The sequence below is a fragment of the Mesorhizobium sp. AR02 genome (assembly GCF_024746835.1).
GTDB lineage: Bacteria > Pseudomonadota > Alphaproteobacteria > Rhizobiales > Rhizobiaceae > Mesorhizobium.
Genome location: NZ_CP080531.1, coordinates 3,066,474 through 3,121,686 on the forward strand (window position 1 = coordinate 3,066,474; position 55,213 = coordinate 3,121,686).

Sequence of the window (55,213 nt, forward strand, 5' to 3'; positions counted from 1 at the left end):
TCTGCGACTACATCCGCACGCCGATCGGCCGCTTTGGCGGTTCCTTGTCCTCGGTACGTGCCGATGATCTCGGCGCCATACCGCTGAAGGCGCTGGCCGAGCGCAATGCCGGCATCGACTGGCAGGCGGTCGACGATGTCGTCTATGGCTGCGCCAACCAGGCCGGCGAGGACAACCGCAACGTGGCGCGCATGGCGCTGCTGCTGGCCGGCCTGCCGAAGGAAATCCCGGGCTCGACGGTCAATCGCCTGTGCGGTTCCGGCATGGATGCGCTGACCATCGCCGCGCGCGCCATCAAGGCCGGCGAGGCCGAACTGCTGATCGCCGGCGGCGTCGAATCGATGAGCCGCGCTCCCTTCGTCATGCCCAAGGCCGACACGGCTTTCTCGCGCAATGCCGAGATTTACGACACCACCATCGGCTGGAGGTTCGTCAACCCGCTGATGAAGAAGCAGTATGGCGTCGATTCGATGCCGGAAACCGGCGAGAACGTGGCGGAAGAGTTCGCCATCTCCCGCGCGGACCAGGATGCCTTTGCCGTGCGCAGCCAGGACAAGGCGGTCGCGGCGCAAGCCAACGGCCGGCTAGCCAAGGAGATCACGGCGGTGACGATCCCGCAACGCAAGGGCGATGCGGTCGTCGTCTCGAAGGACGAGCATCCCCGCGCCGGCACCACGGTCGAGGCACTGGCCAAACTGCCGACGCCATTCCGCCAGGGCGGCACGGTGACCGCCGGCAATGCCTCCGGTGTCAATGACGGCGCGGCGGCGCTGATCGTTGCTTCGGAAGCGGCGGTGAAGAAATACGGGCTGACGCCGATCGCCCGCATCCTCGGCGGGGCCGCCGCCGGCGTTGCGCCGCGCATCATGGGCATCGGTCCGGCGCCGGCGACGCAAAAACTGTGCGCGCGGCTTGGCCTGACGCCAAAGCAGTTCGATGTCATCGAGCTCAACGAAGCCTTTGCCTCGCAAGGCATCGCCGTGCTGCGCCAGCTCGGCATTGCCGAGGATGCGCCGCACGTCAACCCGAATGGCGGCGCCATCGCGCTCGGCCATCCCTTGGGCATGTCGGGCGCGCGCATCTCCGGTACGGCGGCGCTGGAGCTGCGCGAACGCGGCGGCCGTTATGCGCTGGCCACTATGTGCATCGGCGTCGGCCAGGGCATCGCCATCGCGCTCGAGCGGGCCTGAGCAAATCGCTCTCTTGGCTGAGCCAGCAGAGCGGATACGATCGCAAATTTGACCATGTGGACAAAAGTCCAGACCCGTTCCATAGTTCCCCCCGTCTGATTTTTAGAACGGTCGGCTCGACACGGCTGTCAAACAGAGGGGCACGCAATGGAAAACCGGAAGAACAAATTTCAATCGACACGCGAAGGGCTTTCGCGGCGCAATGTGCTGGAACTCGGCGCGCTTGGCCTGGCTGCCGCGATGCTGCCGGGCGCCGCCTTCGCCAAAGACAAGAAGCTGAAAGTGGCGGCGATCTTCGCCACGCCGATCGAGGAGCCATGGGACAACCAGATCCATGTCGCCTTGCAGAAGGCCGAGAAGGAACTCGGCATCGAATACAAATGGTCGGAGAAAGTGCAGACCGCCGACTTCAGCCGCGTCATGCGCGAATATGCGCAAGGCGGCTATCAGCTGGTGCTGGGCGACGCCTTCGCCGCCGAACGTGAATCGCGCCGCACGGCAAAACAGTTCCCGAAGACAGCCTGGCTGTTCGGCTCCGGCGCTGGTCCGGCGGAACCCAATTTCGGCGTCTTCGACAACTGGATCCATGAGCCCGCCTATCTCTCGGGAATGATCGCCGGCAAAATGTCGAAATCGGGCACGGTCGGCGCCGTGGCGGCGATGGGCATTCCGGAAGTGAACCGGCTGGTCAACGCCTTCTTCGCCGGCGCCAAGGAGGTCAACCCGAACATCAAGAAGAAGGTCGCTTTCATCGGCTCCTTCTTCGATCCGCCCAAGGCCAAGGAAGCGGCGGTGGCGCAGATCGACGCTGGCGTCGACGTCATCTATGCCGAGCGCTTCGGCGTCATCGAGGCGGCGGTCGAGAAGAAGATCTACGCCATCTCTAACATGTCGGACCAGTCGAGCCTCGGCCCCGATACGGTCATCACCGGCCCGGTCTGGGACATGTATCCGACGGTCGAGCAGGCGATCAAACTGGTCAAGGCCGGCGTCTACACGGCGCAGGACTATGGCGATTTCTCGCGCATGGCCAAGGGCGGCTCCTATCTCGCCCCCTACCACAAGTTCGACAAGACGCTGCCGGCGGATGTCAAGGATCTGGTCGAGAAGAAGAAGGCCGAGATTCTTGAGGGCAATTTCCGCGTCGACGTGGATGAGAACACGCCCGTTTCGGACTAGGCTTGCTTACCCTCCCCCTTGTGGGGAGGGTCGATCCGCGGAGCGGATCGGGGTGGGGTCGGCGCCGCACCCCCACCCCGTCTCACGATCTTCTTCGCTACGATCATAAGCCGACCCTCCCCACAAGGGGGAGGGTAAGAGACGCGCCATCTCATCGGAGCATTCTGACCATTGTCCGCCCCACTCATCGAAATGCGCGGCATCACCAAGAGCTTTGGCGCCGTCAAGGCGAACGAAGCCGTTGATCTCAGCGTCGCGCCTGGCGAAATCCTCGGCCTGCTCGGCGAGAATGGCGCCGGCAAGACGACGCTGATGAACGTGCTGTTCGGCGCCTATGCGCCGGATGCCGGCGAAATCCTCATCCAGGGGCGGACCGTGCGGATCACCAGTTCGGCCGATGCGCTGGCCGCCGGTATCGGCATGGTGCACCAGCATTTTCATCTGGCACCACGGCTGACGGTGCTGGAGAACCTGCTCATCGGCATCCCGGGCAAATCGGGGCGGATCGATCGCGCCGGCGGGCTGGCGCGGCTAGCGGAAATCAGCCGCCAGCATGGGCTGACGCTCGATCCCGACCTGCCGGTCTCGGCGTTGTCGGTCGGCGAACAGCAGCGGCTCGAAATCGTCAAGGCGCTGTTTCGCGGCGCGAAACTCTTGATCCTCGACGAGCCGACCGCGGTGCTGGCGCCGAGCGAGGTTGACGGGCTGTTCTCGGCGTTGCGGTCGATGGCCGCGCAGGGCCTCGGCATCATCTTCATCTCGCACAAGCTCAACGAGGTGCGGGCGCTCACCCATCGCTGCACGGTGCTGCGGCTTGGCCGTGTCGCCGGCCGCGTCGACGACCCGGCCAACACGACATCGGCCGCCATGGCGCAACTGATGTGCGGCCACGAGATCGTGCCGCCAGCAAGGGGGCCATCGACGCCGGGTGCTGATGTGCTGACGCTAGATGGCATTTCCACCTCGCACCATTCTGGCACGGCGCTGCGCGACGTGTCGCTTGCCGTTCGCGCCGGCGAAATCCTCGGCATTGCCGGCGTGTCGGGCAATGGCCAACGGGCGCTGGCCGAAGTGATTTCCGGCGTGCGCGTACCCGATGCCGGCCGGATGACGATTGCGAGCCAGAAGGTCATCCGGTTTTCGCCGCGCGAGGTGCAGGCGCTCGGCCTCGGCCGCATCCCGGAAGACCGCATGACCACCGGTCTGGTCACCAATTTGCCGCTCGCCGATTCCATGGTGCTGCCGCGCATCGGCACCGCCGCGTTCAGCAGCAAGGGCCTGCTCAAGCCGGATGCGATCCGCGCCTTTGCCGAACAACAGATCAAGGCCTATGACATCAGGTGTCCCGGGCCTATGACCCGTGCCGGCGCGCTGTCCGGCGGCAATCTGCAGAAGGCGCTTTTGGCGCGCGAGCTCGCTTTCGACCCGAAGGTTTTGATCGTCTCGCAGCCGACGCGCGGCCTCGACATCGGTGCGGCGCGCTTCATCCACGAAAAGTTCCTCGATATGCGGGCCAAGGGCTGCGGCATCATCGTCATTGGCGAGGATCTGGAAGAATTGCTGGTGCTCTGCGACCGCATCGCGGTGATGTATGAGGGCCGCATCGTCGGCACGCTCGACAGCGCCGATGCGACGATCGCGCGGCTCGGCCTGCTGATGACCGGGGCGGAGGGGCACGGCTGATGTTTCGCCTGGAAGTCCGGACGTCAACGCCCGCCTGGTTCAACCTGGCTTTGCCACTGCTGGCGATCGCGGCGACGCTTGTGCTGTGCAGCGGCCTGATCGCTCTGGCTGGCGCCGGTGTGCTCGAATCCTACGGCGTCATGTTCACGGCTTCGCTCGGCGACAGCTACGCCATCACCGAAACGCTGGTGCGCGCGGCACCGATGATCTTCACCGGGCTAGCGGTCGCCGTCGCCTTCCGGGCAAAATTCTGGAACATTGGCGCCGAGGGGCAGCTGCTCGCCGGTGCGGTCGCCAGCTGCCTTGTTGGTGCGATCCCGATGCCGGGACCGCTCGCCATGCCGTTGATGGCAATCGCCGGTGCCGCCGCCGGCGCCGCCGTTGCGCTGGTGCCGGCGACGCTGCGGGTGAAATTCAAGGTGGACGACGTCGTCAGTTCGCTGCTGCTCAACTCGGTCATCTACTACGCGCTGATGGCGCTGATCGAGGGGCCGTGGAAGGATAGCTTCAGCGGCTATCCGATCTCGCCGCCGATCGAGGATTCGGCCAATTTCCCGGTGCTCATCGAAGGCACGCGGCTGCATCTTGGTGTCATCGTGGCGCTGATCGCCGCACCCTTGATCTGGTTCCTCATCGCGCGCACGACGCTTGGTTTCAGGATCAGGGTCACTGGCGAGAACCCGGAGGCGGCCAGATATGGCGGCATCCATGTCGAACGCGTGCTGATCTCGACCGCGCTGTTGTCTGGCGCGCTGGCGGGGCTCGCCGGCGTCGGCGAAGTCGGCGGCGTGCATTTCCAGGTGATGAGCGACATCTCGCCGGGCTACGGCTATTCCGGCATCGTCGTTGCCATGCTGGCGCGGCTCAACCCGCTCGGCGTCGTGCCGGCGGCGATCTTCCTGGCCGCCGTCATGACCGGTGCGGAGGCGATGTCGCGCGCCACCGGCGTCCCGGCCTTCCTCAGTGATGTGATCCAGGGCACGGCGCTGCTTGCCATGCTGGTGGCGCTGCTGTTCACCGCCTATCGCGTCCGCCGCGTCGGGGCTGCCCGATGAGCGCGGTGTTCGAACAGATCTTTCAGGTCGGCTTCCTGGCCGCCATCATCCGTATCGCCACGCCTTTGGCCTTTGCCACGCTCGGCGAAATGTTTTCCGAGCGGGCCGGAGTGCTGAATCTCGGCATCGAAGGCATCATGCTGCTCTGCGCGATGACCGGCTTCACCGCGACCAGCCTCAGCGGCAGCCTTTGGCTCGGCGTGTTGGTGGCGGTGCTGACCGGCATGCTGATGGGCGCGTTGCATGCGCTGTTCACGGTAGCGCTCGGCCTCAGCCAGCATGTCTGCGGCATTGGCGTCACGCTGTTCTCGTCGGGCCTCGCCTATTTCCTCTATCGGCTGATCTTTGGCCAGCAATCGGTGCCGCCTGCTATCAAGGGGTTTCAGACACTGCCGATCCCCGTCCTCTCCGACATTCCGGTGCTTGGGCCGGCAGTGTTCAACCAGTTCGCGCTCGTCTACATGGCAATCATTGCCATCCCGCTCGCCGCCTTCGTGCTCTACCGCACGCCCTGGGGCCTGTCGGTGCGCATGGTCGGCGAGAACCCGCGCGCGGCGGATTCCGCCGGTGTCAGTGTCATTGCCACCCGATTCCAGGCCGTCATCCTCGGCGGGGCATTGATGGGGCTCGCCGGCGCCTTCCTGTCGATGGCGCAGTTCAACGCCTTCACCTTCGGCGTCGTCTCCGGGCGCGGCTGGGTGGCGATCGCGCTGGTCGTGTTCGGGCGCTGGGATCCGTGGCGCTCGGCGGGTGCGGCGCTGCTGTTTGCCTTTGTCGATGCCTTGCAGCTGCGCATGCAGGCGAGCGGGCTCGGCCATATCCCCTACGAAGCGTTCCTGATGCTGCCCTTCATCTTCACCATCGTCGCGATGGCGATCATGTCGCGCAACGCGGTGGCGCCGTCGGCGTTGTTGAAGCCGTTCCGGCGGGAGGAGCGTTAGCAAGGCTTGGGTTCCTCGCCCCCGCCATGGGCGGGGGAGAGGTGGCCGCGAAGCGGTCGGAGAGGGGGCCTGCGACGCTGGCGAGCTTTCTCCGATACCTGTAGAGGTCGAGCCATTCCCCCTCTCCGTCTCGGCTTCGCCGAGCCACCTCTCCCCCACATTCGTGGGGGCGAGGAACCTGGACCTTGGGACGCTTCACATCGCCGTAAAACCATTATCCACGAACAGGTGCGCGCCGTTGACGAAGCTAGACTCGTCACTGGCAAGATACAGCGCGGCCTTCGCCACCTCCTCCGGCTCGCCAATTCGCCCCTGCTGTGCCGCCAATGCCGCGTCGGAAACATCGACGCCGAGCTTGCCCAAATCGGCGACCTCGCGCAGGCCGTGCGGTGTGCGGATGAAACCGGGGCAGACGGCGTTGCAGCGGATGTTGCGGTCGCGGAATTCGACCGCGATGGCGCGCGCGAACATGTGGCAGGCGCCCTTGGTGGTATCGTAGAGCACTTCCATCGGTGTGGCCGCCACAGCCGAGATCGACGAGGTGCAGACGATCGAGCCGCCGCCGGCCGCGATCATGCCGGGCAGCACCGCGCGCGTCATCAGGAACATCGAGCGGACGTTGACGGCATGCAGCCAGTCCCATTCCTGCACCGTCGTCTCCAGGAACGGCTTTATCACGATGGTGCCGGCATGGTTGAACAGCACGGTGACCGGCCCGAGCTTTTCCGTCGCCCCTCTCACCGCCGCCTCGACCTGCGCCTCGTCGGACACGTCGGCGACAAAATGCTCGGCGACATGGCCGCGCGCGCGTATCGCCGCGGCGGTTGCGGCGGCGGCCTCGCCGTTGCGGTCGATGATCGCCACCTTGGCGCCTTCGGCGGCGAACAGCTCCGAGGCCGCCCCGCCCATTCCCGTCGCGCCGCCCGAAATGATGGCGACCTTGCCGGCCAGTCTTTCGCCCATTTTATTCCCCTGTTCGACCCATTTCGCGTTTGCTTGTTGGGTGATGCTACCGCGTCCGCACTAGGCAGCCAATGGACGAATGGGTGCCGCGGAAACAAGGACATAGGGTCCATTCGGGCGTGATTGGAGCAGTGCCAATGGCCCTGCCGATAGATCGCGTGACGAGCGATCCCAGCAATTCACGACCAACTTAACATCCGAAATGAGAAAATTATTCTGCCTATCGCTTAAAAATAGCAATCGACAAAGTCTACAAGTTTTATAGATTAACGGGCGAGACGGAGGTCGATATGTCCTATATCCAGAACGCTCAGACTGACAGCAGCGGCCAGAGGCTGGCCAATGCCCAGACCTTTCGCCCGGCCTATGCCGGAGCTTTCGCCTATCTCGTCTTTGCCCTTGCGTTTGTGTTCACCGGGGCCGTCGTCCTGGGGCTCATTCCCTAAGTCACCAGATCGACAGGGGTTAGTTTCCCCGTCTTCAGGCAATCGGAGTTGAATGAACCGGATCCCGGTGCGTTTGCGCGCGACCGTGGTTCGAAGTTTATCGCATCCATGATTCCAGCGATGGAGGAGATGACAATGCCGATCGAATTCACGCATGTCCCCGGCAAGACCGCCGATGCCGCCATTCCGTTTTTCTACGACTTTGCCGAGACGGCGACCAAGCTCGGGCTGATCGAGGGCGGCGGCTTCCAGAAGATCGTCGTCGACGATTCGGCCGGTCTGCTGACCAATATGGATCTTGCCGCCCAGGTGCTGGATCGTACTGCCTCGCTGGAGGTCGTGCTGACCCACTGGGCGGGCGTCGTCGAACCGACCGTGGCGGCCCGCCAGCTGGCTTCGATAGATCGAAAGAGCGGCGGACGGCTGGCGCTCAGGATGATCAGCGAGCCGTTGAACGATGACGACGCAGAGTCACGCCCGGTCGGGCACACGGTCATCTGGCAGCGTATCGACGAATATCTGGTACTGCTCAAGCGGCTATGGTCGAACGACCGGCCTTTCGACCATGAAGGCGCGTTCTACAGCATCAAGGGCGGCTATGTGCCGCGCAAGGGACCGCACGGCGCCGACCTGACCATCCGCATGGGTGGACAGTCCGGAACGGCACTGAAAGTGGCCGGCCGGCATGCGGATGTCTTCGAACTGGCGCCGGGCTCGATCGATGAGGTCCGGCAGCTGATGGAGCGCGTGCGTGGTGCTGCCGCCGAACATGGCCGGAGCGGCAAGCTGCGCTTCGCGCTTCCGGTCCGGATCCACCGCGGCGCTGCCGCCACGGGCCAAAAGGCGGTCGACCTGTCCGGGCCGCCGGCTCAGGTCGCTCTGTCGCTGCTTGCCTATGCCGGGCTCGGGATCGATGAATTCATGATCGTCGGCGTCGATACGGCGCGCGAAATCGCGACAGTCGGCCGGGAAACGATCGCCTTGCTGCGCAACTCCCTGGCGCGCCGCGAGCATGATGCTTTCCAGCCGGGGGCCTATGCGCCGCGCGCCGGGTTGGAGACGCGGGCAACGGGCTGAGGCCCGATCAATCGTCTGTTGCGTCACGCCTGTCGCCAAGCCGCGACAGGCCGTCGATGACGGCGGCTGAATCGGCCAGCGCGCCGAAGACGCCGTCCTCCACCGTCACCATGTGCAGCGCCGCCTCGTGGGCTCGTCTGTCGCCGCTGGCGCAGGCATCCGAGACCGTCAGGCACTGGAAATTGCGGTCGCAGGCCTCGCGCAGCGTGGTGTGGACGCAGACATCGGTCGTGCATCCGGAAAACATCAGATGCGTGATGCCTTGGGCGCGCAGCACAAGCTCGAAATCCGTATAGGTGAAGGCGCTGTTGCAGGTCTTGTCGACGATGATGTCATCAGGTGCGACATCGATCTCCGGGACAATCTGGAATCCGGCGCCCGAGCGCAGCAGGATGTCGGTGCCGTCGAGACCGGAGCGCTTGCGGCGCCATTTCTCGTAGGGCGTCATGTCGGCCATGTCGGCGCGGTAGCCCTGCCTAGTGTGGATGACCCTCACGTCGGCCCTGCGCGCGGCTGATATCAGCCGGTTCACGGTGGGCAGGATCGCCCGCAGCGGCGAGGGATCATATCCCTGTTTGGCGAAGTATCCCGTCGTCGACAGAAAGTCCTGCTGCAGGTCGATGACGACCAGCGCCGTGTTTTCCGGCACCAGCCTGCCATCATAGGGGAAGTCGAAGGGCGTTGCCTTGATCATTGGTGGTTCTCTCCTCACTGATCATGAGGCCCATCCTGACCGGCCAAGTTGCAGCCGTCCACCCAGGCGGCAGCCAACGCGACGAAGCAAGATGCCGGGGTGTCATGTCGCCGCCGACAGATGCCGCAGTCGCGGACCGACCCGTTGTCGGCACGCCACGACGATTTGTTGATTGTTGCAGTCATCTTCAATGTTGACTAGTAAGGTCATGTTTCATAGTCAACCGGGCATTGGACTGCCGAGGCCAGAAATTGGAAATGCGGGCGGCCGACCTGGAGAAAACCATGACCGTGGCTGGAGCTGAGACTGCCTTTCATATCGACGCGGTGCGGTTTGCCGTCGGCGAGCGGACGCTGCTCGGTCCGGTCTCGCTCGAATTGCAGCGCTCGCGCGTCTATGGGCTGATCGGCCACAATGGTTCGGGCAAGTCGACGCTGATCAAGCTGCTGGCCCGCCAGCAGCCGGCAAGCTCGGGCGCCATCACCTTCGCCAGGCGGCCGTTGCCGCAATGGGGCGCCCGTGAGCTCGCCCGCGCGCTCGCCTATCTGCCGCAGACGACGCCGGCGGCAACGGGCCTCACGGTGCGCGAACTGGCGACGCTCGGCCGCTACCCCTGGCATGGCGCGCTTGGCCGGTTCAGCGGGGAAGACAGACGGCATGTCGAGGAGGCGCTTGTGCTGACCGACATGGACGGTTTCGCCGACCGGCTGGTGGACGAATTGTCCGGCGGCGAGCGGCAGCGCGCCTGGCTTGCCATGCTGGTGGCGCAGAATGCCGGCGTCATGCTGCTCGACGAGCCGATCTCGGCGCTCGACATCGCCCATCAGGTCGAGGTGCTGGGGCTGGTCAAGGAACTCAGCCGCAAACGCGACCTCTGCGTCGTCGTCGTGCTGCACGACCCCAACATGGCGGCGCGCTACTGCGACGAACTGATCGCGCTCAAGGACGGCAAGCTTTTGACCCGCGGCACGCCTGGCGAAATCATGCGGGGCGACGTGCTGAAAGGCATTTTCGGCGTCGAGATGGGCGTGTTCGCGCACCCGGTCACCGGCCAACCCGTCGGCTATGTGCAGTGACGAGATTTGATGCGGTGGCGGAAGCGGCTGGCCGCTGTGGGAACAAGGAAGAAGCTGTTGTCTAGAACCAGTTTGTTGGCGGCGTTGGTCGCATCGGTGATCCTGGCAGGCGGCAACGCCACGGCCCAGGAACAACCGGCCGGCGCTGCCCCGGCGATCGCGGCCCCTGCCGCACCGGAGCCCGCCACGCCAGCGCCCGCAACATCGAAGCCCACCACACCGGCGGCCGCAGCACCGGCCACCATGTCGCCCGCGCAGCCAGCCGGCCAGCCGGGCACGGCAGCGCCGGCCGGGGCAGCATCTTCGGCGCCGATGGAGCTGAACCTGCCGCACGACCTGTCGCCATGGGGCATGTTCATGGCCGCCGACATCATCGTAAAGGCGGTGATGATCGGACTGGCCTTCGCCTCTCTGGTCACCTGGACGATATGGCTGGCCAAATCGCTGGAGATTTTTGGCGGCAAGCTGCGCATCCGCCGTGCCGTCCGCGCGATCGGCGATGCCGCGACGCTGAAGCAGGCGAGCCGTGCGCTCGACCGCAGCGGCGGTCCCGGGGCGCTGCTGGTGCGGGCGGCGGAGGAAGAGGCCGCGCTTTCGGCCGGTGCGCTCGACCATGTCGGCGGTGACGGACTGAAGGAAAGGGTCACCTCGCGCCTGTCGCGCATCGAGGCGGCGGCGTCGCGGCGCATGTCGCGCGGCACCGGCGTGCTGGCGACGATCGGCTCCACCGCGCCTTTCGTCGGCCTGTTCGGCACGGTCTGGGGCATCATGAACGCCTTCATCGGCATTTCGCAGGCGCAGACCACCAATCTCGCCGTGGTCGCACCCGGTATCGCCGAAGCGCTTCTGGCCACCGCGATGGGCCTCGTTGCGGCGATACCGGCCGTCGTCATCTACAACGTCTTCGCCCGCTCGATAGCCGGCTACCGGCAGATCCTCGCCGACGCGTCGGCGGGCGTCGAGAGGCTGGTCAGCCGTGACCTGGATTTCCGCACGATCCCGCCGGCGACGGCGCTGGCGGCGGAGTAGCGACGCCATGGGAAGCAGAATCCGACAGACCATGGACGACGATCTCGAGGAGAGCCACGAGATCAACGTCACGCCCTTCATCGACGTCATCCTGGTGCTGCTGATCATCTTCATGGTCGCCGCACCGCTGGCGACGGTGGACGTCAATGTCGACCTGCCGGGCTCGACGGCGACGCCCGCGCCGCGGCCCGAAACGCCGCTGTTCCTGACCTTGAAGGATGATCTCACGCTGGCGATCGGCAACGACACCGTGCCGCGCCCGGCCTTTGCCGCCACGCTGGACAGCAGGACCAAGGGCGACAAGCAGACGCGCATCTTCCTGCGCGCCGACAAGGCGGTCGCCTACGGCGACCTGATGGAGGCGATGAACCTGTTGCGCGGCGCCGGCTATCTGAAGATCGCGCTGGTCGGCCTGGAAACGGCGCCCGCTGCCGATGCGCCGGCACCCTCTCCAGCGGGTACGGCCGCGCCATGACGCAGTCCGACGCCTTGCCCACGCTACAGCTGTCGCGTTTCGGCTGGCGCGATCTTGGCCTGTGGACAGGTGCGGCGGCGCTGGTGCTTGGCGCCCATGTCGCGGTCGCCTATGCGGTGCAGAGCTTCAGTCCGATCGAGACGGATGGCGGGCCGCCGCCGGCCCCGGTGATTGAAATGGCGCCGATGGTGGTGACGCCGGCCGTGCCGGAACAGGCCGCGATGCTGGATGTGGCGATGCCCGACCAGACCGAACCCGTCGGGGAGACCGAAAAGGTCACCGAGGCCGAGCCCGAGAAAGTGACCGAACAGACCGAGCCGACCGCCGAGCAACCGGACACGGTGCCGCCCGACGAGACGGAGCCGGCCGAGACAACCGAGGCCGAACCTGTCGATCAGCCGCCACCGGATGAGGTCATTCCCGACGTTGTCGAGGCCGCCGCGCCAGAGGTCGTCGTTCCGCTGCCGCAGCCAAAGCCGGTTGAGGAGGCCAAGGAAAAGAAACCGGTCCAGGCTAAGGCAAAAAAGCCGGTCGAAAAGCCCAAACCGAAGCCAAAGAAGGAAAAGGCCGAGCCGGCAAAGACGGTCGCCACCGCAAGCGCGGAGACAAAGCCGGCGACCAGGGCGGCCGCGCCGAAATCGGCGGCCGGGGTTTCAGGCGTCAGCCCGGCCAAGTGGGAATCCCGGCTGACGGCATGGATCAATCGGCACAAGCGCTATCCCAGCGCCGCGAAATCCAGGGGAGCGCAGGGCAATGTAAACGTGACCTTCACGGTGGATTCGTCCGGCCGGGTGATGTCGGCGCGCGTGGCCCGTTCCTCAGGCGATGCTGACCTCGACCGCGCTGCGCTCGCCGTGCTGCAGGGCGCCACCGTGCCGGCACCGCCGCCGGAACTCGGCTCGCGCGTCAGCCGCACAGCGCCGTTCGTGTTCAATTTGCGGGATTAGAGCAAGGGCTCGGCCCTACCAAGCACTGGTGCTGTCCGAAGCACCGGTCAATGGCTCATCGACTGGCACAGCGCTTCGACCTGCTCCAGGTAGAAGCGGCATTTCGTGCGCAGGATTTTCAGGTTCGGGTCGTCGGCGCCATTGATCTCGATTGTCTGCATCATGAAATCGAAATGAACGTGAAAGGCGTCCGCCGCGCCCCAGAGGCTGTCGGCCTGCCAGGTGTCGGCCATTGCCAGGGAAATCAGGTGTCGGGCCTCGAGGCGCGCGGCATCCGGTGAACCCGGCCGGCTGGCGATCAAGGCTTGGAGCCGGCCGAAGACGCTGTCCCTGGCGTCCGCGCTCCTGATGGGTACGATCATGTTCATTGGCGGGTCCCCCTCAAATCTCTATGCATAATGTCCTTTTGTGGGCTGCGGGCGATCAAGGCAGGGATCGCGGCGGTGTCGGATGGCCGGCCCCTGATGATGTTGGCAATTTCGGCGTCGGCCTGCTCGAACCAGTAGACCATGTTGGGGCGATCAAGGTCGGCTGCGGCCTTTTTCAGGAGCGGCAGCAGGCTTTGCAGCGCACAGATCGTCTCCCACCGGTTCGGCCGCGAGCCGGCCGGCGCGCACAGGACTGACGGTTGCATTCGCTACGCTCTCCTTGGCAGAGCGTGGCTTTCCTTTGCATTCGGCTTGGGATGCATCGGGTTGCCGCTGAGCTGCGCATGCCTTGCCGGCCGCGCGCCGCGCAGGACATCGAAGGCTTCGGCATAGGCCATGCCCAGCAGATAGGAGATCATGGGAAAACGGCTTGCTTCGGCCATCTGCACCAACTCATTGCTCATCGATGCGATATATTGAAGACTATCGATCTCTGACTGACGTAGGGTCTGATTTGGCACGTTCTGCTCCTGTCATCTGGTGAAACTCAGGGAACGCGTACTGGTTGCACTGGACATTATAAGATGGCTAATTAATCGACTGACCCACCGAATGTGGGCTTGGTTCCGGGGTTGAAAGTGTCAACGCATAGATGGGTGCGTCGGTAAGGCGGTCGAGGCCGAGAAGACGCTTGATCGGCGAATGGCTGAGCGCTGCCGTGGGGCAGGCCGACAGACCATGCCTGGTCGCCGCCAGCATCATGTTCTGGCCGATATGGCCGGCCTCGATCAGCACGACGCGATAGGCGTTGGCATCTTCATATTTCCACATGGTGCGGTCGAGCCTTGCGCAAAGCAGGATCAGGCAAGGCATGGCATCAGCCCATTCCTGCCCGCCGACCAGTTCGGAGATCTTTGGCAGATGGTTGGCCGAGATCCTGCCGAGGTCGTGATCGGCAGCGGAATAGTGATAGACGCCGGGCTCCAGACCCTCGACACCGAGCGCAACCACATAGGCCTCGTAGGGGTTCCGGGCGCCGCCCGAAGGGGTCATGCCCAGCGGCAGGGCGCCGACGCAATTGCTGGTCTCGCCGGTGATGCCCATGCCCGCGAACAGGCAGTCGGAGAGCTGCTGCGCGGTGATGGTGGGTGCGGCCGCGGTGCGGTTGGTGCGGCGCCGCGCCATCAGGCTCAGAAGTTCGTTGTCGTCGAGTGCGTTGGGCAGCCGAATGGCGCCCGTGGCATTCTTGAGCAGGAGGTCGGGCTGCGCGACGTGACCGGCGCGTTCGATCTGGCGTGCCTCGGCCTGTTCGATGGTCATGAACTCTGCGTCCTGGACGCAGAAATGCATCAGCGCGGTCGGGATGCCCCAGCTCCACTGTCCGGAGAATTTTGTTTCCTGTTCGGCCAGCGGCGAGCCGGCGGTGACCAGGGCGGAAAAATCAAGCAATTGCGGGACGACGGCATTCAGGTCGGATTTCGACCATCCGTGGGCGCGGGCGATTTCCGCCGTGGAGGCCCATTCGTCCCAGGATGCAAGAAGACCGATCACCTCGGGGCTGCATTCGAAGACGCTTCTGGTCAGGAAGTTGCAGGCCGTGACCTTGTTGGTCCCGGGATAGAAGACAAGCGTTTTTGAAGAGCGCATTTTCATGATGCTGAATGCCGTTTTGTGAATGTGAGGCGCCGACAGGCGAAAAGCCCATCGGCGCCGAACGACTTCAGCGCTTGTTGTAGTGCATGCCCTGCGAGAAGAAGACGGTCTGCGTGCCCGCGGCGACCGTCAGCTTCGGGGCATTGTTCACTTTCTTGGCCATTTTTGTCCCTTTCCCGACCCCCCAATGGGATCTGTTGAAAGATCCCCACAGCGGGATCCGCGAGAAGAAAGGTAAGGTCGAAAGAGTTAATGGTTTGTTAAAATTGTAGTAAAGCCAACGTGATCTAAAATATCTTTCCTGCCAATAAAGTCTAAAAAATCGATTTTACTCAGATATGGAGTAGGCATTCGCTAGCATACGCTTTTTCGGGATATTCTTGTTCTTATTTAGCGTAACCGATCGGCTAGCCCAGACCGTCCCGGGCGAGGCTGACGACCAGTTGATCGATGCCCGGATCGTCAAGCCTGACGACATGCGCCATGCGGATCGCATGTCGTGGCCGGATACCGGACATATCCTGCCGCATGATGACCGATACGAATGCCGGCCCAGCCTCGGTCAGAAGCATGGCCTTGCCCGTCAGCACCGGCTCGGAGATGGGAGCCCATTGCACGGAGATCAGGGACGGTTCGCCGGTCTGGCGACGGTTGACGCCGCTGAAATAGATCCAGTTCAGGCGCGAAATCGCCACGCCATAGTGGTTGCCGCGCGCCCGCGCCCATGTCGAGCCACGGCGCTCCGACCATCCGGTGACCCGGCGGAATGTGACCAGTTCGGCCTCGCGACGCACGAAGGTCACCGACCGCATCAAGAGGTCGGAACGGGTCGGGATCGAAAAGTAGGTGAAATAGGTGCCGCCTGCGATCGATGGGGCGGGTGGGCGGATCATCTGGTTGAACAGGCTTTCGGAAATCGGCGGCAGGCCAGGAGCCGTGGGCTCCGGGGTACCAGGGTCCTGGTACAGTTCGGCCTCGTCGATGCGGAAGTAGTCGCAGATCAGCTTGGCCGTGGCCTTGTTCGGAACGGTCTGCCCCTGCAGGTAACGCTCGAACTGCGTGCGGTTGATACCCAACTCACGGCATACCGCGCTAACGGAGGCATGGTCCTTGCAGAGCCGTCTGAGATTTGCAGCGAGGTTCTCGCGAATGGACACGTCTTTGCTTTCGCAGGCGAATTCTTCATTTCGACTCAGAATCCATATAGCGCCTTCGGTCGCCCCCGCCGAAACGCCTTGTCACAACACACAGGAAAAACTGATTTGAGAACATCAGTCTAATGGGACTGCCTTCAAAAAAAATAGCGCCGATCCGGCAGCGGCCATCGCCATAAGTCCAATTGACAATTGTCTTGCCTCGGAGATCGCGAAATCGCCTGTGGCTTTTTTTGGGTGGACATTGGTGTCGGGCGCCGCGCATCACGATGCATGGGATAGTGCGTGCGCCTTGGCGCCGCGCCCAAAAAGCGGAAATCCGATTGTTCCGATGGTGGAGCTGAGGAGGATCGAACTCCTGACCTCGTCATTGCGAACGACGCGCTCTCCCAGCTGAGCTACAGCCCCGTCCAACGGATGGCGCATTTATCTGGCGCGGCGGATTTCTGTCAAGGCGGCGTTTTGCCGAAATTACCGGCCGCGGGGCGTCAGGCCGGCGTCGGTGGAACGCGGCCCTTGCCGGCTCGCGTATTCGCGCATTCGTCGCCACCGCGCTATAGGCTGACCGGACCGGCATTGCGGTCGATCCGGCGCTTCATGACTGACCTCTGCGGCATCGACATCTCGTCGATCATCCTGCCTCGCCCTTCCAGGCGTCCGCTCGAAGGTCTTGACGAGCCGTTCCCCCTGGCATCGGGTGATGACGGGCTGTGCCGCGCTACAGACAGCTTATGGAGCAGGAGCCACTTGGCGTCCCGCCGGTCACTTTACGGAAAAATCGACCGTTTCCTTCACAGTGCCGTCGACGGCTATCTGCACCTGATAGGTGCCGACCGGCCAGCCGGCATCCGGCTTGGTCATCGAGGAGTCGACGTGGTTGTCGATCGTGCCGATTTCGAAGTTGACTTCGTCGATCTTGTAGTTCGCTGGCGCGACACCGCCGGAATCGACCGAGATCCAGCTCACGGTGAGCTTCGATCCCGAAGCCACCGCATCCGTCAGGTCGGCGGAGAGGAAAATCTTCGCCGTATCCGGCGAAAATGTCGCCTGCGTCTGCTCCGCGTGCTCGGTGGCGGACAGCACGATGTTTTGGAATCCGTCGGCGTGGGCCGGCACGGCGAATGCCCCAACCGCCACCAAGGCGACTGTTGCCAACCCTATCATCGTCGACCGAATGCGCATGCATTTTCCCTTGAATCAAACTACCGCCGCGCCGACTCATGTCGCGCGTGCCCACCGCTGCTTTGTAGAGCTCTAGGACAGGGTTTGTCCATGAAGCCTCGGTGCCATGACCGGCCCGTGTTGATTCACCGGCGCTGAGCCGATTGAAAAAGCGATCATAGTCGGCATTGGCGTGCCCACGGAAAGCCAACCCTTGCCCGTCTCGCGTGCAATGGCTACATGTCGGCAACAATTGGAGACCGGCATGCTCGCCCTCATTCAAACCATCGTCATGGCGCTTGACCTCTACTGGTGGATCATCATCGCCTCGGCGATCTTTTCCTGGCTCTATGCCTTCAACGTCGTCAACTCGCGCAACCAGTTCGTCGGCAGCATCGGCAACATGCTCTATCGGCTGACCGAGCCGGCGCTGCGGCCGATCCGCCGGTTCATGCCGGATCTTGGCGGCATCGACATCTCGCCGATCATCCTGCTCTTGATCCTGTTCTTCGTCAGGCAGTTCATCCTCACCACGATAGCGCCGCTGGTGTTGTGAGCCCGACGACTGCATGAGCGCGCCGTTGCGCATCCGCCAGAACGGCATCGACCTGTTCGTGCGGCTGACACCAAAGTCTTCCGTGGACAGGTTCGAAGGCGTCGAAGCATCGGCGGATGGGCGAAGCCATCTGAAGGCGCGGGTCCGCGCCGTGCCGGAAAACGGTGCCGCCAATCAAGCGTTGGAGAAGCTGGTCGCCAAAACGCTGGGAGTGCCGGCGTCGGCCGTTTCGGTGGTCGCCGGCGGCACGGCCCGGCTCAAGACGTTGCGCATAGCCGGCGATCCGGAAGCGCTGGCACGAGGCATCGAAGCACTCAGCGGTCAATCTTCTGGCTGACGTTCAATCCCCCAACGGCAGCCTTGGATCGTCGACCTTCAGCGTGTTCACGCTCTGCTTGATGCGGCGCAAATTCTCCAGCACCTTCGGGCCGCGTGTCTCGGCAACCGATGTCACGATCATGTCGACGATCGCCAGCAGCGCGTAGCGCGACGATGTCGGCTTGTAGATGTTGCCATCCTCGAGCGGCAGCAGGTGGATGACCGTGTCGGCGGCCTTGGCCAGTGCCGAATCGGGCGCGGTGATGGCGACCGTGGTGGCGCCATATTGCTGGGCGACCTGCACCGCCTCGATGACCGATCGCGCATAGCCGGACACCGAAAAGGCGACCAGCGTGGTTTCTGATGTGGCGACGGCGGCATACATGCGCTGCAACTGGCCGTCGATCTGCGCCAGCACCGGCAGGCCGAGCCGGAACAGGCGGTTCTGCATCTCGGTCGCCATCATCGAGGAGATGCCGCCGGAGCCGATGCACAGCACATTGCCTGAGGTCGCAAGCCGCTCGGCGACGGCGACCAGCGTCGTCATGTCAAGGTTCTCGCTAGCGCGCTGGATGGCCGAGATCGCCGCTTCGGTGATGGCGGAGGCGATGCGCTGCTCGCGGGCGTCGCGGCTCAACGGCTCGGGTGACAGATACTGGCCGCCAATGGCAATGGCCTGCGCCAGGTAGAATTTGAAATCGCGCAGGCCCTCGCAGCCGAGATTGCGGCAGAAGCGGGTCACCGTCGGTTCGCTGACGCCGACGCGCGCGGCAATTTCGGAGATTGCTGCCTTGGAGGCGAAATCGAGATCGGAGAGCACAAGGCTAGCCAGCCGGCGGTCCGATTTGGTGCCGTCCTGCGACATCAGCTGCAGCCGCGTGATGATGTCGGCCGGCGTCTTCATGTTTGTCGCTTCGTCGTCATGCCATTGCCTTCGCAGGGGTAGGCGTTATAGCGGCAAGCCCGTCGCCTTGTCGAACAGATGGATGTTGCCGGGATCGACCGAGACCGGCAGCAGGTCGCCTGGCCTGACCGGCACCCTGTCGCGGAACACGGCGCGCACCGTATCACTGCCAATGGCGCCATAGACATGGGTTTCGGAACCGGTCGGCTCGACGACATCCACCTTGAGCGCCATGGCGTCGGCGGCCTCACCGATGACAAAATGCTCGGGCCGGATGCCCGCTTCCACCGCATTGCCCGCGGGTGCTGCCTTGCCGGCAAGCGCGAGCCGTCCGCCGCCGGCTGACTCGAACCAGCTCTTCTCAGGCGTTGTCATGAGAGCCCCGGAGACAAAGCTCATCGACGGCGAGCCGAGAAAGCCAGCAACGAACTTGTTGGCCGGCCGGTCATAAAGCTCGAGCGGCGCGCCAACCTGCTGGATCCGGCCACGGTCCATCACGACGATACGGTCGGCCATGGTCATGGCCTCGATCTGGTCGTGGGTGACATAGACGATGGTCGATTTCAGCCGCTGGTGCAGCGCCTTGATCTCGGTCCGCATCTGTACGCGCAACTGCGCGTCGAGATTGCTGAGCGGCTCGTCGAACAGGAACACCGAGGGTTCGCGCACGATGGCGCGGCCCATGGCGACACGCTGGCGCTGGCCGCCCGAGAGCTGGCGCGGATAGCGGTCGAGATAGGAATAGAGGTTGAGGACGCCGGACGCCTTCTTGACCTTCTGGTCGATCGCGGCGCGGTTCTCGCCACGGATTTTTGGGCCGAAGCCGATGTTGTCGGAGGCTTTCAGATGCGGGAACAGCGCATAGGACTGGAACACCATGGCGATGTTGCGCTGCTGCGGCGGCAGGTCGTTGGCGCGCACGCCGCCAATCAGGAGATCGCCTGATGTGATTGTCTCCAGGCCGGCCAGCATGCGCAGCAAGGTTGACTTGCCGCAGCCGGACGGGCCGACCAGCACCACGAACTCGCCGCTCTTGATATCGAGACTGATGTCCTCGAGGATCCTGTGCTGGCCGAAGGATTTCGACAGGTTGCGAAACAGGACGTCGGTCATGGTCACGCTCCCAATATGTCGTCGATGAACGGCAGGCAGCCGGCGGTCAGGCCCGCATCCACGGGCATCACCACGCCTGTTACGCCCGAGGCGCGGTCGGATGCAAGGAAAGCCACGGCTTCAGCCACTTCCGAAGCATTGACGATGCGGCCGAGTGGATAGAGCCGCTTGAGCTTGCCCAGGATTTCCGGGTCCTTGGCCAGGCGATGGTCCCAGGCGGCGGTGCGGATTGATCCGGGACAGACGACATTGGCGCGCACGCCGCTGCGGCCGAGCTCGACGGCGATCGATTTGGCATAGGCGTTGATGCCGGCCTTGGCCGCGGCATAGGCGGGGTTGCCGAAATGCGCGATGGCGTTGACGGAGGAGATGAAAATGACGCTGCCTGAACCGCGCGCGGCCATCGCCTTCACAATAGGGTCGGCGAAAGTCATCACCCCGGTCAAATTGAGGTCGAGCTCGTGCTCGATCTTGTCGGCGTTGAGCGCGGAAATCGTCTCGGCGCGCGTCCAGCCGGCATTGTTGATCAGAATGTCGGGAACGCCATCCCTGTCGAGTATAGCGGCGATCCCCGCCTCGATCGAAGCCCGGTCGAGAAGGTTGAAGACATGGCGCGATGCGAGGTGCGGGCTCGCCAGTGCTTCCTCGGACTGGTCGCAGCCGACCACCCGCGCGCCCCTTCCGGCCAGCAGCGTGACGATCGCCGAGCCAAGGCCGCCGCCGGCACCGGTGACGACGACAGTGCGGCCTTCGAATTCGGCTTTCGAAACCACGGCGCTTGCTCCTCCCGCAGGTCAGGCAGATGCCGGCAGGCTACCGAAAGGAATGTAATTAAGCAACATGATAATCCGCTTGCATGCCGTGAATTCCTCGATAATGTAGGAAAGTCACATAAATCTTGTGCCAGCCATCGGCACAAGGAGCGCAAATGCGCGGAACAATGGGAGAGATCAGATGAGCCTTGCCAAATGGACTGTCGGCCTGATGGCCGGAATGAGCATGCTGGCCTTCGCGGCGCAGGCAAATGCGGGTGAGGTGCGCGTCACCGTCGCCGAATACAGCGCCAAGACCGGCCCCTATTTCGAAGAGGTGAAGAAGGAGTTCGAAGCCAAGAACCCCGGCATCACCGTCAAGTTCGAAGTCGTGCCGTGGGATGTGCTGTTGCAGAAGCTGACCACCGACATCACCGCCGGCACCAATGCAGACCTCTCGATCATCGGCACGCGCTGGCTGATCGACTTCGTGCAGCAGGATGTCGCCGAGCCGCTCGACAGCTACATCACGCCCGAATTCAAGGGCCGCTTCATCGACACCTTCCTGTCGCCCTCGATCATGAGCGGCAAGACCTACGGCCTGCCGATCGCCGCCTCGGCGCGCGCCATGTATTACAACAAGGCGCTGTTCGAGAAGGCCGGCATCGCCAAGCCGCCGGCAACCTGGACCGAGCTGCAGGACGATGCGCGCAAGATCAAGGCGCTGGGATCCGGCACCTTCGGCTTCGGCCTGCAGGGCAAGGAGATCGAGACCGACGTCTATTACTACTACGCGATGTGGTCGCAGGGCACCGAAATCCTCAACAAGGACGGCACGTCTGGCCTTGGCACGCCGGGCGCGCTCGAGGCCGCCAAGCTCTACAAGTCGATGATCGACGAGGGGCTGACCGAACCGGGCGTCACCTCCAACAACCGCGAGGATGTGCAGAACCTGTTCAAGCAGGGCAAGGTCGGCATGATGATCACCGCGCCCTTCCTGTCCAACCAGATCAAGGACGAGGCACCGAGCCTGAAATATGGCGTCGCCGCCATTCCGGCTGGTCCGACCGGTGCGCGCGGTACCTATGGCGTCACCGATTCCATGATCATGTTCAAGAATTCCAAGAACAAGGATGAGGCCTGGAAGCTGATGGACTTCCTGTTCACCACGGAGCAGCGCGCCAAGTTCACGCAAGGCGAAGGCTTCCTGCCGGTGAACAAGGAAGAGGCCAAGATGGATTATTATGTCAACAACGCCGATCTGGCCGCCTTCACCGCGCTGTTGCCCGATGCCCGCTTCGCGCCGGTCATCCCAGGCTGGGAAGAAGTCGCCCAGATCACCTCGGATGCCATGCAGAAGATCTATCTCGGCGGCGACCCCGAGGCAGGCCTGAAGGACGCGGCGGCCAAGGCCAATGCAGTGCTGAAGAAATAGCGGCCGTGCTGAAGAAATAGGGCGTATCTCCCTGCGCCCGTGGCGCGCCCCAGACTCAGGCGGGGCGCGCCACTCCCTCCTGGGTCGTCATAAGCCTCAAAAGAAAGAAAGCGCTTCGGACAAAGGATAGATCGGCGATGTCAGCGCCGCCCCTCATTGCCCTGCCGGGCATTTCTCCCCGTATAGTGACGGGGAGAAAGAGGCTGGCCGCGACCTCGCGCCCTTCTTGGGACGTTGGCGATTGGCGAAGGCAGCGATGAAAGCGCCCCTCTCCCCGTCACTATACGGGGAGAGGATGCCGGCAGGCAGGTGAGGGGCAGCGCAAACGCTGGGAAAGAGTTTGAAACTGAGCGCCTAAAAAGAACAACTCAGTATTAGCCTAGCTGGCAAGCCAGCGCGCTACAGATGCCTCGCAACGCGGTACAAACCAGCCGATGCAAAATCGCTTCTTGCCCTATCTCCTGACCTTGCCCAGCCTGTTCCTGGCCGCCGTCGTCATCTTCTGGCCGGTCTGGGACCTGATCCAGATCTCGACGCATGACGTCAACCGTTTCGGCCAGCTGCGCGAGTTCAGCGGCCTTGCCAATTTCGCGGCACTCGCCGCCGATCCCGACTTCGTCACAGCACTCTGGCGCACCGGTCTATGGACCGTGCTGGTGGTTGGCGGCGCGCTGCTTTTGTCGGTGCCGGTGGCGATGATCCTCAACACCGATTTTTATGGCCGCGGCCTTGCCCGCGTCATCATCATGCTGCCCTGGGCGGTGTCGCTGACCATGACCGCGGTGGTCTGGCGCTGGGCGTTGAGCGGCGAAAGCGGCATGCTGAATTCGGCGCTGCTCGGGCTTGGCCTGATCGACCACAACATCCAGTGGCTGGCCAGCGCCGAGACGGCGTTCCCGATGCAGGTGCTGATCGGCATATTGGTGACGGTGCCGTTCACCACGACGATCTTCCTCGGCGGCCTGTCGTCGATCCCGGACGATCTCTACGAGGCGGCTGCGCTCGAAGGGGCAACGCCGCTGCAGCAGTTCCGCGAGATCACCTTTCCGCTGCTGAAACCGTTCATCAACATCGCCATCGTGCTCAACACCATCTACGTCTTCAATTCCTTCCCGATCATCTGGGTGATGACGCAGGGTGGGCCGGCCAACTCGACCGACATCCTGGTCACCCACCTCTACAAGCTCGCCTTCCGCATCGGTAAACTGGGCGAGGCGTCTGCGGTGTCGCTGGTGATGTTCGCCATATTGCTGGTCTTCACCATGATCTATGTGCGCCTCGCCATGCGGGAGCAGCGCGCATGACCAGCAAACTCAGACGCACCGTCATCGCCTGGCTGCTGCTGGCGCCTTTGATCGTGGTGACGATCTTTCCCTTTGCGGTGATGTTCCTCACCGCGGTCAAGCCAAGGCAGGAGGTGCTGTCGCCGACCTGGTGGCCGAGCGAGTTCCGCTGGTCGAATTTTGCCGACATGTGGGTGGCGACCGGCTTTGGCCAGGCGCTGGCGAATTCGCTCTATGTCTCGGTCATTGCCACGGTCGGCGCCATTCTCATCTCGGTGCCGGCGGCCTATGCCATGTCGCGCTTTCGCTTTGCCGGCTATGGCGCCTTCCGGCAGTTCCTGCTGATCTCGCAGATGATCTCGCCGATCGTGCTGGTGCTCGGCCTGTTCCGGCTGATGGCCGCCTGGGGGCTGGTCGAATCGACAACGGCGCTTGGCTTCATCTACATGGCCTTCAACGTCGCCTTCACCGTGTGGATGCTGCAGAGCTATTTCGACACCATCCCGCGCGATCTCGAGGAGGCGGCCTGGATGGAAGGTGCCGGCCGCTGGCTGACCCTGCGCAAAGTGTTCCTGCCGCTCTGCCTGCCGGCGATCGCGGTGACGGCGATCTTCACCTTCATCAACGCCTGGAACGAATTCGTCGTGGCGCTCACCATGTTGCGCAGCCAGGAAAGCTACACGCTGCCGATCCAGGTGTTCTCGCTGGTCGCCGGCCGCTACACGATCGAGTGGCATCACGTCATGGCGGCGACGCTGCTGGCGACATTGCCGGTGGCGATCCTGTTCATCTGGCTGCAGCGCTATCTCGTCCGCGGACTGGCGCTCGGGGCGGTCAAATAGCAATCCCAGCAAGTCCAGGAAAAGTGTGTAGCGGTTTTCCGCCCGGAATTGCGAAAAACAAAAAAGTCCACCACGGAGCTTTCATGCGCATCTTCACCGCCTCGCTGGCGACGGAAACCAACACCTTCTCGCCGGTGCCGACCGACCGGGCCTCGTTCGAGATGGCGTTCTATGCCGGGCCGGGCAAGCATCCGGAGACGCCGACCCTGTGCTCCTCGCCGATCGTCGCCTTGCGCCGGCGCGCGGCGAAAGAAGGCCTGACCGTGATCGAGGGCACCGCCACCTGGGCCGAGCCCGGCGGTCTGGTGCAGCGGCAGACTTTTGAGGCGCTGCGCGACGAAATTCTCGGTCAGCTCAAGGCGGCACTGCCGGTCGATGCCGTCATCCTCGGCCTGCACGGCGCCATGGTGGCGCAAGGCTATGACGATTGCGAGGGCGATCTGCTGGAACGTGTGCGGGCGATCGTCGGGCCCGGCGTGGTGATCGCCTCGGAGTTCGATCCGCACAGCCATCTGACGCCGAAGCGCGTGGCGGCGTCCGATGTCATGGCCTATTTCCTCGAATTCCCGCACACCGACTTTTACGAACGCGGCGAGCATGTCGTCGAGCTTGGGCTGGCGGCCGCGCGCGGCGAGATCAAGCCCGTCATCTCGACCTTCGACTGCCGCATGATCCAGGTGTTGCCGACCAGCCGCGAGCCGATGCGCTCCTTCGTTGACCGCATCAAGGCGCTGCACGGCAAGGATGGCGTGCTGTCGGTTTCGGTCATCCACGGTTTCATGGCCGCCGATGTGCCGGAAATGGGCACGCGCATCCTCGTCGTCACCGACAATGACAAGGCCAAGGGCGATGCTCTGGCGGAGCGGCTGGGACGCGAACTCTACGAACTGCGCGAAAAGACGGCGATGACGATGCTGGATACCGCTGACGGCATCGACCGGGCGCTGGCCGTGCGCGCCAAGACTTCGGGCAAGCCGGTGGTGATCGCCGACATCTGGGACAATCCCGGCGGCGGCGTTGCCGGTGACGGCACGGTGGTGCTGCGCGCCATGCTGGAACGTGGCCTGAACAATGTCGGAGTGGCGACGATCTGGGATCCGATCGCCGTGACCTTCTGTCAGGCGGCGGGCGAGGGTGCCGTCATCGACCTGCGCTTCGGCGGCAAGGCTGGGCCATTGGCCGGCGAGCCGATCGACGCCCGCGTCAAGGTGCTGAAGGCCGTTGCCGAGGGCTGGCAGAGTTTCGGACCGAGCCGGGTGACGCTCGGGCCGACCGCGCTGGTCCGCATCGAAGGCACCGAGGTCGACATCATCCTCAACACCAACCGAACGCAGACCTTCGAGCCAGATATTTTTTCCAACATCGGCGTCGATCCGATGGCCAAGGATATCTTGCTGATCAAGTCGACCAACCATTTCTACGCCGGCTTCGAGCCGATCGCCGCCGAGATCATCTATGTCACGGCGCCGAGTTCGTACCCCAGCAATCCGGCGGTGACCGATTACAAGAAGCTGACGCGGCCGGTCTGGCCGCGGGTGGCGGATCCTTGGAAGCTGCCGATCTCCCCCACGAGGGGGGAGATCGGCTAATCACACCAATCCCCGCTTCACCATCATCGCTTCCGGCGAAGGCATCTTGCCGCGAAACGCGGTGTAAAGCTCTTCCGGATCCTTCGAGCCGCCAGCGGCGTAGATGTTCTTCCTCAGCCGTTCGGCCAGCGCCGGGTTGAAGGGATCGCCGGTCTCCTCGAAGGCGGCGAAGGCGTCGGCGTCGAGCACTTCCGACCACATGTAGGAATAGTAGCCGGCCGAATAGCCGTCGCCCGAAAAGACATGGCCGAAATGCGGGGTGCGGTGGCGCATCGCGATGGTGTCGGGCATGTCGAGCTTATCGAGCGTTTCGGCTTCGAAACGAAGCGGCTCCGCCGGAGCGTCGGGCCGAGCGTGATAGGCCATGTCCATCAAGGCGGAGGACGTGAATTCGACCGTGGCGAAGCCGGCGCCAAAAGTGCGCGTCGCCAGCATCTTGTTGAGCAGCGCCTTCGGCATCGGCTTGCCGGTCTTGACATGCAGCGCGTGCTTTTCCAGCACCGCCGGCACCGTCAGCCAGTGTTCGTAGAGCTGCGAGGGCAGTTCGACGAAATCGCGGCTGACAGACGTGCCGGCAACCGACGGCCAGGTGACGTCGGTCAGCATGCCGTGCAGCGCATGGCCGAATTCGTGGAACAGGGTTTTGGCCTCGTCGACCGACAGCAATGCCGGTTCGCCGGCCGGCGGCTTGGCGAAGTTCATGATGTTGTAGATCACCGGCTTCGAGCCGCGGCCAAGCTTGTAACCGGACTTCAGCGCGCTCATCCAGGCGCCGGAACGCTTTGAGGGCCGCGCGAAATAATCGGCGAGGAACAGGCCGCGCTCGCTGCCATCGGCATTTTTCACCACGAAGACGCGCGCGTCGGGGTGCCAGGCGGCAATGCCTTTTTTCTCCTCGAAGGTGATGCCGAAGAGTTTGGTCGCCACATCGAAGCAGGCGTCGATGACGCGGTCGAGCTGCAGATACGGCTTCAACTCCGCCTCGTCGAAAGCGAATTTTTCCGCGCGCAGCTTCTCCTGGTAGAAGCGCCAGTCCCAAGCGGCGAATTTTTCATTGCTGCCGGCTTCCGTCGCCAGCCGCTCCAACTCCTTCTGGTCGGCGGCGGCCTTTTCCAGCGCCTTTTCCCAGACCGGGTCGAGCAGGTCGTGCACCGCCTTCGGTGTCTTGGCCATGGTGTCGTCGAGCTTCAGCGCGGCGAAGGAGGCGTAGCCGAGCAGCTTGGCCTTTTCGGCCCGCAGCTTCAGCATGTCGCGCACAACGGACGTATTGTCGGTGGCGCCGCCATTCTGGCCGCGCATGGTGAAGGCACGGAAGGCGATCTCGCGCAGGTCGCGGCGTTCCGAAAAGGTCGTGAACGGCTCGTAGATCGAGCGCGACAAAGTGACGGCGTAGCGGCCTTTCTGGCCGCGCATCTCGGCCGCCTCGGCCATAGAACTCTTCACGAAATCAGGCAGGCCGGCAAGGTCGACCTCGTCGAGGAACAGCGCCCAGTCGCGTTCGTCGGCGAGCACGTTCTGGCCGAAGCTGGTGCCGAGCGACGACAGATCCTCGCTGATTTTTGCCAGCCGCTTCTTGCCCTCGGCGTCGAGCTTGGCGCCGGAGCGGACAAAACCCTTCCAGGTCTTCTCCAGCACCCGCAAGGTCTCGGCGTCGAGGCTGAGGCTCTCGCGGCGCTGGTAGAGGTCGTCGATGCGGGCAAACAGCTTCTCGTTCATAGAGATCGCCGAGAAGTGTCTGGACATTTTTGGCGAAATGTCGCGCTCCAGCGCCTGGATGGTCTCGTTGGTGTGGGCGCCGGCGCGGCACCAGAAGATCGACGAGACATGATCGAGCGCCTCGCCGCCGAGTTCCAGCGCGGCAAGCGTGTTCTCGATGGTAGGCGCATCCTTGTTGTCGGTGATCGCATCGATCTCCGCCTCATGCGATTTCAGTGCCGCATCGAAAACAGGGGAGAAATCGTCGTCGCCAATATGGGCAAAGTCGGGCAGGCCGAGCGGCCCTTGCCACGCGGTCAGCGGATGGGCGGCGAGGTCGACGGCTTTCGTGGAGGGCATGGAGGGTCTTTCGCTGGGATCAAGAAGGAGGGCGTCACCGATGTAGGGCGCGGTCCGCAGGCCCGCAATATGGCAGTTGGCCGGTCCGCCTCAATAGCCCTCGCAGTTTTCGGCGATTGCCGCCTGCGAGCTGGCGGTGATGTGGTTGTCGGCCACGGCGAAGGTTTCCTGCATCAGCATGTCATTGTCGGGGAAATCGTAGCAGGCGATCACCGTGGTGACGCCGCCCTCGCTCTTCTCGACGCGGTGGCGGATCGCTGCACCCGCAACGGCACCTTTCCATTCGTCGAGCGAGGCGATGAATTCCTGCTTGCTTTGGACGATGCCGAGGTCATCGAGCTTGATACGGACATCGTCGGCGAGCAGGTCGGCGAGTTCGGTGCGGTCGGCGACCAGCAGCGCCGAATACCAGCGGCTGATGATGGCGCGATCATCGGCGCGGGCGGCAATAATCGCTACCAGCACTGCGGCGGCCGTGAAAACGACCGACCGGACGTTCATCACTTGGCGCGCCTTGCCGTTCATTCCAGCACCGGCCGCTCGAAATCGCCGGTCTCCTTGTTCATCACCCAGAGCTCGCCGGTCGAGATGTCGAACCAGGCCCCGTGCAGCGACAGCCGCCCCTTGCCCTCGAGGATCGAGACACAGGGAAAGGTCCTGAGGTTGGCGATGGAATAGCGGATCGAAATGCGTTCAAGTGCCGTCTGGCGCTCCGCTGCCGTCATGAAGGTGCTGGACGAGACGGTTTCGGCGGCAGGCGCGATCAGGCTCATCCATTTGCCGATGAAATCGCCGGGAGACAGCGGCGCGGCATTGGGGTCGAGCGCGGCGCGGATGCCGCCGCAGCGGCCGTGGCCCATGACGACGATGTTCTTGACCTTGAGGCTCTGCACCGCGAATTCGAGCGCGGCCGAGGTCGAATGGAACTCGCCGTCCGGCTCGTAGGGCGGCACCAGATTGCCGACATTGCGCAGCACGAAGAGTTCGCCTGGCCCGGCGTCGAAGATCGCTTCGGGGGCCGCGCGCGAATCGCAGCAGGCGACGATCATGGTTTCCGGGGCCTGCCCCTCTCGGGCGAGCTCGCGATAGCGGCCGCTCTCGGTGAGATAGCGGCCATTCATGAAATTGCGGTAGCCGGCGAGGAGGTGGTCGGGAAGATGAGGCATGGGCGGCTAGGGCCTTTCCGGGGTTGGAGGCGGCAGCTCGTTGCGGTCGAGAAAGGCTCTAACGGCAAAAGCCCGTCACGAGCAATGCAGAATTGTGGGGGGCTGGCCATAAATGCCATGCGCGAAAGCGGGACGGCCGCAGACACTGTCATGCCCAGATGGCGACCGGTATGCCAAAACCGTCGGCGCGTGGCGGGTCCGGAAACGGCCTGGCCGTGCCGCCGGCGATGCGGCCGGCGATCAGCGTCATGACAGCCGCATCGAGGAAATCATCGGCGGCCGCACCGCGCGGCGGCGGCTGGTCGAGGAAGCCCATGTCATAGCCGTGCCGGCAAAGCAGCGCCTTGCGCTCCGCCATGCCGGCCGGACTGACGCTGCCCTTGATCTTCTTGGGCAACTGCATCGCCTGATCGCCATTCAGACGGCAGAAGGCGACTTCCGGGTGCGATTCGAAGACGCGGCCGCGCAGATCGGGGCGTGCGATCAGCAATGTGTCGATCTCGCGGATTTTCGAAAAGATGCCGAAGGCCTGGATCGAAACGCCGCGTGGCGGATCGGATGTGGCCTTGGCCACGTCGCTCGCCCGGCGGTGCGCGGCATACCAGGCCTCGAGCGTGGTGAAATCGCTGGTGTCGGCATAGAGCGCGGCGCGGGACGGGATCGAAAAGACGCTGGACTGGCGTGCGCCGAGTAGCGGTCGCACCAGCGCTTCCGGTCCACGCCCACCTTTGCTTGAAAACTCCGGCAGGCCGATCGGCATATCGACGGCGAAAACCGCATCGTCTGGATTTGCCGAAAGCAGCGCCGCGAAACTGTCGAAGACCTCGACGCAGGGCGTTGAGCCGGCGTCGCGCCGCACGGCGATCCAGCCGGCCTTGCAGCCGTCGGCGCCGACCAGCACAACCCCGGCCGAGGTCACGCCCGGCGGTCCCGCCCCGGATGCGTGAGGTGGCGCAGCTGCACCATCGCCATCGGGTGCGACAGGCTCTGCGCGTCGGTTTCGAGCTGCAACTCGTCGCCGCCGCGTTTTGCGGTGCGCGCCAGGATCTCGTAAACCGCCGCCGTGGTCGACTGCAGCGCCTTGATCGGCGGCTGGCCGGAAAGGATGCGGGCGAGGTAGACGGCCGCCGTCAGATCGCCCAGGCCGTTCGGCGGCTTGTCGATCAGGCGGTGTTCGGCGAGCAGCGCCTGGGTGCCGTCGAGCAGCAGATTGCCTGTGCCGCCAATCATCATCGACTGTGCCGAGGTCACCAGCATGGTTGACGGTCCAGCATGCAGTGCCGCCGAGATCACCGATTTCAAATCGGGCAGTGGCGCGCCGGCCATCCATTCCAGCTCGTAGCGGTTGGGGGTAGCGATATCGGCGATCGGCATCAGCCGGTCGCGCATGGCGGCGGCGGTGGGCTCGGGCACATAGAGGCCACCTGAATCGCCCATCACCGGATCACAGATATAGACGGCGTCAGGCGTCCTGGCCTTGACGGCGGCGACCAGCGAGGCGACGGCCTCGGCCTGGCCGGCCTCGCCGAGATAGCCCGACAGCACGGCGCCGACCTCGCCCAGCCATGGCGCGCGCTCGAGATCGGCCATCAGCGCCTTGAACTGGTCGAGCGGCGGCACGATGCGCGTCGCCCGGCCATGGCCGGGATGCCAGGGCAGGATGACCGTCGGCACCGCCCAGACTGGAAAGCCGAGTGTCTCCAGCGCGAAGACTGCGGCACGGTTGCCGACCGAGCCGCGGGCGACATGGCTGGAAATGACGATGACCGCACGCGGCGCGTCGGGTTTTTCGGCGCTCATTGTTTTTTGATTCCTAGCTGCCCCGGGTGAGGAAAAGCACGAGCCAGACCATCAGGCCCAGCGCCAGAAGCAGGCCGAGTATCCTGCCAATGCGCGTACCCCAGACCTCGATCGGGTCGGTGCGGTCGGCGTCGGTGGCGGCGACATGGTCGCGTACGCCTTTCGTCGTCCGCGCCACGAAGGAGGTGCCGGCCGGATCGGTCTCCTGCGCGACGCGCTCGAGGATACGGCGCGATTCCCTGTCGCTGTCTTGGCGATCCGCCATGATGATGTCCCGTTTTGACCGGACCTTATCGCGTTCGCGCGGCCAATCACAGGGCCTTGCGAGGCGCGGGGCGATCCGGGTCGGCAGTTGCCGTCCGTGGCCGTTTTCTTGCGCGCTGATTGTGGTAATGCTTCGCATGCAACTTCTACCGAGGGACCCCATCATGCTTGCCCAGCGCCTTGCTCGACCATCGACATTCCGCACGCTGCCCGCCTTCCTGATGATGGCAATCGTGCTGCCGCTGCTTGCCGGCTGTGGCTACAACACGATCCCGACAGCGGAGGAAAACGCCAAGGCGGCCTGGAGCGAGGTGCTGAACCAGTACCAGCGCCGCGCCGACCTCATCCCCAATCTGGTCGAGACGGTCAAAGGCTATGCCTCGCATGAAAAGGACACGCTCGACGCGGTGGTCGAGGCGCGCGCCAAGGCAACGCAGATCACGGTGACGCCGGAAACGCTGAAGGATCCCGAAGCCCTCAAGAAGTTCCAGGATGCCCAGGCCGGGCTGACCAGCGCGCTGTCGCGGCTGATCGCGGTCTCGGAAGCCTATCCCGACCTCAAGGCCAACCAGAATTTCCTGGCGCTGCAGGCGCAGCTCGAGGGCACCGAGAACCGCATCGCGGTGGCGCGGCGCGACTACATCCAGGCGGTCAGGGACTACAACCTCACTCTGAAGACGTTCCCGTCGGTGCTGTGGGCGACCTTCTGGTTCCGCAGCAACGAGCCTTTCGCCAATTTCACCGTCGACGAAGACAAGATGCAGCCGCCGAAGGTCGATTTCGGCACGAAGCAGGGCGGGTGATAGCCAGGGTCAACCGTCGTGATCTTGCGGGCCGATGAGGGACGGCGATTGGGTCGCCTTGTCGCCGTTGTGCTCTTCGTCCTGGCGCTTCCGTTTGCGGCCATCGCCGCGGACCTGCCGGCGCTCACCGGCCGCGTCGTCGATAATGCCGGCATCATCGATGCCGGGATCAAGGCGGCGCTGACGCAGAAGCTCGCCGACTTCGAGACAAAGGGTTCCGACCAGATCGTCGTCGCCACCATTCCCAGCCTCGACGGCGAGGAGATCGAGCCCTATGCCAACCGGCTGTTCCGCTTCTGGAAGCTTGGCCAGGCCAAAGAGAATAACGGCGTGTTGCTGCTGGTCGCGCCGAACGACCGCAAGATGCGCATCGAGGTCGGCTATGGGCTGGAAGGCACGCTGACCGACCTGCACACCAAGCTGATCATCGAAAACGACATGGTGCCGGCCTTCCGCGCCGGCGATTTCTCCGGCGGCATCTCGAAGGCCGTCGACGACATGGTCATGGTGCTGGAAGGCAATCCGGAGGAGCTGGTGGCGCGCGGCGAGCGCAACCAGCAGCCGCCGATCAACACCGACAATCTGTTCTTCGCGGTGTTCATCGGCATCTGGGCGATCATCTTCTTCGGCGGCATCGCCGCCTCGATCCTGCCGCCGATTTTCGGCCAGAAGCTCGGGCCCGGGCGCTATCGCTGGCTTGGCATGACCTTCGAGCCCGGACGCCGCTCGTCAAGTGGCGGCTGGTCTTCTGGAAGTTCCGGCGGTGGCTGGTCTTCGGGCGGCGGTGGTGGTGGCTTTTCCGGCGGCGGCGGCTCGTCCGGCGGTGGCGGCTCCTCGGGAAGCTGGTGACGGCATGACGACACGCACCATCAGCCCGTTGAGGCCTGGCCATTTCAACCCGGCGATCCATGCTCTCCTGGCCGCTTTGGCGCTGCTTTTGTCCTGCTTCGCGGCTTTCGCCGCTGAGTTGCCGGCGCTTACGGGCCGGGTCGTCGACAATGCCGGCATCATCGATGCCGCGACCAAGGCGGCACTGACGCAGAAGCTTGCCGATTTCGAGAAAAAGGGTTCCGACCAGATCGTCGTCGCGACGATTCCCAGCCTCGATGGTGAGGAGATTGAACCCTACGCCAACCGGCTGTTCCGCTTCTGGAAGCTCGGCCAGGCGGGTGAAAACAACGGTGTGCTGCTGCTGGTGGCCAAGAACGATCGCAAGATGCGCATCGAAGTAGGCTACGGGCTCGAAGGCACGCTGACCGACCTGCACACCAAGCTGATCATCGAAAACGACATGGTGCCGGCGTTCCGCGCCGGCGATTTCTCCGGCGGCATCTCGAAGGCCGTCGACGACATGGTCATGGTGCTGGAGGGCAATCCGGAGGAGCTGGAAGCGCGCGGCAAGCGCAATCCCGCCGACAGCAGCACTCCCATGGACCCTATCGTTACGATTTTCCTGATCCTGTGGGCGACGATGTTCTTCGGCGGCCTGGCAATGGCATTCCTGCCGCCGATGTTTGGCACGAAGCTGTCACCGGGCGTGTATAGATGGCTGGGCATGACGTTTCGTTACGGCCGCGGGCCAAGCGGATCGTCCTCGGGCTCCAGTGGCTGGACAACGGGTTCGTCGGGTGGCGGCTGGTCGTCGGGAAGCTCGAGCAGTGGCTGGTCGTCCGGGTCGAGCAGTGGCGGCGGCGGGTTTTCGGGCGGCGGCGGCTCGTCCGGTGGTGGCGGTTCTTCAGGAAGCTGGTGAGACAAGATCATGGTAACACGACCGATCAGCCCCGAAGACCACGAGCGCATCGCCGACGCGATCCGCGCCGCCGAGGCCAAAACCGATGGCGAGATCTACTGTGTCGTCGCCCATGCCAGCGATGGCTATTTCGCCCCCGCCGCCTTGATGGCGACGCTTGGCATGCTGGTCGTCAGCCTCGCCGTCGCCTACGGGCTGGAGGCATGGTGGCTCACCATCCGCCTGCCGCATTTCGTCATCGCTCAATTGCTGGCGCTGGCCTGCGTGCTGGCCCTGTTGTGGGCGTTGCCCGGCCTGCGCATCCATATGGTGCCACGGCGGCTGCGCTATCAAGCCGCGCACGCCAATGCGATCAAGCAGTTCCTCGCCCGCAACGTCCACCGCACCACGGCGCGCACCGGCGTGCTGATCTTCGTCTCGATCGCCGAGCGCTACGCCGAGGTGGTCGCCGATTCGGGTATCGACGCCAAGGTCGGCCAGCATGTCTGGGACGGCGTGGTGCGTGATCTCACCGCCCATGCCGGCGACGACCGGCTCGCCGACGGCTTCGTCAAGGCGATCGAGCAGGTGGGCGCGGTGCTGGCCGAGCATTTCCCGGTCACCTCGGGCGATACCAACGAACTCGACGACCATCTGGTCGAAATTTGAGAACCCGCCTCTAGACGCTCACTTGTCCGGCCCGTTTTCAGACGGGCTCTGCCCAATGTCGGCAATGTCAGGATCGGCTGTGAGAAAGCGGTCGGCGGGCCGCCCGGACTCTTGCAATCGGCCGGTGCGGGTTTATGGTTAACAAATCATGAATACGCTGACGATCGACATCCGGAAAGCCGACCCGCGCGACGCTGGCGCCATCGCCGAAGTGCACCTGGAAGCCTGGCGCGGCGCCTATGCCGGCATCATTCCGCACCGCACGCTGACATCGATGATCAATCGTCGCGGCGCCGACTGGTGGGCGAATGCGATTCGCCGCGCCGCCACCGTTCTGGTCGTCGAAATCGGCGGCACGATCGCCGGCTATGCGACGATCGGCAAGAACCGTGCCCGGGAACTCAAGCAGCAAGGCGAGATCTACGAATTGTACCTGCGCCCGGAATACCAGGGCATCGGTCTCGGCCGTCGCCTGTTTTCGGCAGCCAGGGCGCGGCTCGCCGACCATGGCCTGAAGGGCATGGTGGTCTGGGCACTGGAAGACAACCAGAACGCACTGGCCTTCTATGCCGGCGCCGGCGGCCGAGACGTCGCCGAGGGTGTCGAGATCTTCGAACAAAAAGCGCTGAAGAAGGTCGCCTTCGTCTGGGAATGACAGCCCGGGGATGATCGTGGACCGCAAGGCCGGTACGCGGTGCGTATCCCAGTGAAATCACGACGCTGAAACATCTTGTGCGGATGATTGAACGCATCGGATGGCATCGCGTCTCGCCTGACGTCTGTGAATACCATTCGCCGCATTGCGCCATTCTGCGCCGCCCGCTATCTCCTCCCCATCGAGAGAGGGACAAAACCATGCGCATTGAAGCCATAGCCATCGGAAAGAATCCGCCTGAGGACATCAACGTCATCATCGAGGTGCCGATCGGCGGCGAGCCGATCAAGTATGAGATGGACAAGGAGGCCGGCACGCTGTTTGTCGACCGCTTCCTGCACACCTCGATGCGTTATCCCGGCAATTACGGCTTCGTGCCGCACACGCTGTCGGGCGATGGCGATCCGATCGACGTGCTGGTCTGCAACACGCGCGCACTGGTGCCGGGCTGCGTCATCAATGTCAGGCCGATCGGTGTGCTGGTGATGGAAGACAATGCCGGTCAGGACGAGAAGGTCATCGCGGTTCCGTCACCGAAGCTGACGCTGCGCTACGAGAACGTCACCGAATACACGCATCTGCCCGAGATTACCCGTCAGCAGGTGCAGCACTTCTTCGAGCACTACAAGGATCTCGAACCCGGCAAATGGGTCAAGATCGAAGGCTGGCACGATTCCAAATATGCCAAGAAGATGATCGTCGACGCGATCGAACGGGCGAAGAAGAGCAAGTAACTCGGCTTCGTCATCCTCGGGCTTGACCCGAGGATCCATGCCGTGACGCTAGCCGAAGTACGCAGCGGCACAGAATTCTGCGCCGTTGCGGCAGTATTTATGTCGCGGCATGGATCCCGGGGTCTGCGCCGCGTCGCTGCGCTCCTTGCTTCGCCCCAGGATTGTTTGAGCAGGATTGGGTAGTGTGGCGGCCGGGACTGCGGCCCATCACAACCGGCAGTCCCGGCGGCAGGCGACCGTCCCTGGGATCGGGCAACACCCGACGTCATCATGGTCCCTGCCGTCTTTGTCCGCCATCGCTTGGAGAGTTGATTGGCCGCTGGCTTGCGCCACGCCCGCAAACAATCCGAAGCCTTAGAAGGATACCACCAGCATGGCCTTCTTGCATCAACAACCGAGCCTGTGCCTCGGCCTCGATATCGCCAAGGACACCATCACCGCCGCCGACGGCACCACCACCCAAGTCATCGACAACCAGCGACGCACGATCCGCGCCTTCCTCAAGAGCCACAAACAGGCCGATCTCGTGGTCTGCGAACCGACCGGTGGCCATGAGAGCCTGCTGCTCGAAGAGTGCCTGCGCGCCGGCATCGCCTGCCATCGCGCCGACACGCTCAAGGTCAAGAGCTTCATCCGCTCCTACGGCACGCACGGTAAGAGCGATGCCATCGATGCCGCCATGTTGAGAGCCTACGGTCGCGAACGCTGGGAAAAGCTGACCCTTTGGCAAGCCCCGGACCCCGACGAGACCCGCTTGCGCGCCCTGGTGCGCCGCCGCCAGGAACTCATCGCCATCAAGATCGCAGAGAAGAACCGCGCCAAGGCACCTGGTGGCCGCGAGCTCGCTGCCTCCTTCGAGGCCGTGATCAAAGTCGTCGAGCGTCAGATCCAAGCCATCGATGCAGCCATGCGCGAGCTGATCGCCGGTAGCAGCGCCCTCAAGCATCGAGCCGCCATCTGCACGGCCATGGACAGTCTCGGCCCGATCGTGACCGCCAAGCTGCTGGCCATCTTGCCCGAGCTCGGCACCATGACACGCCGAAAGGCTGCAGCCCTTGCAGGGCTCGCGCCTCATCCAAACGACAGCGGACAAAAGCAAGGCTACCGCAAAATCCGCGGCGGACGACCGGAAATCAGGAGCATCCTCTACATGCCCGCATTGCACGCCGCTGCCGGAAGGGGCGAGTTCGCCACCTTCTACAAACGCCTCATCACCAACGGCAAAAAGCCAATGGTGGCCATCGCTGCAGTCATGCGAAAAATCGTCGTCACCCTAAACGCCAGGCTCAGAGACGCCACCATTCCTCAGAGTTGATGACGAAGCTGCGGGGCGCTGTCCTCAATCTCCAACGTGCTCAGTTATCCACCCGACCGAAGGGCGGCACATTGCCGATGACGGTGTGCCGGTCCTTGCCGCAGGCGAAGGTTCGCGCTTTCTCGTCGGCGAGTTTTCGCGCCTGGTCGTTGGCTTGTGGGTTGCCGGTGGCCAACACGAGACCGACGGTGCAGCTTTCTCGCGCATCCATCTGACCGACCTTGGCGACGAGCAGCACGTCGGTCGATTTGCTCTCGTCCTCGCCATTGCTGATCGTACGGCGGTGGATGACCGCGAAGGGCACGGCCTTGTCGCCATTGGTTTCGATGCGCCATTCGACCTTGGCTCCGGACGAATTGAAGCCTGAAAAACTCTCCCAGACGGACGTCATGTCGCCGCCGGGCGGAAAGCCGTAGAACAGCGATTCGCGGGCGTCGTCATGGGCGATCAGCACGGGATAAGCCGCGATAGCCCGAACAGGCGAGATCGGCCCAGTCGCCATCGCCCTCATCGGCCTGCGCGTAGGTCACGCAGTCCTTCTTGGAGTCGAGATCAGTATAGGCGCTCGATATGTCGCCGGCATGGGCCGCCTGACACAGGCCGGCGAGGGCAAGCGGGATCAGAATGGCACGCATGACGGACACCTCCGGTTCGGGCCGGAGCAGCGTACTGCCAATCGCTATTTCTTCAAGCTCGCTTCGATCAGGAGGTCGGCGTTGCGGGCGACCGACTGCGCCGGACCGCCGAGGCCGAACAGCTGGCCGCTGATATAGGCGCCTTCGATCAAAAGCAGCAGCCCGTCACCCAGCGTGTCGGCGTCTTGTGCGCCCATCGCGGCGGCCATGGCGCGCAGCCGGCGGCGCAGTTCCTGCTTGTTGGCCTCGCTGACGACGCGGGCCGGATGGCTATGTTCGGGATATTCGACCGCCGCATTGGTCATGCCGCAGCCGCGATAATCCGCCACTTGCGTGCGCTTGCCGATGCGGGTCAGGAAAGCCTTGATCTGTGCGCGCGGGTCGCCGGGATGGGCGTTCACCGCCTCGTCGAAACGCTCCCAATATTCAAGATCGTATTGCCGGAGATAGGAAGCGGCCAGCTCATCCTTGGAGGGAAAGCTGCGATAGAGGCTGGGCTTGGTGACGCCGGCGCGCTTGACGATCTCGTCGACACCGATCGCCCTGATACCCCGTCGATAAAACAGGTCATAGGCGACGTCGAGGATCTTCTTGGCGGCCTTCGGTGGCGCCGATGCATGACCGTCGCTGATGGTCAGTTCAATATTTTTGTCCGTTGGCATCATGTGACTCGATTGACGTGTACCGATCGGTACGTATACATGTTCCCACCCTGCAACGTACCGGTCAGTAACATGATAGCTCAATCCCGTCCCTTTGGCCAGCGCTACGCTTTCGTCGTGGTCGGCGTCATCTTCCTCTGCCTGCTGGTCGCGGCCGGGCTTCGTTCGGCACCCTCGGTCATGATGCTGCCGCTCGAAAACAGCTTCGGTTGGCGGCGCGACGTCATCTCGCTGGCCGCCGGCGTCGGCATCCTGCTCTATGGTCTCACCGGTCCGTTCGCCGCCGCGCTGATGGAAAGGATCGGGTTGCGCCGCACGCTGCTTGCCTCGCTGGTGATCATGTCGGGCTCGACGGCGCTCAGCCTTTTGATGACCAAGCCCTGGCACCTCTTCATCACCTGGGGCGTCTTCTCCGGCATCGGCTCCGGCGCCGTCGCCAGCGTGCTTGGCGCCACCATCGTCAATCGCTGGTTCAAGACCAATCGCGGTCTCGTCATGGGGCTGATGTCGGCCTCCAGCGCGTCGGGCATGCTGGTGTTCCTGCCGCTGATCGCCGCCTTGGCGCAATCGGGTGGCTGGCAGCCGGTTGTCATTGCGGTCGCGGTCGCCACGGCAGCTATGATACCGTTGGTCTGGCTGCTGGTGCCGGAGCGGCCGGCCTCGATCGGCATGGTGCGCTACGGCGCCGAGGCCGACGACGTGCCGCCGACATCGCCGGCATCGCAAGGAAATTTCCTGGCGCACACGCTCAACACGCTGCGCCGCGCCGCCGGTACAAGGGTGTTCTGGTACCTGTTCGCCACCTTCTTCGTCTGCGGCTTCACCACCAACGGTCTGGTCGGCACGCATCTGATCGCCTTCTGCGGCGACATGGGCATCGGCGAGGTGCAGGCGGCCGGCCTGCTGTCGATGATGGGCATTTTCGACCTGATCGGCACGACGCTGTCGGGCTGGCTCACCGACCGCTTCGATCCGCGCAAGCTGCTCGGCGTCTATTACGCCATCCGCGGCCTGTCGCTGATCTACCTGCCTTATTCCGGCTTCTCAGCGACCAGCCTGATCATCTTCGCCGTGCTCTACGGCCTCGACTGGATCGCCACCGTGCCGCCGACGCTCAGGCTCGCCAACGAGGCGTTCGGCGACCGCAGCGGGCCGATCGTGTTCGGCTGGATCGTCGCCGGCCATCAGGTGGGTGCTGCGACGGCCGCCGCTTTCGGCGGCACCATGCGCGAGCTGCAGGGCAATTACGAGTTGGCCTTCCTGATCGCCGGCATGACGGCCATCGCGGCGGCCTGTATCTCGCTGCTGATCAACACCAGCCGGCCGGTTTTCGATCCGGAACCGCAGGCCGCATAGGACGGGACGAGCTCTATAATCTCCCCCTCGAGGGGGAGATGTCGCCGAAGGCGATAGAGGGGGCCCTCGCGCGTGAAGTGCTGACCTCCTGCGCCTGCGATAATGAGCTGAGCCTGGTCGAACCGACCCCCTCTGGCCTGCCGGCCATCTCCCCCTCGAGGAGGGAGATTAGCAGCTTCGACCTCGCCGCTAGTTCTGCGATGCGATTCTCAGTCCGGGTAGCAGACCATCGGAATGTTCGGCCACACTGCGGTGTCGCAGTTGGCGCTGGCTTGTCTCTGCTTGAAGGCGGTGCTGACCGGTCCCGTCACCATCGGGTCAACGCCATCAGGCGCATCGGCAAAGGCCTGTTCGGCGGTCTGGGTGTCGGACTGCGCAACAGCGCGCGCGCCCTTCTGCGTCGCGGCAGCCGACTGTGCGGCGTTGGCCGCCAGCAGCAAGGCAAAGGCCACCGAAGCGATGAGTGGCCAAAATCGGTTGAGTTTGTCGGTCATGATGGTCGAACTGTCCGGGACCTCAAAAGGTTCCCGCCTTGGTTAACAAAATCATCTCACACGCAGATGCTTAAGATTTGATGAGTATTTGGTGTCGCGCGTCCTCTTTCGCAACTGCGAAAAACCCTGTATGAGCCGCGCAACCGAAAGAGGCAGCGCCTTTGGCCTGCTGCCTGCAACGCTTCCGAGACCAGAACATGAAAATCCGTAATATCGCGATCATCGCGCACGTCGACCATGGAAAAACCACCCTCGTCGACCAATTGCTGCGGCAATCCGGCTCCTTCCGCGACAATCAGCGCGTCGCCGAACGTGCCATGGATTCCAACGACCTCGAAAAAGAACGCGGCATCACCATCCTGGCCAAGGCGACTTCGGTCGACTGGAAGGACACGCGCATCAACATCGTCGACACGCCCGGCCACGCCGATTTCGGCGGCGAGGTCGAACGCATCCTGTCGATGGTGGATTCGGCCATCGTGTTGGTCGACGCCGCCGAAGGGCCGATGCCGCAGACCAAGTTCGTCGTCGGCAAGGCGCTCAAGGTCGGCCTGAAGCCGATCGTCGTCATCAACAAGATCGACCGTCCGGACGCTAGGCATGTCGAGGTGGTCAACGAGGTGTTCGATCTGTTCGCAGCGCTCGACGCTACCGACGACCAGCTCGATTTCCCAATTCTCTACGGTTCGGGCCGCGATGGCTGGGTCTCCGAGAACCCGGAGGGCCCGAAGGATCAGGGCCTGGCGCCGCTGTTCGACCTCGTCATCAAGCATGTGCCGGAGCCGACGGTTCATCCCGGCCCGTTCCGCATGATCGGCACCATCCTGGAAGCCAACCCCTTCCTCGGCCGCATCATCACCGGTCGCATCGAGAGCGGCACGCTGAAGTCGAACCAAGCGGTCAAGGTGCTGCACCATGACGGTACCCAGATCGAAACCGGCCGCATTTCCAAGATACTTGCCTTCCGTGGCCTTGAGCGCCAGCCGATCGAGGAAGCGCAGGCGGGCGACATCGTCGCCATCGCCGGCCTGTCCAAGGGCACCGTCGCCGACACGTTCTGCGATCTGGCGGTGACCGAGGCGCTGCATGCGCAGCCGATCGATCCGCCGACCGTGACCATGTCCTTCCTCGTCAACGACAGCCCGCTCGCCGGCACCGAAGGCGACAAGGTGACCAGCCGCGTCATCCGCGACCGCCTCCTGCGCGAGGCCGAAGGCAATGTCGCGCTGAAGATCGAGGAATCGCCCGACAAGGATTCGTTCTTCGTCTCCGGCCGCGGCGAATTGCAGCTGGCCGTGCTGATCGAGACGATGCGCCGCGAAGGTTTTGAAATCGCCGTGTCGCGTCCGCGCGTCGTCATGCAGAAGGGCGAGAACGGCGAATTGCTGGAGCCGGTCGAGGAAGTCGTCATCGACGTCGACGAGGAGCATGCCGGCATCGTCGTGCAGAAGATGTCGGAGCGGAAGGCCGAGATGGTGGAACTGCGTCCCTCCGGCGGCAACCGCCAGCGCATCGTCTTCCACGCGCCGACACGCGGCCTGATCGGCTACCAGTCGGAACTGTTGACCGACACGCGCGGCACCGCCGTGATGAACCGCCTCTTCCACGCCTATGAGCCCTACAAGGGCGAATTGCCGGGCCGCACCAATGGCGTGCTGATCTCCAACGAACAGGGCGAGGCCGTGGCCTACGCCATGTGGAACCTGGAAGACCGCGGCCCGATGGTCATCGATCCGGGCGTCAAGGTCTATCAGGGCATGATCATCGGCATTCACTCCCGTGACAACGATCTTGAGGTCAATGTCCTGAAGGGGAAAAAACTGACCAACATCCGCGCCGCTGGCAAGGACGAGGCGGTCAAGCTCACCCCGCCGATCCGCATGACGCTGGAGCGCGCGCTGGCCTGGATCCAGGACGACGAGCTGGTCGAGGTGACGCCGAAGACCATCCGCCTGCGCAAGCTCTATCTCGATCCGAACGAGCGCAAGCGTTTCGAGAAGTCGGCCAAGGTGGTCGGCGCGGCGTAATTTTCTGACTTCTGATTGCGTATGAGAGGGGCGGAGCACCTGATGCTTCGCCCCTCTTTCGTTCAGCCGCCGGCCGCGCAGATGATGGCTTCGTGATCCGGCTCGCCGGCCAGGTCGAAGCGGATCGTTGTTCTGGCGTGGGCCGGCTTGCGCAGGGCTTTGGCGCCGTCTGGATCGATGACCAGCAGGCGCCGCTCCTCCAGCGCCTGAAGCCGCGAGCGCGAAATGCCGAGCTCATTGGCAAGCAAGCGGTCGAGCCGGAGCGATGTCGGCATTTCGAGCCCAAGCTGGAGTTCCAGGGCCGCTGCGCTTTCCCCGGCGCCGCCAAGCAAGCGCTTTTGCACGGCGACATCGGCAAACTTCTCGACACGCCCCACCTGGTTGCGCAAGGCGACGATGTCGAAGGCATGGCGCCGAGCCAGTCCCGGGTCGTTGCTCTCGAGTGCCTGCAGCAGCGCCGGTTCGATATCGCGGCGGTTGCAGCGTTCGAAAATGCCGAAATTCCAGGAATTGTCGCAGTCGACGCAGCGATAGATCAGCCAGACGTCGATGCGCTTGCCGTTGGCGTTGACGCGGAATTTTCCGCTGCAGCGATAGGCCTTCACGCCGCCGCAGCGATTGCAGTTGATGAGTGGTTGAGGTGCGATTGCAGGCGTGATCGCCCAGTGGATACGCAGAGTAGAAGACATGCCGGTAAGCCCTTCCCGTCGGGAAGTTCATCAGGTCGGCATGATTGAGATGCCCGTACGGGCGCGGCGTGGCGGTAGGCTGCGGAGATTGTGAAGTCAGGTGTCGCTGGCGGAAAGCGCGCGACAGCGGTTCAGCAGTGCCAAACCGGTCTCGAACCGCCGCCCAGAGGAACACATGAACATAAAACAGGCACCACGAACGCGGCGCCATGCAGGTGTGTCGGGGGAGTTGACGAGACCGGCGGTTACTGAGGCAAAATGAAGCTCGAAATTGTTTCGCGGCGGGTCTTCTAGCCGTAGCCAATGGGGACTGCAAGGGTGCCAGTGGCTTCAGACGAATGATGGCTTCCAACTGGCCTGGAGACGACCAATTGTCGAGGCGACGACGCCGGCGATCGGTGCTTGTGACATGTCCAGCGCGAAATTACCGTCGGCTCCAGACACTTGCGATCACCCTTCTGATGACGCTGGTACCCAAGGGGGGTATGCTCTCTATGTCTTCAATGGTCCGCAAGACCGAATAATGATCGATCTTTTCGGAGTAACGTCCTGGTTCGATTCCAGCTCCGTAGAATATAGTAAATATATGATTCTCTGTATGGTAGTCGTCTTCATCGAAAGTCACTATCAAAAGGCTGTTGTTTTTCTTCGACCATGCGGCGTAGCCTCCAAGGCGATTTTTCAACCAAGTGTCAGCCGCCTCTATTGTGCCGTCATGCATGTCATTTTCGAGATTGGGGATCACGAAACTGACGGATGGTAGCTTCGCGTAGTCGCAAGGGAGGTGGGCAAGAGACTTCTCAAATCCCTTCGCGTCGGCAAACGATTCCCAGGGATTATGTTTTCGCGGCGATCCGGCTTCGACGTAGCCCGTAAATGTCTTGCCGTGAGCCCGAAGACGAGCGGCCAGGTTCGGCGCTGCAAAGCTGTGCATGCCATCGTCATGGACGCCTTGTGTCAAGCCGCTGAACAGCGCGAAGTAATTGGGTTGGCTGGGATGAGCGACCCCATAGGATCGATCGAACAGGGCGCCGCCTTTTGCCAACCTATTCAGATAGGGAGCAGCTCGTCCCGCCAGTGAAATCTGCTCAAAGCTGTGGTTCTCCATGATCACGACAACGACGTGATCGTACTTCGGCGGCTTCCTCGACGATGCTACGGCCTGGGGCGCTCCGCTCAGCGCCATGCTGGCTACCAGGACAGCCAGCATGAAGAACCGTCCGACGACCGTGCGCCAACTTTGCACAACCACGAAAACTCCTCCTCCCGCCTGCTCGGCAAGATCGACCTGACTGCAAGTCAGGCATGGCAGTCAAGGGCATGGCCGAACGCGGAGCCGGTCGGGGATCTGCTGCCACCGACGTTGCAAGCGGTGATATCGATCGGATATCGTCCACCCTTCAACCGCTTGGAAGGCAGTGCCATGCATCTCACCTCGCTGCTGATCTTCGCCGCCGCCTTGTTCGTCGCTGCCGGTTCTCCCGGCCCGTCGATTGCCGCCCTCGTCGCGCGCGTCATCGCGAAGGGCTTTCGCGACGTGTTTCCGTTCCTGCTCGCCATGTGGATCGGCGAGGGCATCTGGCTGTCGCTGGCGGTGTTCGGGCTGGCCGTGGTGGCGCAGACTTTTCACTTCGCCTTTGTTGTCGTGAAATGGGTGGGTGTCGCCTATCTCGCCTGGCTTGCCTGGAAGATGTGGACGGCGCCTGTCGATGCGAAAGAAGGCGAGATGCCGCGCGAGGATTCGGCGATAAAGCTGTTTTTCGCCGGCATGGCTGTCACGCTCGGCAACCCCAAGATCATGATGTTCTACCTGGCGCTGCTGCCGACCATTATCGACCTCGCTTCGGTCAGCATCGTCGGCTGGGTCGAGCTGACGGCGACCATGGCGGTGGTGCTGATCGCCATCGATCTCGCCTGGGTGCTCGCCGCCTCGCAGGCGCGCAAGCTGCTGAAGAGCAAGCGCGCCATGAAGATCGCCAACCGCGTCAGCGCCACGACGATGGCCGGCGCTGCCGCGGCGATTGCGGCGCGATCCTGAGGCGGAGCCTCAGCCCATCATATTGATGATCGGTGCGATCTCGACGTTGCAGTTGGGCTCCATCAGGATCGGACAATCCTTGGCCTTGCCAGCAGCGTCGTCGATGTCCTTCGCCTCGATGATCGAGTAGCCGCCGGTCGGGTTGCTGCCGCCATTGTTGTCCACCTTGCCGCCGGGCAGGACGGTCTTCGACATGCCGACCGGATTGCCTGGGTCGACAACAGCCGAGCCAAGCTTTCCAAACCAGCCTGTCCAGGCGTCCGTCATCGCCTTTCGCTCGGCTTCGGTCGTCGGCATCTTGCCGGAGCCATGATAGACATAGAGAAACTTCGCCATGTTCTCCTCCCGTGATGAGCGGCATCGAACCGGCATGCGGTCATGCCGCCTGCCGATCATCGGACCAAACCGGCAAACAAGCAACGAGAATGCGTGGCCGCTAATGTACGGCGCGGGTTGGGTGGTAGCTGCGATCCGCTATCGCGCCATGGCGTGGTATTCGTCGTTCGGACGCATGTCGATTGCCGCGGCCACCCGGTTCGACATGTTGAAGAAGGCTGCTGTCGAGGCGATGTCCCAGATGTCGCGGTCGCTGAAGCCGGCCTTGCGCAGTGCCGCCCGGTCGGCCTCGACGATTTTCGCCGGCTCCTCGGTCAGCTTGACGGCGAATTCGAGCATCGCGGTCTGCCTCGGCGAAAGCGCGGCGGCGCGGAAATTCATCACCATCATCTCGCCGAGCGCCGGATCGCCGGACAATTGACGCACCGCGGCGCCATGCGCAGTCAGGCAGTAATAACAATGGTTGATGGAGGAGACAGTGACCGCGATCATCTCGCGTTCCAGCTTCGACAGGCCTGACTCGCCCAGCATCAGATCGTTGTACATGTCGGTGAAGGCGCGCAGCTTCTTGTCGTCGAAAGCGTAGGCCTTGAGCACGTTGGGAACGAGGCCGAGCTTCTCCTCGCATTTGGCGAAATAGGTTTTCGTCGGCTCGCTCAACTCTCCCGAGGCCAGATCAAGTGCGGTGATTTTGCCGGTCATGGGTCGTTTCTCCTCATTGGACGATGGCCTGCCGCCGAATTCGGATAATTCTTGGCAAGCCGTCAAACCTTTGTCGCCAAACAGCGGTCATCTGCTACGATAGTCGTAAAAGCATTCGACGGGAGGGAATAGCGTCATGGCCAGCGTGAAATCCGCAGCTAAGCCGAAGAAAAAAGCCACATCAGCGACAAAGACCGAGGAAAGGCCAGCCAGGCTCGCCGACTATCTGCTCGCCCGCGCGCCGGCGGAAGACATCGCCGCCTATGAAGTGGCCGACCTCGAACGCGCCGCCGACCTCGCCGGCCAGGCGGTCGCCGGCCACAAGAAGGGCGAGTGCGTCGTTGCCGTCGAGACCGATTCGGGCGTCGTTCGCGAAGGCCGCCCGGTGACGGTCATAACCGTCGTCAACGACAACATGCCGTTCCTGTTCGATTCCATCCTCGGTGAGATCACCGAGACATCAGGCGAACCGACCCTTGTGACCCACCCGGTCATCACCGTCCGCCATGGCAAACGCGGTGTCGAGGAAATCCTTGGCGACGGCAATTTCGCCAAGGACGACGGCAATCATGACCGACTGAGCGTCATCCACGTCCATATACCGCGGCTGACGACAGAGGCGGCGAACGGCTTGACCGAGCGGCTGCGCAAGATGCTCGGCCAGGTGCATGCCGCCGTCAACGACTGGCGGCCGATGCTGGCCCGGCTCGACCAGGCGATCTCGGAATTCCGCTATTCGCCGGTGCCGCTCGACAAGAAGAGCGTCGCCGAGGCGATCGCCTTCCTGGAATGGCTGCGCGACGACAATTTCACCTTCCTCGGCATGCGCGAGTTCAAATACACCGGCGGCGAGGAAAGCGGCAATCTGGAGCGCGCCGACAAGCCCGGCCTCGGCATCCTCAGCGATCCCGACGTGCTGGTGCTGCGGCGCGGCACCGAAGCGGTGACGACAACGCCTGAGATTCGCGCCTTCCTGCATGGGCCCGAGCCGCTGATCGTCACCAAGGCCAATGCCAAGTCTTCCGTGCACCGCCGCATCTATCTCGATTACATCGGCGTCAAGACCTATACCGCCAAGGGCGTGTTGTCGGGTGAACTGCGCATCGTCGGCCTGTTCACCTCGACCGCCTACACGCGCTCGGTGATGAAGATCCCGTATCTCCGGTCCAAGGCCGAAACCATCATCGCCAAGTCCGGCTTCGACCGGCACGACCATTCCGGCAAGGCGCTGATCAACGTGCTGGAAAGCTATCCGCGCGACGAATTGTTCCAGGTGCCGGTGCCGATCCTGCGCAAGCACGCCGCGGCCATTCTCGGCCTGATCGAGCGGCCGCGGGTGCGGGCGCTGGTGCGCGCCGACCAGTTCGACCGTTTCGTCTCGATCCTCGTCTTCGTGCCGCGCGACCGCTACGACAGCGTCGTGCGCGAGAAGATCGGCGCCTATCTGAAGACCGTGTTCGAAGGCCGGCTGTCGGCTTATTACCCGGCCTTCCCCGAAGGCGGGCTGGCGCGCGTGCATTTCATCATCGGCCGCTCCGGCGGCAAGACGCCAAAGGTCGAGCAGGCGACGATCGAGGCGGCGATCCGCGACATCGTGCGCACCTGGGAAGATGCCCTTTCCGATGCGGCGGACGCCGGTGGCGGCGACCAGGCGTTGAAGGCCATCGCCGCGCGGCTACCCGAAAGCTACCGGGACTCGTTCAGTGCCGCGGTGGCGCTGGTCGATGCCGGGCGCATCGCCAGGATCAGTGCCGGCAATCCGATCGCCATCGACTATTATCGCCACGCCGAGCAGAAGCCGCATCAGGCGGCGCTGAAGATCTATCACCATGGCAGTCCGGTGGCGCTGTCGCGGCGTGTGCCGGTGCTGGAAAACATCGGCTTCCGCGTCATCAGCGAGCGCACCTTCGAGGTCGGCGACGAGCAATCCGGGATGGTCTTCATCCACGACATGGAGCTCGAGAACAGCTACGGCAAGCCGATCGACCTTACCGATGGCGGCGCGCTGTTCGAGGATGCGTTCCTGTCGGTCTGGCGCGGCGATGTCGACAATGACGGCTATAATGGCCTTGCCCAGACCGCCGGCCTGTGGTCCGGCGAAATCACCATCCTGCGCGCCTATGGCCGCTACCTGCAGCAGGTCGGCATTCCGCAAAGCCAGGATTTCATCGCCGCGGCATTGAACCGCTATCCCGACATCGCGCGCGGCCTGCATGCGCTGTTCATTGCAAGGCTTGGCCCGACGGCCGAGACCGAAGGCGTCGTGGCGGCAAAGCACCTCAAGGCCAAGATCAAGGACGCGCTGGAGGATGTGCCCAACATCGATGACGACACCATCATCCGCCGCTATCTCAATTTGATCGAAGCCTCGCTGCGCACCAATCATTTCGTTGCCGATACGAAACAGAAAGGCCAATCGCTGGCGATCAAGCTCGAATCGCAGGCGGTCGAGGGACTGCCGGCGCCACGGCCGTGGCGCGAAATCTTCGTCTACGGTTCCGAGGTCGAGGGCCTGCATCTGCGCTTCGGCCCGGTGGCGCGCGGCGGCCTGCGCTGGTCGGACCGTGCCCAGGACTACCGCACCGAGGTGCTCGGCCTGGTCAAGGCGCAGCAGGTCAAGAACGCCGTCATCGTGCCGGTCGGCGCCAAGGGCGGCTTCTTCCCCAAGCGCCTGCCGGCCGGCGGCAACCGCGATGCGATCTTCGAGGCCGGCACCTCGGCCTACAAGAATTTCGTCTCCAGCCTTTTGTCGATCACCGACAATATCGGCCTGGACGGTGTCATTCCGCCGGCCGGCGTCGTGCGCCGGGACCAGGACGATCCCTATTTCGTCGTTGCCGCCGACAAGGGCACGGCGACCTTCTCCGACACTGCCAACGCCATTTCCGAGAAGCATGGCTTCTGGCTCGACGATGCCTTCGCCAGCGGCGGCTCGGCCGGCTACGACCACAAGAAGATGGGCATCACCGCCAAGGGTGCCTGGGAAGCGGTCAAGCGGCATTTCCGCGAGATCAACCGCGACATCCAGACCTCGCCGTTCACCGTCGTCGGTGTCGGCGACATGTCGGGTGACGTGTTCGGCAACGGCATGCTGTTGTCGCCGCAGACAAGGTTGATCGCCGCCTTCGACCATCGCGACATCTTCATCGATCCCGATCCGGATTTGGCGGCCTCGATGGCCGAGCGCGTGCGCATGTTCGCGCTGCCGCGTTCGAGCTGGCAGGACTATGACAAGAGCAAGCTGTCGGAAGGCGGCATCATCGTCTCGCGCAGCCAGAAGTCGATCACCTTGCCGGCAGCGGCAGCGGCGGCCATCGGCCTGGCGAAGACGACCGCCACGCCGGTCGAGATCATGACCGCCATCCTCAAGGCGCCGGTCGACCTCCTGTGGTTCGGCGGCATCGGCACGTATCTCAGGGCATCGACCGAGACCAATGCCGAGGTCGGCGACCGCGCCAATGATGCCATCCGCATCACCGCGCTCGACGTGCGCGCCAAGGTGATCGGCGAGGGCGCCAATCTCGGCGTGACGCAGCGGGCGCGCATCGAGTTCGGCATGAGTGGCGGCCGCTGCAATTCCGACGCCATCGACAATTCGGGCGGTGTCAATTGCTCCGACGTCGAGGTCAACATCAAGATCGCGCTGGCGTCGGCCATGCGCAAGGGATCGTTGACGCGCCCGGCACGCAACAAGCTGCTGGCGGAGATGACCGACGAGGTCGGCGGGCTGGTGCTGTCCAACAACTACCAGCAGACGCTGGCGCTTTCGATCGCCCGCAAGCGCGGCCTTGCCGACATCGCGCATCAGAGCCGTTTCATGACGGCGCTGGAAGCGCGCGGCCTGCTCGACCGCGTGGTCGAGACGCTGCCTTCACCGGCGGCGCTCGCCGAGCGCGAGGCGCGTGGTGAGCCGCTGACCAGAGCCGAACTCGGCGTGCTGCTCGCCTATGCCAAGATCGTGCTGTTCTCCGACATCGTTGCCAGCGACGTGCCTGATGACGCGCATTTCGACCGCGACCTGATGGGTTACTTCCCGGACCGGATGGCGAAGAAATACGCCGCCGAAATCCACGGCCACCGGCTGCGCCGCGAGATCATCGCCCGCGTCGTCGCCAACGATCTGGTCAACCGCGGCGGCCCGTCTTTCGTCAACCGGCTGCAGGAGGCGACCGGGCGCACCGCTGCCGACGTGGTGCGCACCTTCGCCGTGGTGCGTGACGGCTTTGCGCTGCCGGCGCTCTATCGCGAGATCGACGCTCTGGACAACCAGATCGATGGCCAGGTGCAGCTCGATCTCTACCAGATGGTCAGCCGGCTGATCTACGTCACCAGCGGCTGGTATCTCAAGAACGATGCCGGCACGGCCCCTCTGGGCCAGCGCATCGCAGAGCTGCAAGAAGCCCGCAAGGCGCTGGAGACCAAGCTCGTTTCGCTGCTGCCGGCCTTCTCGCGCGAGCGCATCGAGGAGAAGCGGCACGGGCTGTTCAAGGCCGGCGCGCCGGAAAAGCTCGCCGAGCAGCTGGCGCTGAGCGAGGTGGCGGAACTCATCCCCGACATCGCGCTGACGGCGCGCACGGCCGGCGCCGACATCGTCGCGGCGGCACGAGCGTTCTTCGCCGTCAGCGATGCCTTCCGCATCCCGCGTGTCGAGGACGCGGCGCGCTCGATCACGCCGTCGGACTATTATGACCAGCTGGCGCTGTCGCGCGCCACCGACACGATTGGTGCTGCACGGCGCGGCATTGCGGTGGCGGCACTCACCGGCCACGCCAAGGTGGCGGATCCTGTGGCGGCCTGGCTGGAAGCCGGTGGCGAGCGGGTGGCGCGTATCCGCGAGCGGCTGCAGGCGCTGACCGAAGGCGGCGACATCACCGTGTCGCGGCTGTCGGTGGCGTCGGGGCTGATGAGTGATCTGACGGGGATGTGAGGCTTACCCTCCCCGTTGTGGGGAGGGTCGCTGCGAAGCAGCGGGGTGGGGGCGGCGCCGACCCCCACCCGGACCTTCGGTCCGACCTCCCCACAAGGGGGAGGTAGGGGTTGGTGCCTTGCTCCATTCGCTCGGAGATGAGAGTGAACAAGCCAATGTATCGTGGCGCGACGCTTGTGTTTGCATGACCATCGGAAAACATGCAGACATGGCGCCGCCGACGAAACGTAGGCGAGTGGAGGGGATATGGCCGAGGTAGCAGTGCAGCGTGCGTCCGGGCGCGGCATCTGGGGATGGATGTTCTTCGACTGGGCGGCGCAGCCGTTCTTCACGGTCGTCACCACCTTCATCTTCGGCCCCTATTTTGTCTCGCGCATGGCGAGCGATCCGACCACCGGTCAAGCCGTCTGGGGCTACGGCATCGCCGCGGCGGGGTTGGTCATCGCCGTGCTGTCGCCGATCCTCGGCTCGATCGCCGACCAGACCGGGCCGCGAAAACCGTGGATCGCCTTCTTCGCCGCGATCAAGATCACCAGCCTCGCCTTGCTCTGGTTCGCGGCGCCCGGCTCGAACCTGTTCCTGATCGTGGCGCTGTTCTCTCTGGCGTCGGTGGCGGCGGAATTCTCCACCGTGTTCAACGATTCCATGATGCCGCGGCTGGTGCCGAAGAGCGAGATCGGCCGTATCTCCAACACGGCCTGGGGGCTCGGCTATCTCGGCGGCATGATTGCGCTGATCTTCGTCGTCACCTGTCTCGCCGGCTCGCCGGAGACCGGCAAGACGATCATCGGCATCAACCCGCTGTTCGGGCTCGACCCGAAGCTCGGCGAGGATGCGCGCGCCACCGGGCCGTTGTCGGCCGGCTGGTACTTCCTGTTCATCCTGCCGATGTTCTTCTTCACCCCCGATGCCATCAAGGGCATCCCGATCGGGCCGGCGGTGCGCGAGGGTCTGTCGGAGCTGAAATCGACGCTGGCCGAGGTGCGCCGGCGCGGCGGCATCTTCCGCTTCCTCGTCGCCCGCATGATCTACCAGGACGGTGTCAACGCGCTGCTGGCGCTCGGCGGCACCTTCGCGGCGGGCATGTTCCACTGGTCGATCACCGAGATCGGCATGTTCGGCATCATCCTCAATGTCGTTGCCATCTTCGGCTGCTGGATCGCGGCGCGGCTCGACACCGCGCTCGGCTCCAAGGCCGTGGTGATGATTGCGCTGGTAATGCTGTCCATCGCTACCATCGGCGTCATCTCGACCGGTCCGGGCTTCACGCTGCTCGGCCTGATCCAGCTTTCGACAGTCGACTCAGGTGGCCTGTTCGGTACGGCGGCCGAGAAGGCCTACATCCTATACGGCCTGCTGATCGGGCTGGCCTTCGGGCCGGTGCAGGCGTCGTCGCGCTCCTACATGGCGCGCAGCGTGACAGCAGCCGAATCCGGCCGCTATTTCGGCATCTACGCGCTGGCCGGCCGGGCAACCAGTTTTCTGGCGCCGTTCCTGGTGGCAACCATCACCGCGCTCAGCGACTCGGCGCGGCTCGGCATGGCCGTGATCATCCTGTTCCTGGGTATCGGCATGGCGATCCTGATCGAGACGCCTTATCCGGCGGATCGGCCGGCGGAGTGACTTTACCCTCCCCCTTGTGGGGAGGGTCGATCCGCGAAGCGGAGCGGGGTGGGGGGCGGCGCTGCCCCCACCCCGTCTCACGAACTTTGCTTCGCAAAGATCGTGCGCCGACCCTCCCCACAAGGGGGAGGGTAAGGCGCCTAATGCCTGAAATGCCTAACCCCGGTAAACACCATCGCAATGCCATGCTCATCGGCAGCGGCGATGACGTCGTCGTCGCGCATCGAGCCGCCGGGCTGGATGACGGCGGTGGCGCCGGCTGCAACCGCGGCAAGCAAGCCGTCGGCGAAGGGGAAGAAGGCGTCGGAGGCGACGACCGAGCCCTTGGTCAGCGGCTCAGCCATGCCGGCAGCCTCCGCCGCGTCGAGCGCTTTGCGCGCGGCGATGCGTGAGGAATCGACACGGCTCATCTGGCCGGCGCCGATGCCGACGGTGGCGCCGTCCTTGACGTAGACGATGGCGTTCGACTTGACGTGCTTGGCGACGCGGAAGGCGAATTTGAGATCGGCCATTTCGGCTGATGTCGGCGCGCGCTTGGTCACTACTTTCAGTTCAAGATCGTCGACCACGGCATTGTCGCGGCTCTGGACGAGCATGCCACCGGCGACGGATTTGACCGTCGCGCCGGGCGAGCGCGGATCCGGCAGGCCGCCGGTAACCAGCAGGCGCAGGTTCTTCTTCGCCGCGATGATTGCCGCCGCCTCTTCGGTCGCATCGGGCGCGATGATGACCTCGGTGAAGGTTTTCACAATTTCCTGCGCCGCCTCGGCGTCGAGGGTGCGGTTTAAGGCGACGATGCCGCCGAAGGCCGAGACCGGATCGCAGGCCAGCGCCTTGGCGTAAGCAGCCTTGAGCGATGTGCCTTCGGCGACACCGCAGGGGTTGGCGTGCTTGATGATGGCGACAGCGGCGGAGTGGGCAGGGTCGAACTCGCCGGCCAGTTCGAAGGCGGCGTCGGTGTCGTTGATGTTGTTGTAGGACAGCTGCTTGCCCTGCAGCTGGCGCGCGGTGGCAACGCCCGGCCGCTTGTCGCCATTGACGTAGAAGCCGGCGCTCTGGTGCGGGTTCTCGCCGTAGCGCATCACCTCGGTCAGCCTGCCGCCGAAGGCGCGCCAGGTCGGGTGGTCGATCTCGAGCGTCTCGGCGAACCAGCCGGAGATCGCCGCGTCATAGCTGGCGGTGCGGGCAAAGGCCTTGGCCGCCAGCTTCTTGCGGAAATCCAGCGACAGCGAGCCGATGTTCATTTCCAGCGCGTTCAGCACCGAGGCATAGTCGCCTGGGTCGGTGACGATGGCGACATAGGCGTGGTTCTTGGCCGAGGCGCGGATCATCGCCGGGCCGCCAATGTCGATGTTCTCGACGATCGCGGCATAGTCGGCGCCGGAGCGGCGGACTTCCTCGAACGGATAGAGGTTCGAGACGAGGAGATCGATCGGCTCGATGTGGTGTTTGCGCATCGCCGCCGCGTGTTCGGGGTCGTCGCGCACGCCAAGCAGCGCGCCGTGCACGGACGGATGCAGCGTCTTGACGCGGCCGTCCATGATCTCGGGAAAACCGGTGAGCTCGGAGACGTCGCGCACCGCCAGGCCCGCCTCGGCGATCGCCTTGGCGGTGCCGCCGGTCGAGACCAGTTCGACACCGGCCGCGGCCAATGCCCTGGCGAAGTCGATGAGGCCGGTCTTGTCGAAAACGGAGAGCAAGGCACGGCGGACGGGAACGAGATCCGGTGCGGGAATGTTCTTGGCGGCGACGGCCATGGGCTGGCGGCCTTTCACGGCTGGAGGGGCAAGCCCGCGCCGTAGCACATGACATCAGGAAATCAAGCGTCGTGCACCATTCGGCGGTTTGATATGCAATTTGCCGGCCTCGGGTATAGGCTGGTCTCCTCGCGATGGAGGAGCACCGATGGCATTTGTCCGTATTGGCCAGTTCACGGCGTTGCCGGATACGACGGAGCGGTTGCGGGCGATCTACGAAACCGAGGCGATCCCCGCTATCCGCGCCGCAACCGGCAACATCAGCGCCGTGCTGTTGCAGCAGCATCAGGCGCGCGACGCGTTCATGGCAATCACCGTTTGGAGCACTGTCGAGGACGCGGAGCGCTATGACCGCAGCGGTCAGGCGGCGGCGATGGTCGACAAGATCCGCTTCGCCTTCGCCGGTCCGCCGACGCTCAGCACCTATGATGCATTCGGTATCCCGCAGCAGATTTGAGCGAGTCGCCCGCCTTCGCGCGGCAAATCAATTGTTTTCCGGATAACCGGAAATGCTGGTGCGCGTCAGCTGCCAGTGCACTTCGGACACGTCGGAGGCCTTGAAGGCAAGCACGATCTGCCGGCTGCGGCGCGGGCCGCCAAGACCGGCGAAATAGATCGATTCCTCGACCTCGGGCACCACTTCGGTTGCCGTGAACACCCAGCTGTCGGCCTGATCGGCGGTCAGCACCAGCCGGTCATGCTCGTCCTGCAGCAGGTTGATGTCGGGATGGACATGGAAGCGCACGGTGATGAAGTCACGGCCATTGTTGCGGATCGCGGCATTGCCGGGGCGCTGGAACCGGTCCCTGCCGGCCAGCACATTGCCGTTCGTCGACAGTTTCAGCTCACGCTCATGCAGGAAGCCGAAACGCGGGACATAGCCGTCATGGCGGG

At 63.8% G+C, this 55,213-nt stretch carries 55 protein-coding genes, 1 tRNA gene and 1 pseudogene (2 of these 57 only partly in view); 30 read left to right on the forward strand and 27 right to left on the reverse strand.

Annotation, left to right across the window (positions count from 1 at the left end; translation table 11 throughout):
• The 5 genes from pcaF to DBIPINDM_RS18930 all read left to right on the forward strand — a co-directional run.
• Positions 1-1,190, forward strand: the 3' portion of a protein-coding gene (gene pcaF, locus DBIPINDM_RS18910; protein WP_258588659.1) for a 3-oxoadipyl-CoA thiolase. Its footprint begins 16 nt before the window's first position; only the last 1,190 of its 1,206 coding nucleotides appear in the window; the start codon falls outside the window, past its left edge; it ends in the stop codon at positions 1,188-1,190.
• Positions 1,191-1,337: 147 nt separating this feature from the next.
• On the forward strand, positions 1,338-2,369 hold the full coding sequence (locus tag DBIPINDM_RS18915; RefSeq protein WP_258588660.1) for a BMP family protein: 1,032 nt from the start codon (positions 1,338-1,340) through the stop codon (positions 2,367-2,369).
• Positions 2,370-2,540: 171 nt separating this feature from the next.
• Positions 2,541-4,052 (forward strand): ABC transporter ATP-binding protein, encoded by a 1,512-nt coding sequence (locus tag DBIPINDM_RS18920; protein WP_258588661.1) that lies wholly within the window; start codon positions 2,541-2,543, stop codon positions 4,050-4,052.
• Positions 4,052-5,107, forward strand: a complete 1,056-nt coding sequence (locus tag DBIPINDM_RS18925) for an ABC transporter permease (RefSeq protein ID WP_258588662.1) — start codon at positions 4,052-4,054, stop codon at positions 5,105-5,107. The genes DBIPINDM_RS18920 and DBIPINDM_RS18925 overlap by 1 nt, the downstream gene beginning before the upstream one ends.
• A complete protein-coding gene (locus DBIPINDM_RS18930; protein WP_258588663.1) occupies positions 5,104-6,048 on the forward strand; it encodes an ABC transporter permease in 945 nt (314 codons plus the stop codon). Before DBIPINDM_RS18925 ends, DBIPINDM_RS18930 begins: the two co-directional genes overlap by 4 nt.
• Positions 6,049-6,243: 195 nt before the next feature.
• On the opposite strand, the gene DBIPINDM_RS18935 is transcribed toward DBIPINDM_RS18930, so the two are convergent.
• Complete coding sequence (locus DBIPINDM_RS18935; protein WP_258588664.1) at positions 6,244-7,011, reverse strand: SDR family NAD(P)-dependent oxidoreductase; 768 nt, start codon at positions 7,009-7,011, stop codon at positions 6,244-6,246.
• 290 nt (positions 7,012-7,301) lie between these two features.
• Between DBIPINDM_RS18935 and DBIPINDM_RS18940 the strand changes: the two genes are divergently transcribed.
• On the forward strand, positions 7,302-7,457 hold the full coding sequence (locus tag DBIPINDM_RS18940) for a hypothetical protein (RefSeq protein ID WP_010912229.1): 156 nt from the start codon (positions 7,302-7,304) through the stop codon (positions 7,455-7,457).
• A gap of 135 nt (positions 7,458-7,592) precedes the next feature.
• Complete coding sequence (locus DBIPINDM_RS18945; RefSeq protein WP_258588665.1) at positions 7,593-8,534, forward strand: LLM class flavin-dependent oxidoreductase; 942 nt, start codon at positions 7,593-7,595, stop codon at positions 8,532-8,534.
• 7 nt (positions 8,535-8,541) lie between these two features.
• On the opposite strand, the gene DBIPINDM_RS18950 is transcribed toward DBIPINDM_RS18945, so the two are convergent.
• Positions 8,542-9,228, reverse strand: a complete 687-nt coding sequence (locus DBIPINDM_RS18950) for a cysteine hydrolase family protein (protein WP_258588666.1) — start codon at positions 9,226-9,228, stop codon at positions 8,542-8,544.
• Positions 9,229-9,512: 284 nt separating this feature from the next.
• Here DBIPINDM_RS18950 and DBIPINDM_RS18955 point away from each other — a divergent pair, with 284 nt between their 5' ends.
• Genes DBIPINDM_RS18955 through DBIPINDM_RS18970 form a run of 4 tightly spaced genes read left to right on the forward strand, consistent with a single transcriptional unit; the run spans position 9,513 to position 12,755 of the window.
• Entirely contained in the window at positions 9,513-10,304 is a 792-nt protein-coding gene (locus DBIPINDM_RS18955; RefSeq protein ID WP_258588667.1) for an ATP-binding cassette domain-containing protein, read from the forward strand.
• Between the two features lie 57 nt (positions 10,305-10,361).
• Positions 10,362-11,333 carry a tonB-system energizer ExbB gene (gene exbB / locus DBIPINDM_RS18960; protein WP_258588668.1) on the forward strand — a complete coding sequence of 324 codons (972 nt, stop codon included), beginning with the start codon at positions 10,362-10,364 and terminating at the stop codon, positions 11,331-11,333.
• A 7-nt stretch (positions 11,334-11,340) separates the two neighbouring features.
• Complete coding sequence (gene exbD, locus DBIPINDM_RS18965; protein WP_258588669.1) at positions 11,341-11,808, forward strand: TonB system transport protein ExbD; 468 nt, start codon at positions 11,341-11,343, stop codon at positions 11,806-11,808.
• Positions 11,805-12,755: an energy transducer TonB family protein gene (locus DBIPINDM_RS18970; protein ID WP_258588670.1), complete on the forward strand. Its 951-nt coding sequence runs from the start codon at positions 11,805-11,807 to the stop codon at positions 12,753-12,755. Before exbD ends, DBIPINDM_RS18970 begins: the two co-directional genes overlap by 4 nt.
• Positions 12,756-12,802: 47 nt before the next feature.
• On the opposite strand, the gene DBIPINDM_RS18975 is transcribed toward DBIPINDM_RS18970, so the two are convergent.
• The 7 genes from DBIPINDM_RS18975 to DBIPINDM_RS19010 form a co-directional block, all read right to left on the reverse strand.
• Positions 12,803-13,123, reverse strand: coding sequence for a hypothetical protein (locus DBIPINDM_RS18975; protein WP_258588671.1), 321 nt, complete (start codon positions 13,121-13,123; stop codon positions 12,803-12,805).
• Positions 13,120-13,389 (reverse strand): hypothetical protein, encoded by a 270-nt coding sequence (locus DBIPINDM_RS18980; protein WP_258588672.1) that lies wholly within the window; start codon positions 13,387-13,389, stop codon positions 13,120-13,122. The genes DBIPINDM_RS18975 and DBIPINDM_RS18980 overlap by 4 nt, the downstream gene beginning before the upstream one ends.
• 3 nt (positions 13,390-13,392) lie before the next feature.
• Complete coding sequence (locus tag DBIPINDM_RS18985; RefSeq protein ID WP_183464243.1) at positions 13,393-13,644, reverse strand: hypothetical protein; 252 nt, start codon at positions 13,642-13,644, stop codon at positions 13,393-13,395.
• 67 nt (positions 13,645-13,711) lie between these two features.
• Positions 13,712-14,770: a SagB/ThcOx family dehydrogenase gene (locus DBIPINDM_RS18990; protein WP_258588673.1), complete on the reverse strand. Its 1,059-nt coding sequence runs from the start codon at positions 14,768-14,770 to the stop codon at positions 13,712-13,714.
• Between the two features lie 413 nt (positions 14,771-15,183).
• A complete protein-coding gene (locus DBIPINDM_RS18995; RefSeq protein WP_258588674.1) occupies positions 15,184-15,933 on the reverse strand; it encodes a helix-turn-helix domain-containing protein in 750 nt (249 codons plus the stop codon).
• A 329-nt stretch (positions 15,934-16,262) separates the two neighbouring features.
• Positions 16,263-16,338 (reverse strand) — tRNA-Ala (locus DBIPINDM_RS19000).
• A gap of 354 nt (positions 16,339-16,692) precedes the next feature.
• Positions 16,693-17,112 (reverse strand): hypothetical protein, encoded by a 420-nt coding sequence (locus tag DBIPINDM_RS19010; RefSeq protein WP_258588675.1) that lies wholly within the window; start codon positions 17,110-17,112, stop codon positions 16,693-16,695.
• A 244-nt stretch (positions 17,113-17,356) separates the two neighbouring features.
• Here DBIPINDM_RS19010 and DBIPINDM_RS19015 point away from each other — a divergent pair, with 244 nt between their 5' ends.
• A complete protein-coding gene (locus DBIPINDM_RS19015) occupies positions 17,357-17,647 on the forward strand; it encodes a YggT family protein (protein ID WP_095792508.1) in 291 nt (96 codons plus the stop codon).
• Between the two features lie 13 nt (positions 17,648-17,660).
• Positions 17,661-17,984 carry a DUF167 domain-containing protein gene (locus DBIPINDM_RS19020; protein WP_258588676.1) on the forward strand — a complete coding sequence of 108 codons (324 nt, stop codon included), beginning with the start codon at positions 17,661-17,663 and terminating at the stop codon, positions 17,982-17,984.
• A gap of 3 nt (positions 17,985-17,987) precedes the next feature.
• On the opposite strand, the gene DBIPINDM_RS19025 is transcribed toward DBIPINDM_RS19020, so the two are convergent.
• Genes DBIPINDM_RS19025 through DBIPINDM_RS19035 form a run of 3 tightly spaced genes read right to left on the reverse strand, consistent with a single transcriptional unit; the run spans position 17,988 to position 20,755 of the window.
• The gene (locus DBIPINDM_RS19025; RefSeq protein ID WP_258588677.1) at positions 17,988-18,869 is read right to left on the reverse strand and encodes a MurR/RpiR family transcriptional regulator; all 882 of its coding nucleotides are present in this window, start codon (positions 18,867-18,869) and stop codon (positions 17,988-17,990) included.
• Positions 18,870-18,914: 45 nt separating this feature from the next.
• The gene (locus DBIPINDM_RS19030; RefSeq protein WP_258588678.1) at positions 18,915-19,982 is read right to left on the reverse strand and encodes an ABC transporter ATP-binding protein; all 1,068 of its coding nucleotides are present in this window, start codon (positions 19,980-19,982) and stop codon (positions 18,915-18,917) included.
• Between the two features lie 2 nt (positions 19,983-19,984).
• On the reverse strand, positions 19,985-20,755 hold the full coding sequence (locus DBIPINDM_RS19035) for an SDR family NAD(P)-dependent oxidoreductase (protein ID WP_258588679.1): 771 nt from the start codon (positions 20,753-20,755) through the stop codon (positions 19,985-19,987).
• Positions 20,756-20,936: 181 nt separating this feature from the next.
• Here DBIPINDM_RS19035 and DBIPINDM_RS19040 point away from each other — a divergent pair, with 181 nt between their 5' ends.
• From DBIPINDM_RS19040 to DBIPINDM_RS19055, 4 genes are all read left to right on the forward strand, one after another.
• Positions 20,937-22,169, forward strand: a complete 1,233-nt coding sequence (locus tag DBIPINDM_RS19040; RefSeq protein WP_258588680.1) for an ABC transporter substrate-binding protein — start codon at positions 20,937-20,939, stop codon at positions 22,167-22,169.
• 434 nt (positions 22,170-22,603) lie between these two features.
• On the forward strand, positions 22,604-23,473 hold the full coding sequence (locus tag DBIPINDM_RS19045) for a carbohydrate ABC transporter permease (protein WP_258588681.1): 870 nt from the start codon (positions 22,604-22,606) through the stop codon (positions 23,471-23,473).
• Positions 23,470-24,294, forward strand: coding sequence for a carbohydrate ABC transporter permease (locus DBIPINDM_RS19050; RefSeq protein ID WP_258588682.1), 825 nt, complete (start codon positions 23,470-23,472; stop codon positions 24,292-24,294). The genes DBIPINDM_RS19045 and DBIPINDM_RS19050 overlap by 4 nt, the downstream gene beginning before the upstream one ends.
• Positions 24,295-24,377: 83 nt before the next feature.
• A complete protein-coding gene (locus DBIPINDM_RS19055) occupies positions 24,378-25,883 on the forward strand; it encodes a M81 family metallopeptidase (protein ID WP_258588683.1) in 1,506 nt (501 codons plus the stop codon).
• On the opposite strand, the gene DBIPINDM_RS19060 is transcribed toward DBIPINDM_RS19055, so the two are convergent.
• From DBIPINDM_RS19060 to DBIPINDM_RS19085, 6 genes are all read right to left on the reverse strand, one after another.
• Positions 25,884-27,938 carry a M3 family metallopeptidase gene (locus tag DBIPINDM_RS19060; protein WP_258588684.1) on the reverse strand — a complete coding sequence of 685 codons (2,055 nt, stop codon included), beginning with the start codon at positions 27,936-27,938 and terminating at the stop codon, positions 25,884-25,886.
• Positions 27,939-28,028: 90 nt separating this feature from the next.
• On the reverse strand, positions 28,029-28,463 hold the full coding sequence (locus DBIPINDM_RS19065) for a nuclear transport factor 2 family protein (protein WP_258588685.1): 435 nt from the start codon (positions 28,461-28,463) through the stop codon (positions 28,029-28,031).
• Entirely contained in the window at positions 28,460-29,104 is a 645-nt protein-coding gene (locus tag DBIPINDM_RS19070; protein ID WP_010912207.1) for a carbonic anhydrase, read from the reverse strand. Before DBIPINDM_RS19070 ends, DBIPINDM_RS19065 begins: the two co-directional genes overlap by 4 nt.
• Positions 29,105-29,252: 148 nt before the next feature.
• Positions 29,253-30,023, reverse strand: coding sequence for a DUF429 domain-containing protein (locus tag DBIPINDM_RS19075; protein WP_258588686.1), 771 nt, complete (start codon positions 30,021-30,023; stop codon positions 29,253-29,255).
• Positions 30,020-30,904, reverse strand: a complete 885-nt coding sequence (gene pdxY, locus DBIPINDM_RS19080) for a pyridoxal kinase PdxY (RefSeq protein ID WP_095204323.1) — start codon at positions 30,902-30,904, stop codon at positions 30,020-30,022. The genes DBIPINDM_RS19075 and pdxY overlap by 4 nt, the downstream gene beginning before the upstream one ends.
• 13 nt (positions 30,905-30,917) lie before the next feature.
• On the reverse strand, positions 30,918-31,169 hold the full coding sequence (locus DBIPINDM_RS19085; RefSeq protein WP_258588687.1) for a hypothetical protein: 252 nt from the start codon (positions 31,167-31,169) through the stop codon (positions 30,918-30,920).
• Positions 31,170-31,332: 163 nt separating this feature from the next.
• On the opposite strand from DBIPINDM_RS19085, the gene DBIPINDM_RS19090 reads away from it, so the two are divergent.
• The 7 genes from DBIPINDM_RS19090 (at position 31,333) to DBIPINDM_RS19120 (ending at position 37,073) form a co-directional block, all read left to right on the forward strand.
• Complete coding sequence (locus tag DBIPINDM_RS19090; protein WP_115140015.1) at positions 31,333-31,971, forward strand: LemA family protein; 639 nt, start codon at positions 31,333-31,335, stop codon at positions 31,969-31,971.
• A 48-nt stretch (positions 31,972-32,019) separates the two neighbouring features.
• Positions 32,020-32,820: a TPM domain-containing protein gene (locus tag DBIPINDM_RS19095; protein WP_258588688.1), complete on the forward strand. Its 801-nt coding sequence runs from the start codon at positions 32,020-32,022 to the stop codon at positions 32,818-32,820.
• Between the two features lie 4 nt (positions 32,821-32,824).
• Positions 32,825-33,721: a TPM domain-containing protein gene (locus DBIPINDM_RS19100; RefSeq protein ID WP_258589299.1), complete on the forward strand. Its 897-nt coding sequence runs from the start codon at positions 32,825-32,827 to the stop codon at positions 33,719-33,721.
• Positions 33,722-33,730: 9 nt separating this feature from the next.
• On the forward strand, positions 33,731-34,369 hold the full coding sequence (locus DBIPINDM_RS19105; protein ID WP_258588689.1) for a TPM domain-containing protein: 639 nt from the start codon (positions 33,731-33,733) through the stop codon (positions 34,367-34,369).
• Positions 34,370-34,517: 148 nt separating this feature from the next.
• Positions 34,518-35,024, forward strand: coding sequence for a GNAT family N-acetyltransferase (locus DBIPINDM_RS19110; protein ID WP_258588690.1), 507 nt, complete (start codon positions 34,518-34,520; stop codon positions 35,022-35,024).
• 200 nt (positions 35,025-35,224) lie between these two features.
• Positions 35,225-35,758: an inorganic diphosphatase gene (ppa, locus tag DBIPINDM_RS19115; RefSeq protein WP_095204318.1), complete on the forward strand. Its 534-nt coding sequence runs from the start codon at positions 35,225-35,227 to the stop codon at positions 35,756-35,758.
• 373 nt (positions 35,759-36,131) lie between these two features.
• Complete coding sequence (locus DBIPINDM_RS19120) at positions 36,132-37,073, forward strand: IS110 family transposase (RefSeq protein ID WP_258581564.1); 942 nt, start codon at positions 36,132-36,134, stop codon at positions 37,071-37,073.
• 40 nt (positions 37,074-37,113) lie between these two features.
• Here DBIPINDM_RS19120 and DBIPINDM_RS19125 read toward each other — a convergent pair.
• Positions 37,114-37,708, reverse strand: a pseudogene (locus DBIPINDM_RS19125) (hypothetical protein).
• Between the two features lie 44 nt (positions 37,709-37,752).
• Entirely contained in the window at positions 37,753-38,370 is a 618-nt protein-coding gene (locus DBIPINDM_RS19130; RefSeq protein WP_258588691.1) for a TetR/AcrR family transcriptional regulator, read from the reverse strand.
• A gap of 72 nt (positions 38,371-38,442) precedes the next feature.
• Here DBIPINDM_RS19130 and DBIPINDM_RS19135 point away from each other — a divergent pair, with 72 nt between their 5' ends.
• Positions 38,443-39,726 carry an MFS transporter gene (locus DBIPINDM_RS19135; RefSeq protein WP_258588692.1) on the forward strand — a complete coding sequence of 428 codons (1,284 nt, stop codon included), beginning with the start codon at positions 38,443-38,445 and terminating at the stop codon, positions 39,724-39,726.
• A 209-nt stretch (positions 39,727-39,935) separates the two neighbouring features.
• Here the strand turns inward: DBIPINDM_RS19135 and DBIPINDM_RS19140 are convergent, their stop codons facing one another.
• Positions 39,936-40,220, reverse strand: coding sequence for a hypothetical protein (locus DBIPINDM_RS19140; protein WP_258588693.1), 285 nt, complete (start codon positions 40,218-40,220; stop codon positions 39,936-39,938).
• 197 nt (positions 40,221-40,417) lie between these two features.
• Between DBIPINDM_RS19140 and typA the strand changes: the two genes are divergently transcribed.
• Complete coding sequence (gene typA / locus DBIPINDM_RS19145) at positions 40,418-42,247, forward strand: translational GTPase TypA (RefSeq protein WP_258588694.1); 1,830 nt, start codon at positions 40,418-40,420, stop codon at positions 42,245-42,247.
• Between the two features lie 62 nt (positions 42,248-42,309).
• On the opposite strand, the gene DBIPINDM_RS19150 is transcribed toward typA, so the two are convergent.
• Positions 42,310-42,936 (reverse strand): DUF1062 domain-containing protein, encoded by a 627-nt coding sequence (locus tag DBIPINDM_RS19150; protein ID WP_258588695.1) that lies wholly within the window; start codon positions 42,934-42,936, stop codon positions 42,310-42,312.
• 424 nt (positions 42,937-43,360) lie between these two features.
• A complete protein-coding gene (locus DBIPINDM_RS19155; protein WP_258588696.1) occupies positions 43,361-44,188 on the reverse strand; it encodes an alkaline phosphatase family protein in 828 nt (275 codons plus the stop codon).
• Between the two features lie 171 nt (positions 44,189-44,359).
• On the opposite strand from DBIPINDM_RS19155, the gene DBIPINDM_RS19160 reads away from it, so the two are divergent.
• Complete coding sequence (locus tag DBIPINDM_RS19160; RefSeq protein WP_258588697.1) at positions 44,360-44,974, forward strand: LysE family translocator; 615 nt, start codon at positions 44,360-44,362, stop codon at positions 44,972-44,974.
• Positions 44,975-44,983: 9 nt separating this feature from the next.
• Here DBIPINDM_RS19160 and DBIPINDM_RS19165 read toward each other — a convergent pair whose 3' ends face one another.
• On the reverse strand, positions 44,984-45,310 hold the full coding sequence (locus DBIPINDM_RS19165; RefSeq protein ID WP_258588698.1) for a hypothetical protein: 327 nt from the start codon (positions 45,308-45,310) through the stop codon (positions 44,984-44,986).
• Between the two features lie 138 nt (positions 45,311-45,448).
• The gene (locus DBIPINDM_RS19170; protein ID WP_258588699.1) at positions 45,449-46,012 is read right to left on the reverse strand and encodes a peroxidase-related enzyme; all 564 of its coding nucleotides are present in this window, start codon (positions 46,010-46,012) and stop codon (positions 45,449-45,451) included.
• A 136-nt stretch (positions 46,013-46,148) separates the two neighbouring features.
• Here DBIPINDM_RS19170 and DBIPINDM_RS19175 point away from each other — a divergent pair, with 136 nt between their 5' ends.
• Entirely contained in the window at positions 46,149-50,939 is a 4,791-nt protein-coding gene (locus tag DBIPINDM_RS19175) for an NAD-glutamate dehydrogenase (RefSeq protein WP_258588700.1), read from the forward strand.
• 246 nt (positions 50,940-51,185) lie between these two features.
• Positions 51,186-52,562, forward strand: a complete 1,377-nt coding sequence (locus DBIPINDM_RS19180) for an MFS transporter (protein ID WP_258588701.1) — start codon at positions 51,186-51,188, stop codon at positions 52,560-52,562.
• Between the two features lie 140 nt (positions 52,563-52,702).
• On the opposite strand, the gene purH is transcribed toward DBIPINDM_RS19180, so the two are convergent.
• Positions 52,703-54,319 carry a bifunctional phosphoribosylaminoimidazolecarboxamide formyltransferase/IMP cyclohydrolase gene (gene purH / locus DBIPINDM_RS19185; protein ID WP_258588702.1) on the reverse strand — a complete coding sequence of 539 codons (1,617 nt, stop codon included), beginning with the start codon at positions 54,317-54,319 and terminating at the stop codon, positions 52,703-52,705.
• 148 nt (positions 54,320-54,467) lie between these two features.
• On the opposite strand from purH, the gene DBIPINDM_RS19190 reads away from it, so the two are divergent.
• Positions 54,468-54,776, forward strand: a complete 309-nt coding sequence (locus DBIPINDM_RS19190) for a putative quinol monooxygenase (RefSeq protein ID WP_258588703.1) — start codon at positions 54,468-54,470, stop codon at positions 54,774-54,776.
• Positions 54,777-54,803: 27 nt separating this feature from the next.
• Here DBIPINDM_RS19190 and DBIPINDM_RS19195 read toward each other — a convergent pair whose 3' ends face one another.
• Positions 54,804-55,213 carry the 3' portion of a heparinase II/III family protein gene (locus DBIPINDM_RS19195; RefSeq protein ID WP_258588704.1) on the reverse strand. The gene runs 1,315 nt beyond the window's last position, so only the last 410 of its 1,725 coding nucleotides appear in the window; its start codon lies off the right edge, out of view; its stop codon occupies positions 54,804-54,806.

What these genes read in the sequence shown, in the direction of transcription:
- DBIPINDM_RS18915 (WP_258588660.1), top strand. Translation starts at nt 1,338, where the DNA reads ATGGAAAACCGGAAGAACAAATTTCAATCGACACGCGAAGGGCTTTCG.
- DBIPINDM_RS18925 (WP_258588662.1), top strand. Translation starts at nt 4,052, where the DNA reads ATGTTTCGCCTGGAAGTCCGGACGTCAACGCCCGCCTGGTTCAACCTG.
- DBIPINDM_RS18930 (WP_258588663.1), top strand. Translation starts at nt 5,104, where the DNA reads ATGAGCGCGGTGTTCGAACAGATCTTTCAGGTCGGCTTCCTGGCCGCC.
- DBIPINDM_RS18935 (WP_258588664.1), bottom strand. Translation starts at nt 7,011, where the DNA reads ATGGGCGAAAGACTGGCCGGCAAGGTCGCCATCATTTCGGGCGGCGCG.
- DBIPINDM_RS18940 (WP_010912229.1), top strand. Translation starts at nt 7,302, where the DNA reads ATGTCCTATATCCAGAACGCTCAGACTGACAGCAGCGGCCAGAGGCTG.
- DBIPINDM_RS18945 (WP_258588665.1), top strand. Translation starts at nt 7,593, where the DNA reads ATGCCGATCGAATTCACGCATGTCCCCGGCAAGACCGCCGATGCCGCC.
- DBIPINDM_RS18950 (WP_258588666.1), bottom strand. Translation starts at nt 9,228, where the DNA reads ATGATCAAGGCAACGCCCTTCGACTTCCCCTATGATGGCAGGCTGGTG.
- DBIPINDM_RS18955 (WP_258588667.1), top strand. Translation starts at nt 9,513, where the DNA reads ATGACCGTGGCTGGAGCTGAGACTGCCTTTCATATCGACGCGGTGCGG.
- exbD (WP_258588669.1), top strand. Translation starts at nt 11,341, where the DNA reads ATGGGAAGCAGAATCCGACAGACCATGGACGACGATCTCGAGGAGAGC.
- DBIPINDM_RS18970 (WP_258588670.1), top strand. Translation starts at nt 11,805, where the DNA reads ATGACGCAGTCCGACGCCTTGCCCACGCTACAGCTGTCGCGTTTCGGC.
- DBIPINDM_RS18975 (WP_258588671.1), bottom strand. Translation starts at nt 13,123, where the DNA reads ATGAACATGATCGTACCCATCAGGAGCGCGGACGCCAGGGACAGCGTC.
- DBIPINDM_RS18980 (WP_258588672.1), bottom strand. Translation starts at nt 13,389, where the DNA reads ATGCAACCGTCAGTCCTGTGCGCGCCGGCCGGCTCGCGGCCGAACCGG.
- DBIPINDM_RS18990 (WP_258588673.1), bottom strand. Translation starts at nt 14,770, where the DNA reads ATGCGCTCTTCAAAAACGCTTGTCTTCTATCCCGGGACCAACAAGGTC.
- DBIPINDM_RS19010 (WP_258588675.1), bottom strand. Translation starts at nt 17,112, where the DNA reads ATGCGCATTCGGTCGACGATGATAGGGTTGGCAACAGTCGCCTTGGTG.
- DBIPINDM_RS19015 (WP_095792508.1), top strand. Translation starts at nt 17,357, where the DNA reads ATGCTCGCCCTCATTCAAACCATCGTCATGGCGCTTGACCTCTACTGG.
- DBIPINDM_RS19020 (WP_258588676.1), top strand. Translation starts at nt 17,661, where the DNA reads ATGAGCGCGCCGTTGCGCATCCGCCAGAACGGCATCGACCTGTTCGTG.
- DBIPINDM_RS19025 (WP_258588677.1), bottom strand. Translation starts at nt 18,869, where the DNA reads ATGAAGACGCCGGCCGACATCATCACGCGGCTGCAGCTGATGTCGCAG.
- DBIPINDM_RS19030 (WP_258588678.1), bottom strand. Translation starts at nt 19,982, where the DNA reads ATGACCGACGTCCTGTTTCGCAACCTGTCGAAATCCTTCGGCCAGCAC.
- DBIPINDM_RS19040 (WP_258588680.1), top strand. Translation starts at nt 20,937, where the DNA reads ATGAGCCTTGCCAAATGGACTGTCGGCCTGATGGCCGGAATGAGCATG.
- DBIPINDM_RS19045 (WP_258588681.1), top strand. Translation starts at nt 22,604, where the DNA reads ATGCAAAATCGCTTCTTGCCCTATCTCCTGACCTTGCCCAGCCTGTTC.
- DBIPINDM_RS19050 (WP_258588682.1), top strand. Translation starts at nt 23,470, where the DNA reads ATGACCAGCAAACTCAGACGCACCGTCATCGCCTGGCTGCTGCTGGCG.
- DBIPINDM_RS19055 (WP_258588683.1), top strand. Translation starts at nt 24,378, where the DNA reads ATGCGCATCTTCACCGCCTCGCTGGCGACGGAAACCAACACCTTCTCG.
- DBIPINDM_RS19060 (WP_258588684.1), bottom strand. Translation starts at nt 27,938, where the DNA reads ATGCCCTCCACGAAAGCCGTCGACCTCGCCGCCCATCCGCTGACCGCG.
- DBIPINDM_RS19065 (WP_258588685.1), bottom strand. Translation starts at nt 28,463, where the DNA reads ATGAACGGCAAGGCGCGCCAAGTGATGAACGTCCGGTCGGTCGTTTTC.
- DBIPINDM_RS19070 (WP_010912207.1), bottom strand. Translation starts at nt 29,104, where the DNA reads ATGCCTCATCTTCCCGACCACCTCCTCGCCGGCTACCGCAATTTCATG.
- pdxY (WP_095204323.1), bottom strand. Translation starts at nt 30,904, where the DNA reads ATGAGCGCCGAAAAACCCGACGCGCCGCGTGCGGTCATCGTCATTTCC.
- DBIPINDM_RS19085 (WP_258588687.1), bottom strand. Translation starts at nt 31,169, where the DNA reads ATGGCGGATCGCCAAGACAGCGACAGGGAATCGCGCCGTATCCTCGAG.
- DBIPINDM_RS19090 (WP_115140015.1), top strand. Translation starts at nt 31,333, where the DNA reads ATGCTTGCCCAGCGCCTTGCTCGACCATCGACATTCCGCACGCTGCCC.
- DBIPINDM_RS19100 (WP_258589299.1), top strand. Translation starts at nt 32,825, where the DNA reads ATGACGACACGCACCATCAGCCCGTTGAGGCCTGGCCATTTCAACCCG.
- DBIPINDM_RS19105 (WP_258588689.1), top strand. Translation starts at nt 33,731, where the DNA reads ATGGTAACACGACCGATCAGCCCCGAAGACCACGAGCGCATCGCCGAC.
- DBIPINDM_RS19110 (WP_258588690.1), top strand. Translation starts at nt 34,518, where the DNA reads ATGAATACGCTGACGATCGACATCCGGAAAGCCGACCCGCGCGACGCT.
- ppa (WP_095204318.1), top strand. Translation starts at nt 35,225, where the DNA reads ATGCGCATTGAAGCCATAGCCATCGGAAAGAATCCGCCTGAGGACATC.
- DBIPINDM_RS19120 (WP_258581564.1), top strand. Translation starts at nt 36,132, where the DNA reads ATGGCCTTCTTGCATCAACAACCGAGCCTGTGCCTCGGCCTCGATATC.
- DBIPINDM_RS19130 (WP_258588691.1), bottom strand. Translation starts at nt 38,370, where the DNA reads ATGCCAACGGACAAAAATATTGAACTGACCATCAGCGACGGTCATGCA.
- DBIPINDM_RS19135 (WP_258588692.1), top strand. Translation starts at nt 38,443, where the DNA reads ATGATAGCTCAATCCCGTCCCTTTGGCCAGCGCTACGCTTTCGTCGTG.
- DBIPINDM_RS19140 (WP_258588693.1), bottom strand. Translation starts at nt 40,220, where the DNA reads ATGACCGACAAACTCAACCGATTTTGGCCACTCATCGCTTCGGTGGCC.
- typA (WP_258588694.1), top strand. Translation starts at nt 40,418, where the DNA reads ATGAAAATCCGTAATATCGCGATCATCGCGCACGTCGACCATGGAAAA.
- DBIPINDM_RS19150 (WP_258588695.1), bottom strand. Translation starts at nt 42,936, where the DNA reads ATGTCTTCTACTCTGCGTATCCACTGGGCGATCACGCCTGCAATCGCA.
- DBIPINDM_RS19160 (WP_258588697.1), top strand. Translation starts at nt 44,360, where the DNA reads ATGCATCTCACCTCGCTGCTGATCTTCGCCGCCGCCTTGTTCGTCGCT.
- DBIPINDM_RS19165 (WP_258588698.1), bottom strand. Translation starts at nt 45,310, where the DNA reads ATGGCGAAGTTTCTCTATGTCTATCATGGCTCCGGCAAGATGCCGACG.
- DBIPINDM_RS19170 (WP_258588699.1), bottom strand. Translation starts at nt 46,012, where the DNA reads ATGACCGGCAAAATCACCGCACTTGATCTGGCCTCGGGAGAGTTGAGC.
- DBIPINDM_RS19175 (WP_258588700.1), top strand. Translation starts at nt 46,149, where the DNA reads ATGGCCAGCGTGAAATCCGCAGCTAAGCCGAAGAAAAAAGCCACATCA.
- DBIPINDM_RS19180 (WP_258588701.1), top strand. Translation starts at nt 51,186, where the DNA reads ATGGCCGAGGTAGCAGTGCAGCGTGCGTCCGGGCGCGGCATCTGGGGA.
- purH (WP_258588702.1), bottom strand. Translation starts at nt 54,319, where the DNA reads ATGGCCGTCGCCGCCAAGAACATTCCCGCACCGGATCTCGTTCCCGTC.
- DBIPINDM_RS19190 (WP_258588703.1), top strand. Translation starts at nt 54,468, where the DNA reads ATGGCATTTGTCCGTATTGGCCAGTTCACGGCGTTGCCGGATACGACG.